The sequence below is a fragment of the Thalassospira sp. MCCC 1A01428 genome (assembly GCF_002115825.1).
Lineage (GTDB): Bacteria > Pseudomonadota > Alphaproteobacteria > Rhodospirillales > Thalassospiraceae > Thalassospira.
Genome location: NZ_JFJZ01000007.1, coordinates 1 through 57,671, shown reverse-complemented (window position 1 = coordinate 57,671; position 57,671 = coordinate 1). Strand labels below are relative to the sequence as shown.

Annotated in this window: 51 protein-coding genes and 1 pseudogene; 20 read left to right on the top strand and 32 right to left on the bottom strand. The window is 53.7% G+C overall.

The window, feature by feature from the left end; all coding sequences use genetic code 11:
• Positions 1 to 689 precede the first annotated feature (689 nt).
• The 6 genes and pseudogenes from THS27_RS27345 to THS27_RS07960 all read right to left on the bottom strand — a co-directional run.
• Positions 690 to 1,499, bottom strand: a pseudogene (locus tag THS27_RS27345) (protein-glutamate O-methyltransferase CheR); the annotation flags it as partial.
• Between the two features lie 9 nt (positions 1,500 to 1,508).
• Positions 1,509 to 3,233: a chemotaxis protein CheB gene (locus THS27_RS27715; RefSeq protein WP_371455278.1), complete on the bottom strand. Its 1,725-nt coding sequence runs from the start codon at positions 3,231 to 3,233 to the stop codon at positions 1,509 to 1,511.
• Positions 3,234 to 3,291: 58 nt separating this feature from the next.
• On the bottom strand, positions 3,292 to 3,657 hold the full coding sequence (locus THS27_RS07975) for a PleD family two-component system response regulator (protein ID WP_085589640.1): 366 nt from the start codon (positions 3,655 to 3,657) through the stop codon (positions 3,292 to 3,294).
• Between the two features lie 89 nt (positions 3,658 to 3,746).
• On the bottom strand, positions 3,747 to 4,253 hold the full coding sequence (locus THS27_RS07970; protein WP_085589638.1) for a chemotaxis protein CheW: 507 nt from the start codon (positions 4,251 to 4,253) through the stop codon (positions 3,747 to 3,749).
• Between the two features lie 17 nt (positions 4,254 to 4,270).
• Complete coding sequence (locus tag THS27_RS07965; protein ID WP_085589636.1) at positions 4,271 to 6,937, bottom strand: chemotaxis protein CheW; 2,667 nt, start codon at positions 6,935 to 6,937, stop codon at positions 4,271 to 4,273.
• 154 nt (positions 6,938 to 7,091) lie between these two features.
• Positions 7,092 to 7,703, bottom strand: a complete 612-nt coding sequence (locus THS27_RS07960) for a histidine phosphotransferase family protein (RefSeq protein ID WP_085589634.1) — start codon at positions 7,701 to 7,703, stop codon at positions 7,092 to 7,094.
• A gap of 331 nt (positions 7,704 to 8,034) precedes the next feature.
• Here THS27_RS07960 and THS27_RS07955 point away from each other — a divergent pair, with 331 nt between their 5' ends.
• The 3 genes from THS27_RS07955 to moaA all read left to right on the top strand — a co-directional run bounded on the left by THS27_RS07955 (position 8,035) and on the right by moaA (position 10,306).
• Positions 8,035 to 8,220, top strand: coding sequence for a DUF3553 domain-containing protein (locus tag THS27_RS07955; RefSeq protein WP_085589870.1), 186 nt, complete (start codon positions 8,035 to 8,037; stop codon positions 8,218 to 8,220).
• 115 nt (positions 8,221 to 8,335) lie between these two features.
• On the top strand, positions 8,336 to 9,187 hold the full coding sequence (locus THS27_RS07950) for a hypothetical protein (protein ID WP_085589632.1): 852 nt from the start codon (positions 8,336 to 8,338) through the stop codon (positions 9,185 to 9,187).
• A gap of 120 nt (positions 9,188 to 9,307) precedes the next feature.
• Complete coding sequence (gene moaA / locus THS27_RS07945) at positions 9,308 to 10,306, top strand: GTP 3',8-cyclase MoaA (protein WP_085589630.1); 999 nt, start codon at positions 9,308 to 9,310, stop codon at positions 10,304 to 10,306.
• Positions 10,307 to 10,352: 46 nt separating this feature from the next.
• On the opposite strand, the gene THS27_RS07940 is transcribed toward moaA, so the two are convergent.
• Positions 10,353 to 11,150 (bottom strand): phytanoyl-CoA dioxygenase family protein, encoded by a 798-nt coding sequence (locus THS27_RS07940; RefSeq protein ID WP_085589628.1) that lies wholly within the window; start codon positions 11,148 to 11,150, stop codon positions 10,353 to 10,355.
• A 103-nt stretch (positions 11,151 to 11,253) separates the two neighbouring features.
• Between THS27_RS07940 and THS27_RS07935 the strand changes: the two genes are divergently transcribed.
• A complete protein-coding gene (locus THS27_RS07935; protein WP_085589626.1) occupies positions 11,254 to 12,177 on the top strand; it encodes a LysR family transcriptional regulator in 924 nt (307 codons plus the stop codon).
• A 187-nt stretch (positions 12,178 to 12,364) separates the two neighbouring features.
• Here the strand turns inward: THS27_RS07935 and THS27_RS07930 are convergent, their stop codons facing one another.
• The 3 genes from THS27_RS07930 to THS27_RS07915 form a co-directional block, all read right to left on the bottom strand.
• Positions 12,365 to 13,459, bottom strand: a complete 1,095-nt coding sequence (locus THS27_RS07930; RefSeq protein ID WP_246832895.1) for a helix-turn-helix domain-containing protein — start codon at positions 13,457 to 13,459, stop codon at positions 12,365 to 12,367.
• A gap of 308 nt (positions 13,460 to 13,767) precedes the next feature.
• Positions 13,768 to 14,238: a DUF123 domain-containing protein gene (locus tag THS27_RS07920; protein ID WP_085589620.1), complete on the bottom strand. Its 471-nt coding sequence runs from the start codon at positions 14,236 to 14,238 to the stop codon at positions 13,768 to 13,770.
• A gap of 17 nt (positions 14,239 to 14,255) precedes the next feature.
• A complete protein-coding gene (locus tag THS27_RS07915; RefSeq protein WP_246832889.1) occupies positions 14,256 to 14,780 on the bottom strand; it encodes a glyoxalase superfamily protein in 525 nt (174 codons plus the stop codon).
• 359 nt (positions 14,781 to 15,139) lie between these two features.
• Here THS27_RS07915 and THS27_RS07905 point away from each other — a divergent pair, with 359 nt between their 5' ends.
• From THS27_RS07905 to grxD, 3 genes are all read left to right on the top strand, one after another.
• Positions 15,140 to 15,373 carry a BolA family protein gene (locus THS27_RS07905; protein ID WP_085589616.1) on the top strand — a complete coding sequence of 78 codons (234 nt, stop codon included), beginning with the start codon at positions 15,140 to 15,142 and terminating at the stop codon, positions 15,371 to 15,373.
• A gap of 111 nt (positions 15,374 to 15,484) precedes the next feature.
• Positions 15,485 to 16,393, top strand: coding sequence for an EamA family transporter RarD (gene rarD, locus THS27_RS07900; protein WP_085589614.1), 909 nt, complete (start codon positions 15,485 to 15,487; stop codon positions 16,391 to 16,393).
• 94 nt (positions 16,394 to 16,487) lie between these two features.
• A complete protein-coding gene (gene grxD / locus THS27_RS07895) occupies positions 16,488 to 16,823 on the top strand; it encodes a Grx4 family monothiol glutaredoxin (protein WP_085589612.1) in 336 nt (111 codons plus the stop codon).
• A gap of 80 nt (positions 16,824 to 16,903) precedes the next feature.
• Here the strand turns inward: grxD and THS27_RS07890 are convergent, their stop codons facing one another.
• Entirely contained in the window at positions 16,904 to 17,368 is a 465-nt protein-coding gene (locus THS27_RS07890) for a PACE efflux transporter (RefSeq protein WP_085589610.1), read from the bottom strand.
• A gap of 193 nt (positions 17,369 to 17,561) precedes the next feature.
• Positions 17,562 to 18,179, bottom strand: coding sequence for a 30S ribosomal protein S4 (gene rpsD, locus THS27_RS07885; RefSeq protein ID WP_085589608.1), 618 nt, complete (start codon positions 18,177 to 18,179; stop codon positions 17,562 to 17,564).
• A 405-nt stretch (positions 18,180 to 18,584) separates the two neighbouring features.
• Between rpsD and THS27_RS07880 the strand changes: the two genes are divergently transcribed.
• Entirely contained in the window at positions 18,585 to 19,196 is a 612-nt protein-coding gene (locus THS27_RS07880) for a fasciclin domain-containing protein (protein ID WP_246832888.1), read from the top strand.
• A 129-nt stretch (positions 19,197 to 19,325) separates the two neighbouring features.
• On the opposite strand, the gene THS27_RS07875 is transcribed toward THS27_RS07880, so the two are convergent.
• The gene (locus tag THS27_RS07875; RefSeq protein ID WP_085589606.1) at positions 19,326 to 20,114 is read right to left on the bottom strand and encodes an RNA methyltransferase; all 789 of its coding nucleotides are present in this window, start codon (positions 20,112 to 20,114) and stop codon (positions 19,326 to 19,328) included.
• A 208-nt stretch (positions 20,115 to 20,322) separates the two neighbouring features.
• The gene (cimA, locus tag THS27_RS07870) at positions 20,323 to 21,936 is read right to left on the bottom strand and encodes a citramalate synthase (protein WP_085589864.1); all 1,614 of its coding nucleotides are present in this window, start codon (positions 21,934 to 21,936) and stop codon (positions 20,323 to 20,325) included.
• A 332-nt stretch (positions 21,937 to 22,268) separates the two neighbouring features.
• On the opposite strand from cimA, the gene THS27_RS07865 reads away from it, so the two are divergent.
• From THS27_RS07865 to THS27_RS07850, 3 genes are all read left to right on the top strand, one after another.
• Entirely contained in the window at positions 22,269 to 22,532 is a 264-nt protein-coding gene (locus tag THS27_RS07865; protein ID WP_085589604.1) for a hypothetical protein, read from the top strand.
• A gap of 235 nt (positions 22,533 to 22,767) precedes the next feature.
• Positions 22,768 to 23,430, top strand: coding sequence for a DsbA family oxidoreductase (locus tag THS27_RS07860; RefSeq protein WP_085589862.1), 663 nt, complete (start codon positions 22,768 to 22,770; stop codon positions 23,428 to 23,430).
• Positions 23,431 to 23,745: 315 nt separating this feature from the next.
• Complete coding sequence (locus THS27_RS07850) at positions 23,746 to 24,384, top strand: LysE family translocator (protein ID WP_085589600.1); 639 nt, start codon at positions 23,746 to 23,748, stop codon at positions 24,382 to 24,384.
• 38 nt (positions 24,385 to 24,422) lie between these two features.
• On the opposite strand, the gene THS27_RS07845 is transcribed toward THS27_RS07850, so the two are convergent.
• From THS27_RS07845 to THS27_RS07810, 8 genes are all read right to left on the bottom strand, one after another.
• On the bottom strand, positions 24,423 to 25,175 hold the full coding sequence (locus THS27_RS07845; RefSeq protein ID WP_210402857.1) for a DUF6064 family protein: 753 nt from the start codon (positions 25,173 to 25,175) through the stop codon (positions 24,423 to 24,425).
• Positions 25,172 to 26,146 carry an aldo/keto reductase gene (locus THS27_RS07840; protein WP_210402856.1) on the bottom strand — a complete coding sequence of 325 codons (975 nt, stop codon included), beginning with the start codon at positions 26,144 to 26,146 and terminating at the stop codon, positions 25,172 to 25,174. Before THS27_RS07840 ends, THS27_RS07845 begins: the two co-directional genes overlap by 4 nt.
• A gap of 240 nt (positions 26,147 to 26,386) precedes the next feature.
• On the bottom strand, positions 26,387 to 27,772 hold the full coding sequence (gene cysS / locus THS27_RS07835) for a cysteine--tRNA ligase (protein ID WP_085589599.1): 1,386 nt from the start codon (positions 27,770 to 27,772) through the stop codon (positions 26,387 to 26,389).
• A 60-nt stretch (positions 27,773 to 27,832) separates the two neighbouring features.
• The gene (locus THS27_RS07830) at positions 27,833 to 29,185 is read right to left on the bottom strand and encodes a glutamate--tRNA ligase (protein ID WP_085589859.1); all 1,353 of its coding nucleotides are present in this window, start codon (positions 29,183 to 29,185) and stop codon (positions 27,833 to 27,835) included.
• A 178-nt stretch (positions 29,186 to 29,363) separates the two neighbouring features.
• Positions 29,364 to 31,040, bottom strand: a complete 1,677-nt coding sequence (locus tag THS27_RS07825) for an NAD+ synthase (RefSeq protein WP_085589597.1) — start codon at positions 31,038 to 31,040, stop codon at positions 29,364 to 29,366.
• Positions 31,041 to 31,142: 102 nt separating this feature from the next.
• Positions 31,143 to 31,628: a hypothetical protein gene (locus THS27_RS07820; RefSeq protein WP_085589595.1), complete on the bottom strand. Its 486-nt coding sequence runs from the start codon at positions 31,626 to 31,628 to the stop codon at positions 31,143 to 31,145.
• Between the two features lie 245 nt (positions 31,629 to 31,873).
• A complete protein-coding gene (locus THS27_RS07815) occupies positions 31,874 to 33,256 on the bottom strand; it encodes a class II 3-deoxy-7-phosphoheptulonate synthase (protein ID WP_085589593.1) in 1,383 nt (460 codons plus the stop codon).
• Positions 33,257 to 33,547: 291 nt separating this feature from the next.
• Positions 33,548 to 34,018: a GFA family protein gene (locus tag THS27_RS07810; RefSeq protein ID WP_168184850.1), complete on the bottom strand. Its 471-nt coding sequence runs from the start codon at positions 34,016 to 34,018 to the stop codon at positions 33,548 to 33,550.
• 191 nt (positions 34,019 to 34,209) lie between these two features.
• Between THS27_RS07810 and THS27_RS07805 the strand changes: the two genes are divergently transcribed.
• On the top strand, positions 34,210 to 34,953 hold the full coding sequence (locus THS27_RS07805; RefSeq protein WP_085589590.1) for a sulfite exporter TauE/SafE family protein: 744 nt from the start codon (positions 34,210 to 34,212) through the stop codon (positions 34,951 to 34,953).
• A 45-nt stretch (positions 34,954 to 34,998) separates the two neighbouring features.
• Positions 34,999 to 35,580, top strand: a complete 582-nt coding sequence (locus tag THS27_RS07800) for a YigZ family protein (protein ID WP_085589588.1) — start codon at positions 34,999 to 35,001, stop codon at positions 35,578 to 35,580.
• Between the two features lie 13 nt (positions 35,581 to 35,593).
• Here THS27_RS07800 and THS27_RS07795 read toward each other — a convergent pair whose 3' ends face one another.
• Together THS27_RS07795 and THS27_RS07790 are read right to left on the bottom strand one after the other, a co-directional pair.
• On the bottom strand, positions 35,594 to 36,628 hold the full coding sequence (locus THS27_RS07795; RefSeq protein WP_085589586.1) for a LacI family DNA-binding transcriptional regulator: 1,035 nt from the start codon (positions 36,626 to 36,628) through the stop codon (positions 35,594 to 35,596).
• A 22-nt stretch (positions 36,629 to 36,650) separates the two neighbouring features.
• Positions 36,651 to 37,304, bottom strand: coding sequence for an SGNH/GDSL hydrolase family protein (locus tag THS27_RS07790; RefSeq protein WP_085589584.1), 654 nt, complete (start codon positions 37,302 to 37,304; stop codon positions 36,651 to 36,653).
• 304 nt (positions 37,305 to 37,608) lie between these two features.
• Between THS27_RS07790 and THS27_RS07785 the strand changes: the two genes are divergently transcribed.
• The 4 genes from THS27_RS07785 (at position 37,609) to THS27_RS07770 (ending at position 41,411) form a co-directional block, all read left to right on the top strand.
• Positions 37,609 to 38,235, top strand: coding sequence for a gluconokinase (locus THS27_RS07785; RefSeq protein ID WP_085589582.1), 627 nt, complete (start codon positions 37,609 to 37,611; stop codon positions 38,233 to 38,235).
• Between the two features lie 2 nt (positions 38,236 to 38,237).
• Entirely contained in the window at positions 38,238 to 39,269 is a 1,032-nt protein-coding gene (locus tag THS27_RS07780) for a TRAP transporter substrate-binding protein (RefSeq protein ID WP_210402854.1), read from the top strand.
• 142 nt (positions 39,270 to 39,411) lie between these two features.
• The gene (locus THS27_RS07775; RefSeq protein WP_246832887.1) at positions 39,412 to 40,041 is read left to right on the top strand and encodes a TRAP transporter small permease subunit; all 630 of its coding nucleotides are present in this window, start codon (positions 39,412 to 39,414) and stop codon (positions 40,039 to 40,041) included.
• 62 nt (positions 40,042 to 40,103) lie between these two features.
• Positions 40,104 to 41,411 (top strand): TRAP transporter large permease subunit, encoded by a 1,308-nt coding sequence (locus tag THS27_RS07770; RefSeq protein ID WP_085589580.1) that lies wholly within the window; start codon positions 40,104 to 40,106, stop codon positions 41,409 to 41,411.
• A 161-nt stretch (positions 41,412 to 41,572) separates the two neighbouring features.
• On the opposite strand, the gene THS27_RS07765 is transcribed toward THS27_RS07770, so the two are convergent.
• The 5 genes from THS27_RS07765 to THS27_RS07745 all read right to left on the bottom strand — a co-directional run bounded on the left by THS27_RS07765 (position 41,573) and on the right by THS27_RS07745 (position 52,057).
• Positions 41,573 to 42,514, bottom strand: coding sequence for a LysR family transcriptional regulator (locus THS27_RS07765; protein WP_168184849.1), 942 nt, complete (start codon positions 42,512 to 42,514; stop codon positions 41,573 to 41,575).
• Between the two features lie 44 nt (positions 42,515 to 42,558).
• Positions 42,559 to 43,440, bottom strand: a complete 882-nt coding sequence (locus tag THS27_RS07760; protein WP_085589576.1) for an alpha/beta fold hydrolase — start codon at positions 43,438 to 43,440, stop codon at positions 42,559 to 42,561.
• 151 nt (positions 43,441 to 43,591) lie between these two features.
• Positions 43,592 to 45,751, bottom strand: coding sequence for a penicillin-binding protein 1C (pbpC, locus tag THS27_RS07755; protein WP_168184848.1), 2,160 nt, complete (start codon positions 45,749 to 45,751; stop codon positions 43,592 to 43,594).
• Positions 45,752 to 45,761: 10 nt separating this feature from the next.
• The gene (locus THS27_RS07750) at positions 45,762 to 50,828 is read right to left on the bottom strand and encodes an MG2 domain-containing protein (RefSeq protein ID WP_085589572.1); all 5,067 of its coding nucleotides are present in this window, start codon (positions 50,826 to 50,828) and stop codon (positions 45,762 to 45,764) included.
• Positions 50,829 to 51,040: 212 nt separating this feature from the next.
• Positions 51,041 to 52,057 carry a 1-aminocyclopropane-1-carboxylate deaminase gene (locus THS27_RS07745; RefSeq protein WP_085589853.1) on the bottom strand — a complete coding sequence of 339 codons (1,017 nt, stop codon included), beginning with the start codon at positions 52,055 to 52,057 and terminating at the stop codon, positions 51,041 to 51,043.
• 171 nt (positions 52,058 to 52,228) lie between these two features.
• On the opposite strand from THS27_RS07745, the gene THS27_RS07740 reads away from it, so the two are divergent.
• Positions 52,229 to 52,693, top strand: a complete 465-nt coding sequence (locus THS27_RS07740; RefSeq protein ID WP_085589570.1) for an Lrp/AsnC family transcriptional regulator — start codon at positions 52,229 to 52,231, stop codon at positions 52,691 to 52,693.
• Positions 52,694 to 52,818: 125 nt separating this feature from the next.
• Here the strand turns inward: THS27_RS07740 and THS27_RS07735 are convergent, their stop codons facing one another.
• From THS27_RS07735 to gor, 3 genes are all read right to left on the bottom strand, one after another.
• Complete coding sequence (locus THS27_RS07735; RefSeq protein WP_210402852.1) at positions 52,819 to 53,541, bottom strand: hypothetical protein; 723 nt, start codon at positions 53,539 to 53,541, stop codon at positions 52,819 to 52,821.
• Positions 53,525 to 54,019 carry a hypothetical protein gene (locus THS27_RS07730; RefSeq protein WP_085589568.1) on the bottom strand — a complete coding sequence of 165 codons (495 nt, stop codon included), beginning with the start codon at positions 54,017 to 54,019 and terminating at the stop codon, positions 53,525 to 53,527. Before THS27_RS07730 ends, THS27_RS07735 begins: the two co-directional genes overlap by 17 nt.
• 222 nt (positions 54,020 to 54,241) lie before the next feature.
• Positions 54,242 to 55,606 (bottom strand): glutathione-disulfide reductase, encoded by a 1,365-nt coding sequence (gene gor / locus THS27_RS07725; RefSeq protein WP_085589566.1) that lies wholly within the window; start codon positions 55,604 to 55,606, stop codon positions 54,242 to 54,244.
• Between the two features lie 205 nt (positions 55,607 to 55,811).
• On the opposite strand from gor, the gene THS27_RS07720 reads away from it, so the two are divergent.
• The gene (locus THS27_RS07720) at positions 55,812 to 56,234 is read left to right on the top strand and encodes a hypothetical protein (RefSeq protein ID WP_085589564.1); all 423 of its coding nucleotides are present in this window, start codon (positions 55,812 to 55,814) and stop codon (positions 56,232 to 56,234) included.
• A 105-nt stretch (positions 56,235 to 56,339) separates the two neighbouring features.
• A partial coding sequence (gene dgt, locus THS27_RS07715) for a dGTP triphosphohydrolase (protein WP_246832886.1) occupies positions 56,340 to 57,671 on the top strand: 1,332 nt, incomplete at its 3' end.

The following is a 57,671-nucleotide window of genomic DNA, read 5'->3' as shown; positions in this document are numbered from 1 at the left end:
ATCTATAAAGGCGTCCTCTATCCATGACGGGTAAAGTGCAACGCTTAAAGCTATTGAAAAGGGCATCGTTGAGCCAACCCGCCGCCTGGGGAACAGCGTTAATCTGCTTTAATGCATAGCGTCTGGTATTAAGGCGCGTCACAAACAAAAAACGCCCGGAACATTGACCGGGCGTTTGTCGTGAAATTTGGCAAGCGGTTCGGGTTTTCCCTTCCCGCCTAATCCTTTTTATCATCCGGCTTGCGCGGGTATGTCCGCCCCAATGTAGAGGATGACGGCCGGGTAGAAGAATAGCTGCTTCCTGTCCCCGTCCCCGCAGGCCGTGCCGGACGCTGATAGCTGCTGCTATCTGATGTGCCACTGCTACCTGTTCCAGCGCCGGTACCGTAACGTGATGTCCCTGCTCCGCTGGAACCGGCTGTACCAGCCGTGCTACTGGTCGATGGTCGGCTATAGGTGCTGCCTGTAGTACCGGTGCTTCCTGTACCGTAGGTTCGCGGTGGTGTGCCGGTTGTTGAAGGCCGCGTCGTGGTGGATGGCGTCGTTGATGCACTGCCTGCTGCGGCGGCGGTTTGCATGGCCTTGGGTTTGGGAAAGGCAAATCCACCCGCGCCCGCACCGGCGGCTGTGCTTGCAGCCCCGGCTGCCTGTACTTTTTCAAGGGCACTAACGTCAACATCGGGCGCACCGGGACGGTTAAGCTGGTAAATACCGCGTTGCCGGGCCAGTGGTTTGAATTTGTCGGAAATACCCAAAACCGTTTCGGCACCCCCCAAAAACAAAAATCCGTCATCAGGCATTTGCGCCGAAATGCGCGACAGCACATCGGTTTTTGTTGGCTGGTCAAAATAAATCAGCACGTTACGGCAATAAACAACGTCAAACTGCCCCAGCGATTTCAAATCTTCCAGCAGGTTAAATTCGCGATATTGCACCTTCGAACGCAGATCAGCCGAAATTTGCCACATATCCTCGGCCTTCTGGAAATGTTTGACCAGAAGGGTAATTGGCAAGCCGCGCTGGACTTCAAACTGCGAATACAGACCGGCACGCGCCTTATTCAGGATTTCGCGGGAAATATCGGTCCCGATAATGTCGATCCGCCACCCGGCCAGTTGACTGGCGAAATCCTGCAAGATCATCGCCAGTGAATACGGTTCCTGCCCGGAAGATGCCGCAGCACACCAGATGCGCAAATGACGCTTGCTGGCACGGGCCTTGATCATGTGGGGCAAAACAACATGGCGAAACTGATCAAACGGTTTGGTATCGCGAAAGAAAAAGGATTCGTTGGTGGTCATGGCTTCGACCACGTCTTCGACCAGCGTGCGGTCCATGCCGCGTAACGCCCCGATCAATTCGCCAAGGTCTTTCAGACCACGCTTGCGCGCAATCGGCATAAGCCGGCTTTCGAGCAAATAGAACTTATCCTGCGTCAGGACCAGGCCCGAGCGGGATTTGATCAATTTGCTTACGAAATCAAAGTCTTCCGGCTTCAACATCTTGTGTTAACGACCTCCGGCAAATTTTTTCACGTAAGGGGCAATGCCCCCTATTGGCAGTATCGCCGTACAAATTCCGGCCTGGGCCGCAGCCCCGGGCATACCCCAGACAACACTTGTTGCTTCATCCTGGGCCACCACCATACCGCCAGCCCCAACAACATTGCGACCACCCAGCATACCATCCTGCCCCATTCCGGTCAGGATGATTGTTAACAAATTACCACCATAACTATCGACGAGACTGCGCAGCATCGGATCAACGGACGGACGGCAGAAATTTTCCGGCGCATTCTGGTTCAGGGCGACCCGGCGGTTATTGCCGCGCCCCTCCACTACCATGTGGTAATCCCCCGGGGCCAAATAAACCCTGCCGGGTTGAACGTTTTCACCATTCACACCTTCACCGCATTTTAAACCGGTCAAACGGGTAATGTGTTCGGCCAGAATGGTGGTAAAAGTAGCGGGCATATGCTGGGTAATAAAAATCGGCTGACGCACCCCGACCAGACCACGTAAAACCTCGAACAATGCCTGCGGCCCACCGGTCGAGCTGCCAATCGCAATCGCCTCGACATTGATATGCTTTTCAGGTTGCAGGGTTATCGGGCCCTGGTTATGCCGCCCGCGTCGTGCGGGGGCCGGGGCGTTACCTGTGGCAATGCCACGCTTTGCCTGGACATCCGCCGGGCGCGCAGCCACCGGTGCCGGGGCACGTGCGGGAATATCACGTTTTTGTCCTGCCCCCCGCAGCGAGGCCGCATCGCCCTTAACGCCTGCTGCCTGTGCCGCGGTAGAAACCGGCCGGGTGCCGACAGGTTTGCTCACGACCCCGGGTTTTCCCATCGTGCTGGCAACAGGGGATCCGCTTGCTGCTTTTTTGGCGGCAACGGCGGCATCCTCGATCAGGCGGCCCGGGTCGCGCACAATGGGGCTGCCATCGGGTTTGGCATGGGGCGCAGGCATATGGCCGGTACCATCGGCATCCCGCAACGGCGATGCCGGCATCGGCCGCATTTGCGGACGCATCGGTTGCTGCATCGGTCGGGGGCGCAGCTCGGCGGTAAAGCGCTTGCGCTGAATACGACCCGGCTTTTGCAAAACCTGATGTTCGGCCGACAGTTCGGCACGAAACGGTTTTTCACCGTCGACAGCGTGTGAATCGTGGTCAGCACCATCTTCGACCATATCGGCCGGGGCACTCGCATCCCCGCTGACAGACGCGGCATCCACCACGGTGTCGGCGATATCGTCAAATTCGCCCTCGTCAAACGCGGCCGACTGTTCAAGCATCTTGCGACGCTGTTCCGACCACGCCTTGACCTTGTCAATCAGTTCGGTACGAAACCCCGAACCGACATTAATATCCTTGGCCGAGGATGGCTTGGGAATATAGTCCACCGCCCCCAAGGTCATGGCCCGAAAACTGATATCGGCATTTCGCTTGGTTAAGGTGGATGCCATGATCACACGCACGGTGGGATCAATCTCCAGGATTTTTGGAAGCGCCGTAAGGCCATCCATCACCGGCATCTCGATATCGAGAACAACAGTTTCAATGCCACCGTCCTGCATTACCCCAAGGGCATCTTCCCCGTTGGCAACCGAGCCGACGACTTCAATATCGGGATCATCCTGCAACATACGCGCAACAAGGCCGCGTACAATTGCCGAATCATCAACGATCAGGACTTTGTATGGTGGATCGATGTGGTTTTGTTCCACAGGCACGATGTTCCCGCTTGGTCAAAAGGCCGCAACGCCCCGGATGATGTCGCGGCCACAAGGATCAGATCAGGCCAACCTGTTCAAACTTGGCCTGGATGATCTCGCTATCAAAGGGTTTCATGATGTATTCATTCGCCCCGGCGGTAATGGCTTCCTGAATATGCTCCAGGTCATTTTCCGTGGTGCAGAATACAACAACGGGTTCATCCCCTCCCGGCGCTGCACGCAGATCCCGGAGGAACTCGATACCGCTTTTGATCGGCATGTTCCAATCTAGCAGCACCGCGTCAGGCATGTCGGAAAGACACTTTTCAAGTGCTTCCATACCGTCTTCGGCTTCGACAACCTCGAATCCCAATTCCTCAAGGATACGGCGTGCCACCATTCTGATGACTTTTGAATCATCGACGACGAGACAACTCTTCATCGACTTCCTTCTCGCAATTTCATTTGTTAAGCCACGACCGGCAATATCCGGGCGCCGGGCGCGCCCGGAACATCTTTAACAGACCGACATTAGCCCGCCTGCTTTACAGACCCGGCAAAATCAAGCAGCCGGGTCACATCAAGAATAACCAGCAAGTTCTTTTCCAGACGAAAGATGCCATCAGAAAATTCCCGCCAGCGCGGATCAAGTGTGGCCGGGTTCCGTTCAAAGGCGTTTTGCGGCACGCTTAAAACTTCACCGACCTGATCGACCATCAGGCTGTAAAGTTCACCCCCCTGATCGACAACGATGCTCATTCCCGGATCTTCGACTTCCTTGTTGCGCAAGCCAAGACGTTTGCGCACATCAATCGCGGTAACAATACGGCCCCGCAGGTTCAGCGAACCGGCCACTTCCGGGGGTGCAAGCGGGATGCGGGTAATACGTTGCGGGCCAAGCACATCCTGAACGGTCAGAACCGGAATACCAAACATCTGTTTGCCGATTGTCGCCGTCACAAAATCCTTGGTTGATCCCCCCAGATCAAGGGCCGAGTGGCGATCGGAACTGGGGACAAGTGCGTTTTTGTCACTCATGATACTTTACCTTCGACTTAGACAGCTGCCAGCGTCTGGATCAGGGTCGACACCAGGGCATCGCGGTCAAATTTGGCAACATAATCGCTAAATCCGGCCCGACGACCCCGTTCGAAATCCTCTTCGCTGGTATGAGAAGACAGGGCAATAATCGGAACTTCGCCCCAGGCTTCGTCATTTTGCAGGCTTTCGGCAAATTCAAAACCGTTCATGCCAGGCATTTCGATGTCGCTGATGATGGCATCAAATGTTGCGCCATTGTTTTTCAGCTCAATCGCCTGTTCGGCACTTTCAACCGACGTTACCTTGAACCCGGAAACCGACAGCATCGGCGTCAGCAAATTGCGGAAGAACGGGCTGTCATCAACCAACAGCACTTTTTTCTTCTCGCCCGTTGCCTCTTCCTTGCCAAACCAGTCGCTAAAGGCAAGTTCAAGATAATAACCCGCATCGATCAGGTCGGTTGCCTTGCCGTCAACCACGGCAGACCCAACCAGGCCATCACGATCGGCTGTCAATTCAACATTTAGAACATCATCAACAATATCAACGATTTCGTCGACGACAAGCCCCATTGTCCGTTCACGATCCTGGAATACCAGGGTCGGCTGACGGCCTTCGGACTTCATCTGATAGGCCCCGTCAATAAAGACCAGCGGCATCAGCTTGCCACGATACTGAACCAGCGGGCGCCCGTTGGAATATTCGATGCTTTCCACATCGATTTCTTCCAGTCGTGCCACCAGTGCCAGCGGCACGGCGCGAACTTCATTCCCACCGGCACGGAACACCAGCATCGAGGTGGTTTCGCGATCGGTGCTTTCGGATTTGGCCTTGGATTCAACACCCTGCTGGCCACCAACGGTGATTTCACCGGTCCGGGTTGCAATGCCGTTCGGATCCAGGATCATGATGACGCTGCCGTCACCCAGAATGGTATTGCCCGAGAACAGCGACAGATCACGCAGGATCGGTGCCACCGGCTTGACCACGATTTCCTCGGTGTCAAAAACGCGATCTACAATGATACCGAAGCTGTAAGTGCCAACCTGGGCCACAACGATGAAGGCTTCTTCATCGACGTCGCTTTCGGCAGCCTCGTCCAGACCAAGAATTTTCTTAAGCGTAACCAGCGGCAACAGACGATTGCGCAAGCGCAAAACCGGCGTGTCGTGGATCCGTTCAATCGAATGCTCGGAATTGCTCGACGCACGCACCAGTTCCAGAACGCTGATCTGCGGAATGGCAAAACGTTCGCCGCCACTTTCAACGATCAGAGCCGAAACGATGGCCAGGGTCAGCGGAATTTTAATAATGAAAGTCGACCCGCGACCTTCAACCGATTTCAGTTCGACCGTGCCGCCGATCTTTTCAATGTTGGTACGAACCACGTCCATACCCACACCACGACCGGAAACCGATGTAACCTTTTCCGCGGTCGAGAAACCGGCCTTGAAAATGAACTGGTGGATCTGCTGATCCGACATGCTTTCCAGTTCACCCTCGGACACGATGCCATTGGCAAGCGCCTTTTCCTTGATACGGGGCACATTCAACCCGCGCCCGTCATCGGAAATCTCGATAATGATATGACCGCCTTCATGATAGGCGTTCAGCGTTACCGTTCCGGTTTCAGGTTTGCCAACATCACGGCGGCCCTGAATATCTTCCAGGCCATGATCGGCAGAGTTCCGAACCATGTGCGTCAGCGGATCCTTGATCAGTTCAAGAACCTGACGGTCCAGTTCGGTATCGGCACCAATCATTTGCAGATCGATTTTTTTGCCCATTTCAAGGGCCAGATCGCGAACAATACGCGGCAGTTTGGCCCATGCATTGCCAATCGGCTGCATACGGGTTTTCATCACACCTTCCTGAAGGTCGGTGGTGATGTGCGACAAACGCTGCAACGGCACGGTAAATTCGCTGTCATCCTTGCCACGTACCATCTGCAACAGCTGGTTACGCGTCAGCACCAGTTCGGAAACCAGTGTCATCAGGTTTTCAAGCAATTCGACATTCACACGAATGGTCTGTGCCGCAACCGTGCTTTCCTTGGCTTCGTTCCGCGCATGCGGGTCGGCCTTGGCACCGGCATCCTGTGCGGGTGCAGCCGCCTGAACAGCCTGCGATTTCGGGGCTGATGGCGGTTTGGCCGCTGCCGCAGGAGCCTTGGGCTCTTCGGGCTCCGGCTCTGGTTCAGGGGTTACTTCCGGCTCTGTCTCGGGCGACAGGAAAATTTCAGGCCGAGGCGGCGGCGTGCTTGCTGCGGCCTTGGGCATGGCAGCCCCGGCAGCAGGCAATGTGCCGGTATCGGCAAAATGGTTCAACCGGGCGATGAGATCGGCGTCGTTGCCTTCCGGTTCCGTTTCGTTGGTTTCAAGTTCGCTCAACAGATATTTAATCGTGTCGATCGATTCAAGAACCAGCGTCACGGCGTCAGGGGTCACGATCAGTTCGCCATCGCGAATTTTACCCAGCACGTTTTCACCTGCATGGGCAACAGCTTCAAGACGCGGCAACCCCAAAAAGCCGCAAGTTCCCTTGATGGTATGAACCAGACGAAAGATATTCGACAGAATATCAGGATCGTTCGGGTTCTGCTCAAGTTTCACCAGTTCAACGTCCAGCGTTGAAAGACTTTCCGAAGTTTCGGTCAAAAATTCACTTAAAAGATCGTCCATATACCCCCTCCACAATGCCGGCAATCAGACCATCACCGGACCCGGGACGTCAACCGCATCAAATCTGCCCACTCAATTCTGCTCGTCTTACACGAGAGCTACCATGTAGGTAGAGCCTAGCATACGGTTTTACTATACTGGCACGGCAATTTTTTTAAACATAGATCAAAGTGACTGAATTTTCTTCTGCCTCTACCACCAGACGCTTCCCTAATCTTTCAGCTAGGTTCCGGGCAAAAAAGCCCTGAATGTTCCTTGGATCAAGGTCTTGCGGGTCTACCGGGCCTGACAGCACCTTTTCAATTTCCGGTCTGATCGCTGCGCGTTTTCCCTGTGCGCGAACGCGAATATTCCTGTCGGAGTCGCATTGAACAGAAATATCACCGCCAAATGGCAGGGCCTCGCGGGCCGTCATGATCATGTTCAACACAACCCTGCCCGTTACGGCATCAATATCGCGGTGATCCGCCCAGTCCAGCGTCACCTTGCCATCCGCGTCATAGGCCTGCATCACTGTTTTATGCATTGTTGATGCATCAACACTGTTGCCTGCCCGGCCATAAGCCAGTCGAAACAGTTGCAGGCGGCGCTGGGCCTCCTGTCCACTGCGTCGCATCAGGCCCAGGGCTTCGTCGTCTGTTCCGCCCGCCTCTTCCATCAGTTCGGCCCCGGCGTTTACCGCGCCAACCGGGCCAACCAGATCGTGACAAATACGCGAGCTGATAAGTTCTATCAGGATAAGCTCTAGCTGCCTGTCCTGTTGCATGCACCTTGCTCCAGATTCTGATGGTGCGGCTTCCCCTGAAACCGCATCCCCACATAAAAAAACCGGATCACACCCGTTATGACCGTCATCCGGACCCTAATGTGCAAAACAGGTATTAAAACCTTATTTAGATGATAGGGCAAAATCGCATCGGCACGTATGGCAATTCGACAGAATGATATTTTTCGCCCTTTGTCAGCGGTGCTTTGCGATGCTAGATTTATTTAACATTAATAAAGAACACCCTGTTGGCAGGTTTCGCAAGCCGGTGCAAAATTCGCCCCGACCCGGCACCTGATAAACATCGTTAATGGTTGGGATCGCAGTTTTTATGGATTTTCTTCTGACACCAGGCACCATTGTCCGTCACCCGTCACAGCCCGATTGGGGCCTTGGCCGCATTCAGGCGGTTGATGGCGACAGGCTTGCCGTTAATTTTGAAGAGGCCGGACGCCAGATTATTCGCACCCGGCACGTTGCGCTTGAAATTGTCGAACCTGCCGTGGGTTACGAATAGGCGAGTTCCGCGCCTGCATTTCGAAAAAATGTGATAAAATAGCGAAAAGTGCGGCTTAAGCCCTAGCGGCGACATCGCATTTTCATGACCCCGAACAATTGCGGACACCTTGTAAATGACAATCAGCGAAATGCCTTTGGCCCCGGACAGCTTTAAAAAACGCCACCATGACGCCGCCTGGGCCGTGCTGGAGCGTTTTGCCACCGGGCTGGCCGACAAGGCCCGCAGCCAGGGCAATGCAATTAGTGTGGAAGACATCCACAAGGCGCTGGTGTCGCTCAAAGCACAACCAAACCTGTTTGACGATGCATGGCACGCCCTGGAAACAGAGGTTACAGCCGCAAATGCGCGGCGCACCCCGTCTATCCGCAATGATCCGTTTGGCCGCCTGCTGGTCAGTCGCTTTGCCCATTTGCTCGAGGGCCGCGAAGCCGGTGATCTGGAACACGGTGCGCTGTCGCGCGAAATGCTGCATCCGTTTTTTCAGGTGATTCGCATGATGGTCGGGGCTGATACCATCGAACAGATCGATTCTGAAATTCGCGCCATTGTCGACACCCACGCCCACGAAGAAGACGAAATGCGTGATGCCACCGATTACTGGGATCACCTTTCGGCAAATCCGCTGGTGTCAAAGCAGATCACGATGGTGTTTGTGCGTATGGCCATGCATTTTGCCGATTACCAGAAACGCAAAAACTGGTTCATTCAGCTGGTAAACGACAATATCCATCGCAATGGGTCCAGTTGGGAATTTACCGAGGATCATTTTATAAAACTGATCCACGCAATGTTTCGCGATGTACGTACCATTTTGTCCAGCCCGGAACGCTCGGCCTTGCTGGCTGCCGAGATTGACCACGACAAGGTTGCCGTTTTACGCCGCGTCATGGCCCACCTTGATCGCGACATTGCCGCCCTGCATAACCGCGAAGCCGCAGCCTGGCAAAATGACGGGCCGGCCTGATAACAGCCTTGCTCCGCAAAAAGTGAGGAGACGGGCCTTGCCCGTCCCCCCATCCATGCACTATCTGTCATGTAGGGTATCGGGAACAAACAGAACATCCAAAACTCAGGCAGTGAAACCGTGCACAAACCGCTGATCGACAAATATGGCCGTCATGTCTCGTATTTACGGGTTTCCGTAACGGACCGCTGTGATTTTCGCTGCACCTATTGCATGTCGGAAAACATGACGTTTTTGCCAAAATCACAGGTTCTGAGCCTTGAGGAACTTGATCAGCTTTGTACCGCTTTCATTTCACGCGGGGTGCGCAAACTGCGCCTGACCGGCGGCGAACCGCTGGTGCGCCGTGGCATCATGGATTTGATCCGCGATTTGTCGCGCCATTTAAAATCCGGCGCGCTGGATGAACTAACCCTGACCACCAATGGCAGCCAGCTTGCCACCTATGCCGATGATCTGGCACGGGCCGGGGTTAAACGCCTTAATATTTCGCTCGATACGCTGGACCATCAGAAATTTGCCGAAATCACCCGTCGTGGCCGCCTGGAACAGGTATTAACCGGCCTGCAAGCCGCCAAGGAAGCCGGCATCGGCATTAAAATCAATGCCGTGGCCCTGCGCGGGCAAAATGAAGACGAATTTTCACGCATGTTGGCCTGGTGCGGGCAGGAAGGTTTTGATCTTTGCCTGATCGAAACCATGCCGCTAGGCGACATTGATGGCGACCGGACCGACCATTACTTGCCGTTGACCGTAGTGCGCGAACGGCTGGAAAAAGACTGGACACTGGTGCCCAGCAACCATGTCACACCCGGCCCGGCGCGCTATGTTTCCGTTACCGAAACCGGTGGGCGTCTGGGCTTTATCACGCCCATGACCCATAATTTTTGCGAAGGCTGCAACCGGGTCCGCATCACCTGTACCGGCACGCTTTATATGTGCCTGGGCCAGGAAGACCATATCGACCTTCGCGAAATTCTGCGCGAAAACGACCCGGCATTGCTTGATGATGCCCTGGACCGCGCCATGCTGCTTAAACCCAAGGGCCATGATTTCGTGATCGAGCGCAAAGGCGCAAAACCTGCCGTTTCGCGCCATATGAGCATGACGGGCGGGTAAACCACCCCATAGGCCGCGATAAAGCCCGTTCAAATATCGCGGGACATCACCGCTGAAAAATGACCGGGAACCAGTCCTCGCGCAATTTTTGCCCGGCTTGCATGTCATGGCCGGGAAAGGGCGGGGATGTGGGACCGGGCCGTTCAACATAGCGGGCATCATCGCCCACCAGCCGTACAGAAAAGGCCCGGCGGCGGTTACCTGTCAAATTGCCGCGTGCGCCGTGCAAGATACGAAAATCAAAGGCGACGGCATCGCCCGGTGCCATATGCCATTCGCGAATTTCCATGCCTTCGGCATCCGGGTCGGGCACCGGCATATAATCATCTTCGTTGGGATAAAAACTTTGTTCTGACAACCACCGGGTTGGCAACACGGCGCGCGGCCATTTATGCGACCCGGCAACACAGCGCAAGGATGCCTCGCGCACCGGGTCCAGCGGTGACCAGAAACTGATCGTCTGCTCCCCCTCGACAAAATAATACGGGCTGTCCTGATGCCACGGGGTCGGCTTGGACGTGCCCGGTTCCTTGACCAGGACATGATCGTGAAACAGCTGAACGGCTTGCGACCCCATCAAATCTGCCGCAACCTCGCCCAGTGCCGACTGGCGGATCACCTGTTCAAATTCGCCAATACGCTGCCAGTTACAATAATCATCAAAAAACCGGCCCCCTTCGCCCGCTTTCAGGTTTTCAGCAGCATAGGGACCAGGTTGTCTCATGTTAGTTTCAATGCCTGCGGCCAGCTGATCAACATGGTTGGCAAACAGCCCCCGGATCAAAACAACACCGTCACGCTGCCAGGCTTCAATATCGGCTAGGGATACAAGGGGATGAACCATGGCAAAAGCTCCTGTCTGGCAATATGGATACTTGCAATGCCAGAAATTTGCCCTACCCCAAAAATAACTTCCAATAATACATTCTAAAGTTAGAATTAGTCTGATGTTATATTTAACCTTGCGTCAGATCGAATATGTGGTGGCCGTTGCCCGCGCCGGAAGCCTGGCACAGGCAGCGCAAAACCTGCATGTTTCGCAACCGGCCCTGTCTGTTGCCCTAAGCGTGGTGGAAAAAAGGCTGGGCCAAAAGCTGTTTAATCGCCGCAAGGGAAGCCCGATTACCTTAACCGCCTTTGCCCGCACCTATATTACCGAGGCCGAAGCCCTTTTAATACAGGCCCAACGGCTGGAAGACCCGGCATCCTTATCACGCATTGTGAATGGCACACTAACACTGGGCTGCTTTGAAGATTTAGCCCCCCTTTATCTGGCGCCGGTTTTAAAGGCCCTCCGCCAGGGCTTGCCAGATGTCGTTCTTCGCTGGCGCATTTATAACTTTGAAAATCTGGCGCGCCACATGCGCGAAGGCCAGATTGACCTTGCAATTACCTACGACCTTGGACTGGACGCCAATTTCGACAAAACACGACTGAAAGCGGTTTCACCGCACGCCTTTATGGCCGCCGAGGCCGCACTTGCCCGGCAACCAACCCTTAGCTTTGCCGATCTCGCGACCGAACAGCTTATTCTGTTTGAAGAAGGGTTATCTGTCCGCCATATGCTTAACCTGTTTCGCCAGGGCGGCCATAACCCCAAAGTGGCGCACCGGGTACATTCGCTGGAGGTCATGCGCAGCCTTGCGGCCAACGGCGAAGGAATCGGCATTGCCTATACCCTGCCACCTGGCGATTTTTCCTATGATGGAAATCGTGTTGTTACCCGAAAAATCAGCGATCAAACCGCGATTGAGCCTGTCATTCTTGCACGCAGCAATCACCTGCCCGAGCTAGCGGCAGCAAACAGTGCCCATCACATAATTTGCCGTGTTTTCACCGAGAAAAATCAGGCGGAAGGGCTAGACCCTTAAAATATCCTGCAGTCATATCAGCCTGCCTCACTCAAAACCGATCAATACATCCCTGATCGACGAGCGGGTCGCCAGGCCCTTACCAATCACTTCACGGTGCCATGACATGTCATGGCACATCACGCCTACCCCATCTTTAACAGGGGGCCGGATAGATAAGCAAAATCTGCTGTGCTTTTTCACCGGGTCAAATGATCTGTGCAACGTCTTTCGCCATATTCTCGGCCCGATAGGCGGACGGCGTTGTCCCCGTGATCTTTTTAAAAGCCAGATTGAACGTCGATTTTGAATTAAATCCAATGCTGATGGCTATATCAAGGATCTGCCGATCAGGCTCCTCGACCAGCAAGCGCAAGGCGTGATCAATTGGCACCGAGTTAACAAAATCAAAAAAGCTTTTCCCAAGATACCGATTTAGCACGAAGGAAAGCTGATTAGGTGTCACCCCGACAATTTGGGCCAGCTTGGGCATCGAAAGTAAGGGATCAAATATGACCTCGTCGCGTGTAACGATCTTATCTAGCCGTCGACAAATGCGCCTGACCTCATCTTCATCCACAAGATTGCGCGATGTTGCATTGCTTCCCGGTACACCGTCAGGCGGCACCCCCTCTTTGTCCAAGACATCATAAACGCCAGCCACACCTGCCTCGACAAAAAGCGCAGGGTTGGTTGCGATGACGTGACTGATACGAAAAAAGACCAAAACAAAACCGCAATGAGCAAGAATAATCAGCCATTCGCTTCTTAATACAAAGATATCAAACAGGTTAATCGCTGTATAAATCGCAAAGATAACACTTGTTTCAACAAGCAACTCGATAGTCCAGTTGCGCAATACCGCCCCATCAAGACCAAACTGCTGTTGCACCTGCCTGTGATAGACCAGACATGTTCGCCATATCGCAATCATATAGGCAATAAATTGCCCGCAATACACGGCAATCATCGCCAGCATCAACGCCGTTACCGAGACAGGGGCCTTCCAGTTCAGACCAAGCCCCTGATCTGTCAACAACAGGCGGTTTACATCTGTATTGCTATGAATAGCCCAGACAATGACGGATGTGCAGATGGCGACAAGCAAAACAATGGCGAAATGCCTGGCCGGTTGCGGCACAGGACGACCGGAAATTTCGCGAAAATACAAATAAGTTGCCGGAATGGAGGCAAAAACAAAGGGCGAGAATAAAGGGGCAAGATACAAACGTATCAATGGAGACAAGAAAACGTCGAGAACCTTATCAACAAAAATAATACAAACGATCGCTGTAAAAAACATCAACCAGCGATTGGCCCGAAAGGCACGTTTGCCTTCCTGAAGCAGCAATAATATCAAAAAAAGCGCCTGGCCGATCCCGACGACAGCAATAATCAGCAGGGCGACACCTTTCAGTTCAAGCATGTATCAGGCCTAACAGAAATTAAAACGCCACCCGAAACCGCAAAATGATCCGGGAAATAAACCTTCGGCACCGCACCACTATCGCGTTTCCATCCATCCGGATCAATTACGAACAGATACAGACCATACCCGACGATCATAAACAGGGAGTACCATAAAACAACATCGAACATTTTCCCTTCAACTCAGACGGAAGAGGTATTTTTGATGCTGTTCAATATGTTAACCGCCATTAAGGCTCCCCCTGGAACTGCCAGCAAATGTGCGGGGCATACCGCACAGTCAGAACTGCCGAAACCGGGAACAGGAACCGCAAGTAAAAATTGTTCACGTAACCAGCGGCATAAATCGCATTCATTGCCGTTCGGCACTGCCAAAACCGACATAACCTTGCCAACCGGCATTATTGTCAGGGCATCGATATGCCAGTGCGGCTTTTTATCGCTGGCACAATGACGTTTGACCCGCGCAGCAATGCCACCAGCGCCGCGCGCACTTCCACAATAAAAATATGTCCCCTGTTTAATAACCTTGCCGGCAAACCGGTGCCGAGTCAGGACAACATCGGCTTTCACGTCAATGTGCAAAATATAGGCTCCGGCTGCTTTGGGCAGCAGCCGGAGGGTTTGGTCATCAATGGTGGGCAAAAGCAGCATTCGCAAGGTTGGCCGCGCTATAACAACAAATCAACCGACAGGCCGGGGCCACGCTGGCCCGATGCCAGAACCGGTTCGCAATCCTTGTTGATCCGCGCAGCTATACGCTGGCGAAAGCCACTAAAATGTTTCGAGGCCACCACATCCACAGCATGGTCAAGGTGCACCTCGATCCGATACACGCCACCGACAGGTGTACGGGTTAATCCCAGTATTTTGCCCGATACGGCATGGCCCAGATAAGACCCGGCAAAGCGTTTGCCAATGCCAAGATCTTCAATACTGATAGCCGTGGAATTACGCCGCGTCATGGCAAGGGCGGTATTCCAGTCGCGAAAGCCATAACTTTGGGCCATCAGCTCCAGGCTACCGGCGTGCGACACCATCACATCCCGGTTTGCCAGGGCGGCACGCAAGCGTTTGGCCTGGGCCTTTAGTCCATCAGCCGCATCATTGGAAAAGTTTTTCGGAGTCCCGTCTGCGGGCTTCATCATCGCCTGGTCAGGCGGGGTTTGTTCGACCGGGTTTTGTAAACGCATCATCGTCTCCTGACAGGAGGCCGGGTGTTCGCATTGCCGGTCCGACGCGGAACCGATAATTTTCAAATGCAACATTCACCTTCCCTTGCGGGCGCGAACGGCTGGCTGTTGCAAGGCCGATAAAGGCAATAGCGCAAAGATTGGCAAAATTCAACGCAATGATGCCCCGATGGCGCATATCTGGCTGCAAACGCGCCGGGCCTTCACCCGTCAATGGCGCGACATGCCTGCAAAACCATTCAACCCGCCCGCCTTGATTGACAGCCCCGGTGGCGCAACATATACCAGAACCAACAATGATTTATTGGCAAATCCGCCCACCCGCACGGGCCACAGGATTTGCCCCAGAAAGGATGATACACATGGCGATGGCAGCCCACGAAATTGAAAGCATGATCAAGGAAGCCCTTCCCGATGCGCAGGTACGAATCGAGGATTTGCGCGGCGACGGTGATCATTATGCTGCGATGGTTGTCTCCGAGGCATTTCGTGGCAAAACCCGCGTAATCCAGCATCAAATGGTGTATTCGGCCCTGAAGGGTAAAATGGGCGACGAATTGCACGCTCTGGCGCTGCAAACCTCGGTTCCTGAATAAAATCCGTTTCGTTTTCGGAAATCCTGCCCGATGCGCCGCCTTTAACCGGGCGGACGCACCCGGTTTCCGGGGCCAGATTACGCCCCAATAACTGACCCTGGTTCACCTGATATGTCGAACGCGAACAAACCAGCCCTGATCGGGGCAGGTCCACTGGCCGGCCTGTTTGCCTTTATTACCTGGGGGGTCGCGGGTGCCTATTTTCATGCGGTCGGCTTTGCCGATGCGATGGAAATCCTCAGCCACCGTATCCTGTGGTCCGCCATTTTAACCCTGATCCTGATTTTTGCGCTGGGCCGCAAACCGGCATTGATGACCCTGTTGCGTTCGGCCCGCACGATGGGGTTGTTATTTATTACAAGCCTGCTGATTGCCGGTAACTGGCTGATTTATATCTGGTCGGTCAATCATGGACATGCGCTTGAAGCCAGCCTTGGCTATTACATCATGCCGTTGATCATGCTGGTATTAGGGCGGATTTTTCTTAATGAAAAACTTAACCGCATCCAGATTTTATCGGTCGTTATTGTTTCTGCCGGGGTTTTAAACCTGCTGATCTTTTTTGGCACCCTGCCCTGGATCGCCCTTAGCCTGGCGTTCCTGTTTGGCTTTTATGGCCTGCTGCGTAAAATGATTCCCGCCGACCCGATTGCCGGGCTGTTTGTTGAATGCCTGACGCTGCTACCCGCTGCCCTGATTTATCTGGGCTGGTTGCAAAGCAACGGCGAAATGGCGTTTCTTCATACCGGGCCAGGCCATGACGCCCTGCTGATCGGTTTGGGGGTTATGACAACCGTGCCGCTGGTGATGTTTGCCTTTGCCGCGCGCAACATGAAATTCGGGGCGCTGGGATTAATGCAATATATAAATCCGACCCTGCAGCTGGTTGTCGCCGTTTTGCTGTTTGGCGAAAACTTTACCCATGCACATCTGATTACATATATTTTTGTCTGGTGTGGTCTGGCGCTGTTTACATGGGACAATTTGCGAACTGCTCGCCGGTTGCGCGCCAACAGTTGACATAAACGCCACAGAGCGCCATATCTTCGACCAGAAACATTTATATCGGCGGTCGTGCGCAGTACCGCAATTATCACAGTCAAGGATACCCGCAATGTCCGAAAATCCGGTTTTTGACCGCATCCAGAAGGATATCGACGAAAACGACGTCGTTCTGTTCATGAAAGGGACGTCCATGTTCCCGCAATGCGGCTTTTCTGCCGCCGTTGTGCAGGTTCTGGCCGAACTTGGCGTTCCGTTCAAGGACGTGAACGTTCTGGTCGATCCGGCCATCCGTCAGGGAATCAAGGATTTCTCGAACTGGCCGACCATTCCCCAGCTTTACGTCAAAGGCGAATTTGTTGGCGGCTGCGATATCATTCGCGAAATGTTTGCCAATGGTGAACTGGGCCAGCATATGCGTGAAAAAGGCGTTGCTGCAGCAGCCTGATTTTCGCGTTACGAATCTGATTTATAAAACACGCCCGGCGTTACATCGCGGGCGTGTTTTTTATTGGGTCCTTACGGGTTTTACCAGTTGGTACTATCTGCGTTGCCCGCCTGCTTTCCGTTCTTGCAAGGGGCTTGTGGCACCGGGAACAAAACATCGTAGGCCCAGTTAAAAACAAACGCATACACCAGATAAAACGCCGAAAATGATACATCCATCATAAAAGCCTGCAACAGGCTGACATGCAGATACCAGGCGATCAGCGGCATTAAAACAACCAGCAAGCCCGCCTCGAACAAAACCGCATGTGCCACGCGCAACGGTACTGTTTTGTGAACATTGCCCCATAGCGCAATCATGCTGCGGTCAAACAGCACATTGAAAACATAGTTCCACACCGCTGCCAGAACGGCACTAAACAGGGCCACCACACCAATATCATGGATTGGCATGTCAAACGCCCACGTGCCCAGCGGGGCAACAATGGCAAGGCCGATAATTTCAAAGCTGAGAGTATGGCGGATACGGTCAAGTGTCGTGCGCATGGCGACCTCTTATCTTATCGGGTCGTCCCGAACATATAAAACCCGAACCGGGCGAGGTCGTCCTCGTTTTGATATGTCATTTTGCCTGAACATATCTGATGGATCAAACACCATCAAATAACCGGCACAAAAAAAACGCCCGCTGAAAACAGCGAGCGTTTCTTTTTGTATTCGGCGAAACCTGTAAAACAGATTAACGCGAATAGAATTCGACAACCAGGCTCGGCTGCATCTGAACCGGGTACGGGACTTCGGCGAATTTCGGGACGCGAACGAAAGTACCTTTGAAGGCTTTCGGGTCAACTTCGAGATATTCGGGAATGTCACGTTCTGCCAGGGTTGCAGCTTCCATAACCATCGGGATTTCGCGCGAAGCCGATTTGACTTCAACAACGTCGCCTTCCTTGACCAGGTAAGAAGGAATGGTGACCTTCTTGCCATTGACCAGGACGTGGCCATGGTTCACGAACTGACGTGAAGCAAACACGGTCGGAACGAATTTCATACGATAGACAACAGCGTCCAGACGGGTTTCGAGAATCCCGATCAGGGTTTCCGAGGTATCACCCGGGCGACGCGATGCTTCTTTGAAATAACGCAGGAACTGTTTTTCCGAGATCGAACCATAGTAGCCTTTAAGCTGCTGTTTGGCGAACAGCTGGATACCATAATCGGTCGGTTTTTTACGGCGGGTTGCGCCGTGCATGCCCGGAGCATATTCGCGCTTGTTCAGCGGCGATTTGGAACGGCCCCAAAGGTTTACACCAAGGCGGCGGTCAATTTTATGCTTGGCAGCAATACGTTTCGACATTGTAAACTCGCTTTTTTAAAAGTGCTTTGTTGTCCCGATAGTTTCTGCAAACAGGCTGTTTGCAGAACGGGGACGCAGAACCTTGCCGCGACCCGCTTTCTCGGAAGTGAGGCGCAATATAGAGATGAATCCGCACGAGTCAAACGGAAACCGCAGAAAACCAGCCTGTCTGGTCGATTGAGTGCATCTTTTTTCCGGTCGTTTTCCGGCATTGCGGAGGCACCCTGCACTTTTTTGTCAAAAGTTCCAATCCAGTTCGCCCGTCGCCGCGTAACAATTTTTACCATGCGTGTTCAAACCGGATCAGCTCTTGGGACCCGTTTTGACAATAATGAAGTTACGCGGCGAAACACGCAGGATAAAAAAAGACAAGCCGCGAACGAACGAGCTTAGGACATCGAGACCATGAAATTTCGTTCCATGATGGTAATTGCATCCGCGACAATGGCACTTGCGCTGGGTGCGTGTTCATCTGACATGCACGCGAACAAAGACGACATGATGAAGTCCAACACCGCCATGACCCCCGAAAAACATGTGGTGATGGTGGGCGGTGCGCCGATGTATCCGTCAAAAAACATCATTGAAAACGCGGTCAATTCCAAAGACCACACAACCCTGGTTGCTGCTGTCAAAGCTGCGGGCCTGGTTGATACCCTGTCTGGCCCCGGCCCGTTCACGGTATTTGCCCCCACCAACGACGCCTTTGACAAACTTCCCGCTGGCACCGTCGACACCCTGTTAAAGCCGGAAAACAAACCGACCCTGACCAAAATCCTGACCTATCACGTGGTGCCGGGCACACTGACCGCCAAGGACCTGATGGAAAAAGCCATGATGATGGGTGGCATGTATAAAATGACCACCGTTGAAGGCGGCACCATTACCGCCGAAATGAAAGACGGTGCGCTTTATATCGTCGATGAAAAAGGCAACTGGTCAAAAGTTACCACGGCCAATGTCATGCAGTCGAACGGCGTGATCCATGTGGTCGATACCGTGTTAATGCCAAACTAGGCTGGCATTCCTCGCACAACACGGCCTTTTCAGGCCCTATATGACAAGCCCCCGGAACATTTTCCGGGGGCTTTGTCTTTGGTTATGTCCTGGCCTCAGCGCACAAACAGCCGCAGGTCTAACGGCCAATCAGGATTTTGGTTTGGGTTTATGCTTTGCCCCGCGCATGGCCGATACCATCCCGCGAATGGTTTGCACCTCCTGGTGGGTCAAACCGATACGGGTAAAAATATTGCGAATATTGCGTTCCATTGCCGGTCGCTTTTCCTCGACACGGAAAAAACCGGATTCATCAAGTTCATGCTCCAGATGCACAAACATCCGTTCAACCTCGTCATGGGTGGCGGGGAACGAATCGTTCATCATCATCTGGTAATCGGGCACATCGACCCCGGCCTGCCACCACTCATACCCAATCAAAAGCACGGCCTGCGCCAGGTTAAGCGAGGTAAAACCGGGATTAAGCGGCACGGTAACAACGGCATCCGCCATGGCAATATGTTCGTTGCGCACACCGGTGCGTTCCGGCCCGAACATCACACCAATTTTTTCGCCCTTGCCAATATTGGCACGCATTTCCGGGGCAAGCCCCCGCGGGGTAAAAACCGGTTTAACAGCATCACGGGTGCGTGCAGTTGTCACATAAATACGGTTCAAATCGGCCAGCGCGTCTTCTTCGCGTTCAAACACCCTGGTATTGTCGATCACGATATCCGCGCCGGACGCATTGGCAGTTGCCCGTTCATTGGGCCAGCCATCGCGCGGGCGCACCAGCCGCAAATCCACCAGCCCGCAATTCAACATTGCCCGCGCCGCCTTGCCAATATTATCGCCAAGCTGCGGTTCAATTAAAATGATAACGGGTGGGTTAACCACACCTGCCGTTTCGGGGCGGGCCGCAGTTGGGGTATCACTCATCCCCTGAAGTCTCCTATAGTGTTCATCGGCACCGTTACACACCAGCCAATAACCGGCACCAATCCATAAAAGGCGGTAAACCCGCCCGTGATTGCGCGCTGCTTTAGCATTTCCTGCCGCGCAGCACCAGCATCAGCACACACATAACCCTATAGGGCCGACGCCGGGCACGCACGACACCACCCGATACAGCAAACAAACGCATTCATCACGAATGCTGGCTGCGAATCCCGGCTTTAAACAGCTTGTAACTTATGGAATCGCGCAAGGCGTTATAGGACGCCTCGATAATGTTGCTTGAAACACCGACGGTTGCCCAGCTGTTGCCTTCGGCATCGCGGCTTTCGATCATCACGCGGGTAACCGCACGGGTGCCGTCGCCACGGGTTATGATCCGCACCTTGTAATCGATCAGTTCGATCGGCGCGATGACCTCGCGGTATTCCGGCACAGTTAACAGCACCTTGCGCAGGGCAGCATCAAGGGCGTTGACCGGGCCGTTACCCTCGGCCACCGACATGAACTGTTCGTCGCCTACCACCACTTTTACCGTGGCTTCCGACATGGTGATAACCTGTTCGTCCTGTTCATCCACCCAGCGGCGTTCGTCGATCACGCGGAAAGATGTGACACGGAAATAGCGTTCAAGTTCGCCCATCGCCTTGCGGGCTAACAGTTCAAAGCTGGCTTCGGCCCCATCATAAGCATAACCGTCAAATTCGCGCTGTTTGACCAGTTCCACCAGCCTGCCGACTGCTTCGGATTTCGGGTCAACCTCGACACCAATTTCGCGAAACCGTGCCAGAATATTGGAACGCCCCGCCTGGTCTGACACCAGAATCTGGCGCTGATTGCCAACTTTTTCGGGTTCGACATGTTCATAGCAGGCCGGGTTTTTCTCGACCGCCGACACATGCAAACCGCCCTTATGGGCAAAGGCCGATTCACCAACATAGGCCGCCTGGCGGGTTGGTTCGCGGTTGAGACGGTCATCGAGAATATGCGAAATACGACGCAACTGGGTTAGTTGCTGTGCGCTAATGCCCACGTCATAGCCCATTTTCAACATCAGGGTCGGGATGATGGAAATCAGGTTGGCATTACCGCACCGTTCCCCAAGACCATTGAGCGTGCCCTGAATTTGCCGTGCCCCGGCCCGGACCGCCGCCAGCGAATTGGCAACCGCATTTTCGGTATCGTTATGGCAATGAATGCCAACATGGCTTCCGGGGATGCGGGTGCAGACATCGGTCACAATGTCAAAAATCTCGTCTGGCAGGGTGCCGCCATTGGTATCACACAGCACAACCCAGCGCGCACCGGCATCATAAGCCGCCTGAATGGCTGACAGGGCATAGTCGCGATTGGCTTTATACCCATCAAAGAAATGCTCGGAATCAAACAGCACTTCCTCGCTATGCTGTTTCACATGCGCGACCGATTCCGAAATCATCGCGATGTTTTCATCCAGTTCGATGCCTAACGCCTCGGTCACCTGAAAATCCCAGCTTTTGCCTACCATGCACACCACCGGCGCATTCTGGATCAGGGTGGCCAACCCCGGATCGTTCGAAGCGGAGCGACCGGCACGCCGTGTCATGCCAAAGGCAGTCAGACGAGAATTTTTAAGTTTGGGCGGGCTGGCAAAAAACGCATCATCCGTCGGGTTTGCGCCGGGCCAACCGCCTTCAATATAGTCAATCGACAGCTCGTCCAGTGCCTTGGCAATCGCGGTTTTATCCGCGGCTGAAAAATCGACGCCCTGGGTCTGTTGCCCATCGCGCAAGGTACTGTCATAGAGATAGACGCGCTTGTCAGACATATTGGTTCCAAATCTGCATTGATGCGGCGCCACACGGGCAACCATCGAAAAAAGAGGTGTGTCCCCGATATCCTGTACCGGGACGGTCTGGCAAATTGCCGCAAAACCTCGTCTGGCGCAACCTCGTTACCACACCAGAGAGAAAAACGGCAAAATCCGCCGTTTCACCGCCTTTAGAGTAGCAAACCTGTCCCCCTGCATGATTGTGCAGGCGATAGCGGTGGCACTATATTGATATATACACTTATAGATGCAGTGCCTCAGTCACCTCAACATAGCGTTGCTATACATGCGATTAAGGACTTATCACTTGGTTCTAGGGAAATAGTCATATGGCTCGTATTGCCGCCATATCGGAATCGGACGATCTGATTTTTCTGGGCGGGCTGACATGGCATCGCGACGGAAAGCATTGCTGGCGCGCGGCTGACCGTTTTGCAGAATACACCATTTGCCGCGACACGGACGACAGATGGCATGGATACTGGATGCGTAACGGCATTAAAACCCGCGCCGAATGGTCCTGCCCGACGATAGAAACATTTGCCGAATACCTGATTGATCAGGTTCGTCATGCCAGGCTCGATATTAACTGATCTGACCTGCCAGGGTGACGGGCACCCTTCCTGTGAATTTCAAACAATCGGCAATGGCAAAATCAACCGATGGCAAGCCATTGCCCCGTGCCCCTTTGGTCACAATCCCTGATCCCCTGCATTAACAGGAACTGTTTTATCAAACGAATGATCAACCGGCACTGCAAGAATGGTTGCGTTCCTGCGACAAGGGCTTATGTCTGGGGCAAGTTCATTCATAACAAAAGGTCCCGGCATGACCCAACCGACCAAAATGCAGATCGACATTGTTTCCGACGTTGTCTGCCCGTGGTGCATTATCGGCTATAAACATCTTGAGCAGGCCCTGCAAAATCTGGAGGGCCAGATCGATGCCAAATTGCGCTGGCACCCGTTCGAATTAAACCCCGACATGGGGCCGGAAGGCCAGGAGCTGGGCGAACATATTCATGAAAAATATGCCCTGACCCCGGACCAGAGTGCCGAAAACCGCGACCGCATCCAGATGATGGGCGAAAATGCCGGTTTTGACATTCACTTCAGTTCAGACAGCCGCATTTACAACACCTTTGATTGTCACCGCATGCTGTATTGGGCAGGCAAAAAAGGCAAACAGACCGAACTGAAAATGGCGCTGTTCCGGTCCTATTTTCAGGAGGGCGAAAACCCCGGCGACCATGGCGTTTTAAAACGCTGCTGCGAGGAAGTTGGCCTGTCCCCCGAAGAAGCCGGTAACATTCTAGACAGTGACACCTATGCCAGCGAAGTTCGCGCCGAGGAAGAAGAATTTAAAAGTGCCGGTATTACGTCGGTTCCGACCTATGTGGTAAATGGCAAATACGCCATTAGCGGCGGCCACCCGCCCGAAGTTTTTGAACAGGCCCTTTCCGAAATTGCCCGCGGGGCAACTGGCGAATAGGCGGCACATTTCCCAAACACGTTTTGACAAAGCCCGGCACCCCCTGCCGGGCTTTGTTTGTATCGGGCTTTTATAACGGGCGCTGATTTTTATGTGCCTGTGATTTTTATATGCCTGCCTCTCGTTGTCGGGCAAAACCAAACTGCTGCCATTTACCGCATGTTTCAGGTCAGTTCGCCCTTTGCCAGTGCAGTCCCCATTCTGCAAACCTATCCTGACAATTCCGGCAGCATGGAACAAAACCGGCCCTTTCTCTCATCGACGCTGCCTTTGTTTGGGTTTAGATTTTAAAACACGCAAACAATGGGGCTTCCGATGACAGAACTTCATTTATATCTGCCCGGTATTTTGCTCGCTTATGCCGCCTTGCTGGTTGGCCTGATCAGCCCTGGCCCTGCCTTTATGGCGTTAATGGGCGTATCGCTTGGCGAAGGCCGCCGGGCCGGGCGTTACTTTGCCCTGGGCATTGGCAGCGGATCATTTTGCATCGGTGCCATAACACTTTCGGGCCTTTCTGCCCTGCTGGTCGCCTATGCCGATGCCATGTTTGCCATTCGCATTGCCGGGGGGTGCTATTTATTATGGATGGCATTCAAGGCCTTAAGATCTGCCTTTCGCCCGGCACCTGCCGATGCCAGGGCCGAAAATGGCCCGTTACGTGCCCCAGCCCACTATTTCAGTCGCGGGCTGGCCCTTCATTTAACCAATCCCAAAGCCATCCTGACCTGGATCGCGATTATTTCCATTGGTTTGCAACCCGGTGCCCCGTTATGGGTGGGCCTGATCATTGTGGCAGGATGCGGGGCAATATCGACAGTGATCCACCTGTTTTATGCCACCGCTTTTTCAACCCGGCCTGTCATTGCGGTTTATCGCCGTATGGCCCGCTGGATCAACGGGTTTCTGGGCGTCTTTTTTGCAGCCATCGGGGTGAAACTGTTATTTAGCCGCTAACCCGAACATCCCTACCGCATCGCCAATCTGTGATGTTGCTATTCTACCAAACCGGCCGGGTCTGCGGCCCCGCGTTGTGCACGATTTAAATGCACGGGCGAGGTTGCTTCCGGCTTGCGTGTCACGCCACTTTTGGCATCCATCCAGCCGCCCAAAATCGCCAGCCATGCCGCAACCAGCGGCAACCACGCAATATCCTGGTCCATCGCCCATAATGTCAGGCTGGTAAGAATGCACCACAAAACCGGAGCAGGCAGCAACAGCCAGCGCCAGGTACCACGCATTAACAACACAAAGCCCAGGGTGCCGATAATTGTCGGGTCCGGGGCGCTGCCAAAAAGTTCGGCGGCCAAAACATCGTGACCGGCCAGCACGCTAAAAAACGGATAAACCGGAATTGCCAAAATCAGCAAAGCCACCCCGGCCATGCTGGAAAAGTCACCACGCCAGCAAAACACAAGCGGCGTTTTACGCAAGGAAAACAGCACCATTATCACAGCCTGGAAAGCAAATATCGGCAGTATATATGGCACGGCCCAATTGATTGGCCGGTAATAATGCCCCATGAAAACAGCACCGGCCCATGCCCACATCACGGCCAAAACAACCAGAATACCCCGTTGAAACAGCCGCCCCCCGCGCAAGCCCCTGTAAACCAGCACCGCGCCCGCAAGATACAACACCAGGTTAACCGGCCAAAAAGCCAGATTAAAGCTGACAAACAACCGGTAATAAACCCGGGTTGAAAACAGCAAAAAATCAATCAAATGATAATCCCACCAGTCTGTCACAGGGCATCTCCTATGGCAGCGGCGATGGCATGTCGCATATCCGGGGTGGGCAAAACGGCATCTTTTTTACCCTTGCCCGGCATGGCCGCCGCAAGGTTTTCACGCACATGGTCCACCCGCGTTGTTGCGGGAATGGCGCAGGTAACAGCCGGATGGGAAACGATATATTTCAAAATCAGTTGCGCCCAGCTTTGCGCGCCAAGTTCGCTGGAAAATTCAGGAACAGGCACCCCACGCAGTGCCTTGGTCAAATGCCCGCCGCGAAAAGGGCGATTAATGATAACGGCCATACCGCGTTCCTGCGCGATTGGTAAAATGCGGTTTTCAACTTCACGATCCAGCGGGTTATAGGTCACTTGCACAAAATCAAGCGGTTCGCGCTGCATGATCACCGACAACAATTCATGACGTCGTCCATGCGATGTGGTGACACCGACATACCCCAGTTCACCGGCAGCCTTTTTAGCCTGTAACACCGGCAACTGGTCCTCCCAGTCGCGCAGATTGTGGACTTGCAACAAATCAAACTTTGAAATGCCCCAGCGCCGGGCGGTTTCCGCAATTTGATCACCGCCCCCGTTTTCGTCACTGGTCCAAACCTTGTCGGTCGCAAAAACCTGATCGCGATGAATGCCCAGTGTTTTCAAACCATGGCCGATGGTCGCCTGCGATGATCCATACATCGGTGAAGAATCAATCATTTCGCCGCCCCCGGCAAAAAAGGCAGCCATTACATCAGTGCAGTTTTTCAACAAAACCGGATCAACACCGACATTAAAAGTAATCCAGCTGCCAAGGCCTATGGCGGGAATTGAGACATCGCTACCAGGTATTTTGCGGCGTAATACACCGGTCGCCACCTGCCCCTGTGCCGTTCCAGCATGGATAAGAGGCATACCGGCAAGGCTTGCGGCAACCGTGCTGCCTGCACCTGCCAAAAAACTGCGCCGACTGATATCAGCAAAGGCCATGTTACCATTTCCCTTGATTATCCGGGGTCCGATCACCCCTCAAGGGTGCCGCAAAATGCCCGTCCGCGCAAGGGAGGCCCATTTGCAACAGCATACGATCCGGCACAGTGGCGCGACAGAACGCATAATATGACAGTCATCCTCAGCCTGTCCAAAGCGGCGTGGTCTTTGTTGATGCAAAGAAAAAGGCGCCACCCGTTTCCCGGCAGCGCCCTTTTGCAAATCATCGAACCGAACAGATCAACCACGTTTCCAGGTTGTTCCGTCCTTGAAGTCTTCCAGAATAATACCGCGGGCCAGCAAATCATTGCGGATCTGGTCGGCAGCGGCAAAATCGCGGTTTTTCTTGGCTTCAGCACGCTCTTTAATCAGGGCATCGATTTCTGCGGCTTCATCCTCATCGCCACCACCGGTAAACCAGCTGTCAACATCGATTTCCAGAATACCCAGCAATTCGGCTGCCGCCAGAACACGGCCTTTGGCTTCGGCCTTTTTACGGTCGTTCTTGGCCTTGTTCAGCTGGGTAATCAGCTCGTGGAACTCGGCAATGGCCAATGGCGTATTCAAATCATCACACAGCGCGTTCAACACCCCGTCAGGCACATCGGCATCTTCATGAATGATGTATGATGTCTGGCGCAGGGCCGTATAAAAACGGTCCAGTGCTTCTTTGGCCTGGCGCAGGTTTTCTTCTGTCCAGTTGATCGGCTGGTGATAATGGGTGCCCATCATGGCAAGACGAATGGCTTCGCCCGGCCAGCTTTCCAGCAATTCATGCACGGTGACAAAATTGCCCAATGACTTGGACATTTTTTCGCCTTCAACCATCAGGTGGCCGTTATGCATCCAGTATTTGGCATAGCTGGACCCATGATTTGCGCAGCAGCTTTGGGCAATTTCATTTTCATGATGCGGAAACACCAGATCAATGCCGCCGCCATGAATGTCAAAATTTTCACCCAGATAGCGCGTCGACATGGCCGAGCATTCAATATGCCAGCCCGGGCGACCCCGGCCCCACGGGCTGTCCCAGCCCGGCGTGTCATCGTCAGACGGTTTCCACAACACAAAGTCCGCCGGGTCCTTTTTATAAGGCGCAACTTCAACCCGGGCACCGGCAATCATTTCATCGCGATTGCGCCGCGATAATTTGCCATATTGCTCGTATTTCGAAACCGCAAACAAAACATGCCCTTCGGCAGCATAGGCAAATCCCTGTTCGATCAGGTTTTCGCACATCGCGATCATATCGGGGATATGGTCGGTCGCACGCGGTTCAATATCGGGTTTGTCCGCATTCAGCGCATCCATATCGTCAAGATAGGCCTGGTGGGTACGTGCGGTAATAACCGAAATGCTTTCGCCGCTGTCACGGGCACGCTGATTGATTTTATCATCAATGTCGGTGACGTTGCGAACATAGGTGACGTTCGGATAGAGGTAACGCAACAAACGTACCAGCGTATCAAACACCACCACCGGGCGGGCATTGCCAACATGGGCATAGTCATAAACCGTTGGTCCGCAGACATACAAACGCACGTCTTCGTCGTCAATCGGGACAAAAACCTGCTTTTCGCGGGTCATGCTGTCGTAAATACGCAGTTCTGGATATGTATCGGTCATTTTTCTGGTCCGTTCAAATGGCGTGAAAGCAGCTGTCATTTTCGGGCGATCCGACCGAAATCAGACCGCCGTGCCACACAGCCGCGCACGGGCCTTTTCACTGCCAATCAACGGCAACATTGCCGACATTTCCGGGCCATGTTCGCGCCCGGTCAGGGCCTTGCGTAACGGCATGAACAATTGTTTTCCCTTGCGGCCGGTTGCTTCCTTAAGCGCACCGGTCCAGCTTTTCCAGCTTGTTGCGTCAAGCGCCCCCTGGGGCAGGATATCGGCCGCCTGGCGCAAAAATTCACCATCTTCTTCGTCAATTTCGGGCGCGGTAACAGCGTGGATTACATCCCACCATTCGCGCGCTTCGGCCACACGCCAGCAATTGCCGCGCACCGCCAGCCAGAAATCTTCGTCAATGCCTTCCATACCGGCCGCAACCAGCTTTTCCTGTGCCTGATCAAACGGCATTTCATGAACGATTTTTTCGTTCAGGGATGCCAGATCAGCCGGGTCAAATTTTGGCGTCGACCGGCCATAGGCCGAAATATCAAACGTTTCGATGGCACCACGCATCGTTACCGGTTCAATCCGGTCAGACGCACCAAGCCCGGTCAAAAGCCCGACCAAAGCCGGAACTTCAAAGCCGTCATTGCGCAATTCGCGCAACGAAAGGCTGCCCAGCCGTTTGGAAAGCTGCGATCCGCCCGGCCCGGCCAACAGCGGCGTATGGCCAAAATCAAGCCCGCCAGCCTTGCCGCCCAGCGCCATATAAACCAGAATTTGTGCCACGGTATTGGTCACATGGTCTTCACCGCGAATGATATGGGTAACGCCCATTTCAAGATCATCCACAACCGACCCCAGCATATACAGCAAGGATCCGTCTTCACGGATCAGAACCGGGTCCGACACATGTTCGGTGTCAAAATGGCACAGGCCACGGCACATATCATCCCATTCCACCACGCCATCGGGCAGCAGGAAACGCCAATAGGGCGTGCGCCCTTCGGCTTCCAGCGCACGAACTTCGGCAGGATCAAGGATCAGGGCCTTGCGATCATAGATGAAAGGCTGGTGACGCTGGCGGGCGGCCTTGCGTTTCCAGTTCAGCTCGCCTTCCGTTTCATAGCACGGATAAAGCAGCTTTTCGGCTTTCAGCTTTTCAATCGCAACGTCGTATTTGTCCTGACGCAGCGACTGGCGTTCCTCGCGGTCCCAGTCAATGCCCAGCCAGCGCAAGTCCTCGCGAATGGCATCAACATATTCATCCTTGGACCGTTCCGGGTCGGTGTCGTCAAAGCGCAGGATAAATTCACCACCATGCTTGCGGGCATATAACCAGTTCATCATGGCAACACGGGCATTGCCTACATGAAGCAAGCCGGTCGGGCTGGGTGCAAATCGTAAAACAGGTTTTTTCATATCAATATTTTTCAAACAAAATCCATGTCATACCAGACCATGCCGAGGGTTACCTCGTCAAAATCCGGTTAGGCGCGACTGCGCCGCGCGGCCAATACCGCGAGAGGCAAGGGCTTTATTAAAGCCCGCCCGCCAAGTGAGGGGCGCGTTGATCGATGTCGCTCAACGCGTTTTAACATCAGGTTACCAGATTGGTAAAACCATTGGTAATCGGGTATCGCCGGTCGCGGCCAAAGGCACGCGGCGTAATTTTCACCCCCGGCGGGGCTTGTCGGCGTTTATATTCGGCACGATCCAGCAAACGCCACACCCGGCGCACCGTTTCTTCATCATGGCCACAGGCAACAATTTCAGCAACGCTACGCTCCCCTTCAATCATCTGGTGCAGGATATCATCCAGAACATCATAGGGCGGCAGGCTGTCTTCGTCTTTCTGGTCCGGGCGCAATTCCGCCGAAGGCGGTTTGGTAATGATCCGTTCGGGAATTACCATGCCCTCTGGCCCAAAAACACCTTGCGGGCAATGGGCGTTGCGCCAGTGACACAGGGCAAACACCGTGGTTTTATAAAGGTCTTTTAAAACCGAATACCCACCGCACATATCACCATACAAGGTAGCATACCCAACCGACATTTCCGATTTATTGCCTGTGGTCAAAACCATATGGCCAAATTTGTTGGAAATCCCCATCAGGATAATGCCACGGGACCGCGCCTGAATGTTTTCTTCGGCAATGTCGGGGTCGCGCCCGGCAAAGGCCGGGGCCAGCATGGTACCAAAGGCCTCCATCGCCGGGCCGATATTAATGCTTTCGATACCGGTTTTTAGCATATCGGCGCAAATTTGTGCATCTTCCAGGCTATCAGCCGAGGTATAGGGCGATGGCATCATCACCAGACGCACCCGGTCTGCCCCCAGGGCATCCACCGCGATGGCGGCGGACAGGGCCGAATCAATCCCGCCAGACATGCCAATAACAACACCGGGAAACCGGTTTTTATTCACATAATCACGCAGACCCAACACCAGCGTCTGGTATATCGCATCCAGGCCGGATGGATAACGCGCATCGGGGGTGGCATCCTCGCAATACCATTTGCCATCGCCATCGCGTGACCAGTTGGAAATCTGGACCGATTCGGCAAAGGCAGGCAGGGCAACGGCAAGGTTTCCCTCGCCATTCAAGCCAAACGAACCGCCATCAAAAACCAGTTCGTCCTGCCCGCCGACTTCGTTGCAATAAATCATCGGCAAGCCGCATTCCAGCACCCGGTCACGAATCAGCTGGCGACGCAACCCATCCTTGTCGGCCTCAAACGGCGAGCCATTGGGCACCAGCATAAATTCGGCACCGCGCCCGGCCAGATGGGCCACCACATGGGGCGTCCACACATCTTCGCAAATCGGAACCCCCAGTTTGATCCCGCGAAAATCAACGACATCGGGCATCGGTCCAGCGGCGAAAACGCGTTTTTCATCAAACACGCCGTAATTGGGCAAATCATTTTTGGCACGCACAGTTTCAATGGTGCCGCCATCAATCAGCAACACGGCATTGTAACGGCTACCATCAAATTCCCACGGGGTGGTCAGCAACAGGGCCGGTCCGTTTTTGCGCGAAGCCGTGCGTTTGCAAATATCTTCAACCGCATTTTTCAAATGGCGCATGAAAGACGGTTTCATCACCAGATCCTCGGGCGGATAGCCCGACAACACCAGTTCAGAATAAAGGACAATATCCGCGCCCCTGGCGGCCGCAGATTCCCAGGCAGCCACAATTTTTTCCGCGTTCCCGGCAATATCGCCGACAACGGGGTTTAACTGGGCAATGGCAATGGCGAGTTTGTTTTTCATGTTGTTTGGAATAGGAGGGGTCCGCCCGCAAGTCAATTGCGGAAATTGCAATAGCCCCCGATGCTTTTACAACCCATCCCCGGATAGATCGTTGCTTGCGGCTTAAAGTGCCATAGCGGCGTCGATTTCATCCTGGCTCATGGTTTTGGCCGAACCATGAATGATCGAGCTGGCAACATCCATAAAACGCTGCAAAGCTGCCGTTGTGCTATTGGCTGTCATGCGGATGATATCGGGGTTGCCTTCGGCAATCACGACTTCAAGCTGTTCGTTGGCACGCAAGACCACCGCATTCATATGTTCGATGGTTTCCTCGAACGGGCATCGAAATTTATCGGGCACATGATCATAGGCTTCAATCGCCAGTTCACGATCGGAAAAAGCACTGTCCTGAAAATGCTGTTGATAGCTTTTAGGTGCCCATTCCTGACAATCTTCAAGCATGTCGGGCATATCGGGTACCATTTCCAACAACATGACAATTTCGTTGAAATGATTCAGATAATCCGTTGCAAGCAGCGTGGCCGAGGAAATGTTGGTTCCCTCAACTTTCTTTTGCCAAAGTGCAAAATCATTATCGGCTGACATGTTCGCGATTATCCTTCTCTCGCAGGCAAGTGCGCCCTGTTTCTTTTATATGCTAAAGGACAAGCATCGCATCAATATCAATCTGCAACAAATTCCCAAATAGGGATGTTTTGACAGTTTTTTGAGCCAAAAAAAGTTAAAAACATTGTCCAAATGGTCAGTATTGCGATGAAAAAAGGGCGCCCGGCAAATCGGGCACCCTTTTTCAATATCATTCGCCGTAACGAACGGATCATTCAAACTGTTCAGGCACTGGCCAGCAGTTCGTCACGCACATTGTCGCGTTCCTGCTTGATCATTTCCGCCATCAAAAACGCCAGTTCAAGGGCCTGTGCCCCGTTCAGGCGCGGGTCGCAATGGGTGTGGTAACGATCCGACAGGCTTTCTTCGGTAATGGCCTGTGCGCCACCAATGCATTCGGTCACATCGGTGCCGGTCATTTCAAAATGAACGCCACCGGCATGGGTGCCTTCGGCCTTGTGAATGTCAAAGAACGTTTTGACTTCGCCCAAAATCGCATCAAAGGCACGGGTCTTGTAACCATTGCTGGCCTTGACCGTATTGCCATGCATCGGATCGCACGACCACACAACCTTGCGGCCTTCGGCCTGGACACGACGGACCAGACGCGAAAGATGCTCGGCCACCTTGCCCGACCCCATACGGCAAATCAGGGTCAAACGACCTGCTTCGTCCGCCGGGTTCAAAATGTCGATCAGGCGGATCAGTTCGTCTTCATCCAGCGTCGGACCACATTTCAGGCCAATCGGGTTTTTAACCCCGCGCATGAATTCAACATGTGCGCCGTCCGGCTGACGGGTACGGTCACCAATCCACAACATATGTGCCGAACAGTCGTAATACTGGCCTGTCAGGCTGTCCTGACGGGTCAAAGCCTGCTCGTAGCCCAGCAACAATGCCTCGTGCGAGGTGTAAAAATCGGTTTCGCGCATTTGCGGCGCGGTTTCCGGGGTAATGCCGCAGGCGCGCATGAAGGCAACGGCTTCATCGATCTGGGTGCTCATCTGGCGATATCGTTCCCCCGCGGGGCTGTTATCAACAAATGACAGGTTCCAGCGATGGATCTGGGTCAAATCGGCAAAACCACCCTGGGCAAAGGCCCGCAAAAGGTTCAGCGTCGATGCCGACTGGTTATAAGCCTTGATCTGGCGCTGCGGGTCCGGGGTGCGTGTTTCTTCGGTAAATTCGATCCCGTTAACATTGTCACCGCGATAGCTGGGCAGTTCGACACCGTCGATCGTTTCCATATCGGCCGAACGCGGCTTGGCAAACTGGCCGGCCATACGGCCCACCTTGACCACCGGGCACGAAGCGCCATAGGTCAGAACCACAGCCATCTGCAACATGACCTTAAAGGTGTCGCGGATGTTGTTGGGATGAAATTCCTTAAAACTTTCGGCGCAATCCCCACCTTGCAACAGGAAGGCCTTGCCTTCTGCCACTGCACCAAGTTTTTCCTTAAGCGCACGCGCCTCGCCAGCAAATACCAAAGGAGGATAGCTGCCGAGCTCCTGTTCTACGGCCTTGAGGGCCTGTGCATCCGGATATGTCGGAATCTGCTTCACAGGCAGGTTCCGCCAACTATCAGTGCTCCAGCTCTTGCTCATTTGCTTCCTCTCCATCGGATGTCTCTTTCAACACCCCTAGCATATCATCAAATATATCATACGGCCCGATTTATCCGGGCCAAAACCCGCCATTTGCCGGGTCCAACTAGATAAGGGTTTTGTGCCGCCGTTTCCAGTCTTTCCCGCACCGCGACAACAGAAAAATGGCAAATTTTTGCCAATACTGCGCAATTGCACGCAAAATTCCACCCACTTTAGCCACTTGCAGATGAAACAGGCGAAAAACATTACGCGCAATACGCACATCATAAATGCGAATCCATCAGGGTTTCAGCCCGTTTCGCCACCCTGTTCGTCATCTGGCTCGCCAAAATATGTTCGCACACCGGCAGGAATCGCAATACCACCTGCCTTTCGCACAACCCAGATATGATCCACCCCCGAAAGATCGGGCATCACATCGAGCGATCCGCCCTTGATGCTGACCGGGTCCTGCCCGGCAAGGTCACCATGAAACAGGCGCGATCCGCATTCAGGGCAGAAATGGCAATCAAGGACATGGCCGCTATCGGTGGGTCGCTGCCATGTTTTTACCTGCCCCTGCGTCACAATGATATCCGCACCATGCACCAGAACCGAAATTCCAAACGCCGATGCCGACTGTTTCTGACATTCCCGGCAATGGCAGATATAGGTATTCAGGGGCGCGCCATTTACCTGATAGCGCACAGCCCCGCACTGGCACCCGCCGGTCAGACGGGCTGGCGACGGTGATCTTTCCGGTGATGTTGCCATTGTCATGATCTGCTTCCTTGCCATCCTTTTTTAGTCCTGCCTGCGCATCGTTATGCACAACGGCCATATAGGTGCAGTCTAGCCCGAGCGCGAAACAGTTGCACCCCGGGGCGTTTCCCCGCATGCTGCGCCTCCTGCCAGATATGGCAGCAGAGCCAGCCACATACCGCCACCGATTTTCGCTTTCAGGACGCCCCATGACCATCGAAACAGCAGTGATCATTGCCTGCGCCTATTTCATTGCTGCCTTTGTCAAAGGGGCAACCGGCCTTGGTTTTTCAACATCCGCCCTGCCCGTCATGACGCTGGGGCTGGGTCTTAAATCGGCGATGCCGCTGGTGATTATTCCCTCTGTGGTCAGCAATGTTATCGTCATGTTTCAGGCTGGGCATTTTCGCGAAACGGTGCGGCGTTTCTGGCCAATGTTTCTTTCAACCATTCCCGGACTGATTGTTGGCCTGCTGATTTTGGACCGGGTCAACGGGCTTGTCGCCGGTGCGGTTCTGGGGACGGTTCTGATTTTATATGGCGTTATCACCATCAGCCGCCCCGCCATTCACATTTCCGACCGGCTGGCAAAACGTATTGCGCCGATATCGGGTTTTCTCACAGGTCTGATCAATGGTGTAACCGGCTCGCAGGTGATGCCGATCCTGCCGTTTTTCCTATCCCTGCGCCTGGACCCCAAACGCTTTGTCCAGGGGGTGAATATATCCTTTACGCTTTCCAGCCTGATCATGGCAGCCGGGCTTAGCCGCATCGGGCTGATGACATGGCACAGCGTCTGGATTTCGCTGGCCGGTTTGATCCCGGTTTTCATTGGCGTAAAGGCGGGCAGTTACGTGCGCGCCCGGCTGGAAGCAGAAACCTTTCGCAAGCTGGTGCTGATCATGCTGATTTTGTTTGGCATTATCCTGATTGGCAAAGCCCTGCTGGCCTGATCATTAAAACTGTTGTCCCGCTTCGCGGTCTGATAAGACACAGCCATGCACACCATCGAAAAGCCCGCCTTTTGCGAAACCGAAGAAAAGAAATCGCGATTTCTGGCGACGCTGGTGCCCTATGACCAATTTGCCGATACGCTGGCGACCTTGCGCAAGGCACACCCCAAGGCCAATCATCACGTTACGGCATATCGTTATCTTAATGATGAAGACCAGCTTATTGAGCATGGCAAGGATGACGGTGAACCATCGGGCACGTCGGGTATGCCTTGCCTGAAGGTGTTACAGGGCCGCGACCTGATCAATGTGGCCGTAATTGTCACCCGCTATTTTGGCGGCACCAAGCTGGGTACGGGCGGGTTGGTGCGGGCCTATAGCGGCGCGGTACAGGCCGTTTGTGATGATGCGGCTATCATCCCCTATGTGCCACAGGGCACAGCCCGGCTATTTGCCAGCTTTGCCGACGCCGGGGCGATGGAACAGGCCTGCGCCCAACCGGACATTACCGTGCTGGATCGCCAGTTTGATACATTGGGCACCCTTATGCACATAAGTGGGCCGCGCGACAGCGTTCGTACCCTGGCAGAACGTTTCCCGGCACCCGAAGGGCATACACCCGAATAATTCGGACATCCCGTCAGGTGGCGCGATAAGTACGGTCGGTGCTTTGGCGCACCTGCAATTCAAACCCCAGATCGACCACTTTTTGCAACGGCGGCGTTCCATCAAGTGCGGCATGGATCATATTCACCGCATGGCGACCAATCCCGTATCGATCCGTGCGAATGCTGGTCAGGGTCGGGCAGGCAGCTTCCATCATTTCAAGGTCGTTAAACCCGGCAATGCCCAACTGCCCCGGCACCGAAATACCCGCCTTTTGCGCGCCAAACAATGCCCCAAGGGCAAGGTCATCATTGTTGCAAAAAACAGCATCCAGATCGGGGCGATGACGGGCCAGTTCCCGCACCAGAACCCCACCCAGGGTGACACTTGATGATGTGGTGGTGGTTTTCACCAGATCAGGATCAAACATACCGGCATCTTCCAGCGCACTGCGAAACCCGGCCAGGCGGCGGGTGGTGCGCGGGTCCATCCGGGCGCCTAAAAATCCGATATGGCGGTATCCCTGATCAATTAAATGCCGGGCAGCGGCCCGCCCGCCCTGATAATGCGAAAAGCCCACCATCATATCAATCGGGTCCGGCCCGGTTTCCATGATTTGCACAATCGGGCAATTTGCATCTTCCAGCATTTTGCGTGCTGTTGGCGTCTGATCAATCCCCGAAACAATCATGGCGGTGGGCCGCTGGCTTAAAAATATGCCCACCAGCCGTTCCTGTTCGGCCGCCGAATAACGCGAATTGCCCAACTGCACCTGAAGCGGGCTGCCATCAAGCGCATCGTAAATGGCACGAAGGGTATCTGCGAACACGTTATTGGTTAGCGATGGTACCAGCACGCCAACCACGTTGGAGCGCGACGATGCCAGTGCGCTGGCGTGGGTATCGGGAATGTAATTAAGGGCACGCACCGCTTTATCGATGCGCCCCCGCAACCGTTCCGATACCTTTTGCGGATCGCGCAGCGCACGCGAAACAGTAATCGAGCTGACCCCGGCCTGGGTGGCGACATCGGCGATTGTCGGTCGGCCGGCCCCTTTACGTTTTCTCATTCGTGCCTGACTGCAATTTGCATTAATAGTGTGGGCCACCGCGCAAAATTTCTTCGACCAGTGGTATCAAGGCCGTACCAATCGCCCTGGTATTGGCTGCATCAAGATGCACCCCGTCCACAGGTGATGCCACAGCAACCGTTGCCGCATCAAAGAAATAACATTTCTTTTCGGTGGCAACCGCCTGATAGGCAGCCGCAAATTTTTGCGATTCGGCAATACTGCGCACCGATGGCAATGTCCCCCCTGTTTTGGTGGTTTCACAACAATGCGGGGGCGACATGATCAGAACAGCAGGTGCCGGCCCCGATTTATAGGAATATCCGCGCACAATATCAACCAGTCGCCCAAGGCCGGCACTGGCCCCCATAACATCGCCACAAATAAACGACTTCAAATCATTGGTACCCAGCATGATAATCACCAGGTCCAGCGGGTCGTGACTGCCCAGCAAGGTTGGCAGGATTTTAGCGCCGTTGCGTTCTGTCGGGGCGGTATAATCGTCAAAGGCCGTCGTGCGCCCGCCAAGCCCTTCGCCAATGACGCGCCCCTGTCTGCCCAATCCGGCATCAAGCACAGTTGGCCACAAATCATCGTGGGCATGGCGGCGGCCATGTTCCGGGTGATGGCCCCAGGTCAGACTATCGCCAAAGGCGAGAATGGTTTTGGTATACATTGCATTCTTCCCGATGAAGTTATCTACACATGGTTGGCATCACGAAAACCGCCAGAACATACGATATCGGCACTATCTGCGTCACGGACCATTATTCTATCACAAAGCGTGGCTTGCGCATCATCATCGCCGACGGCCTTTTATTATAATAATTCTAACATGCTGTATTCGAAGGTGATTACAAGAAGGAAAATTTTCCCCAATTTCGCAGTTGACTTAATGTTAGCGCTATCATTAAGTTAGCGCTAACAAAACAGGGGGCACAAAATCCAGCCCTTCAGCGTCCGGGAAACAGTCTTTATCAATGCAGCACGTCGCAAATTTCGTCATCGTTATGGGTGTGAGCGGATCGGGCAAAACCGAAGTCGCCCGCCGTCTTGCCGCGGCCACCAACGGGGCCTGGCTTGACGCGGATGACCACCACCCCGTCGAAAATGTCGAACATATGCGCCGTGGTTTGCCGCTGAATGACGAAATGCGCTGGCCGTGGCTTGATGCCCTGTGCAAGGTCGCAATCCAGACCCGCAAGGACCTGGCAACAACGCACGGCATTGCGCCTGCCCCCGGGGGAAATGTTCCCCCCATTTTTATTGCCTGTTCCGCCCTTAAACGCCGATATCGCGATTTTCTGCGCGATCACCTGGGGCCAAAACCGGCTTTTGTTTTTCTGGAAGGCCCACGTGACCTGATTTTGGACCGGATGAACAACCGGTCAGGTCATTTCATGCCTTCTGCCCTGCTTGACAGCCAGCTTGGCGATCTTGAACCGCTGGGGCCGGATGAAGATCCGCTGACTGTTTCCATAATTGCCCCACTTAACGATATCGTCTGGCAAGTGCTGGATGGTCTCGAAAAACGAAACGGCGACCAGAACCAGGCGGAAAACTCCGCACCATATCCAAGCGAAAAATCCACATCCAAGGGAGGATGACTATGAAAACGTCCATCAAAACACTTTTTGGCGCGGCCTTTGCCGTGGCCCTGGCTGCCAGCACATCGCTGACGGCACATGCTGCCGATTATAACTGGAAATTCCAGTCCAGCGACACGTCGGGCACACCTACCTTTGAAATCGACAAGGAATGGACCGACCGTGTTGCCGAAATGACCAATGGCCGCATCAAAATCGAACTGCTGCCGGTTGGTTCCATTGTGGAACATGCCGAAACCCAGGACGCCATTGCCGCAGGCATCCTTGACGGGCACATTACCGACGTCAGCTATTTTTCCGGTAAAGACCCGGCATTCAGCCTGATCGCCAACCCGATTGGCGCCTGGGCCGACCCGCAACAAATGTTCCGCTTCATCAATTATGGTGGCGGCAAGGAACTGATGAACAAACTTGAAGAGCCCTATGGCCTGCACTTTATTGGCGCAGTAACCCCGGGTCTGGAAGCCTTTGTTTCAACGGTTCCGCTTAATGGTGTGGCTGACCTCAAGGGTCTTAAGGTGCGTGCGCCCGAAGGCATGGTGCAGGAAGTGTTTGCCGCTGCCGGTGCGGCCCCTGTGAACATTCCGCAGTCCGAAGTTTATACATCGCTTGACAAAAAAGTCATCGATGCGGCGGATGCCACGGTTTATGCCACCAACTCGGCAATGGGCCTGAACGACATTGCCAAACATCCGGTTTATCCGGGCTTCCACTCCATGCCGCTGGTCGAAGTCTCGATGAACAAGGAAAAATGGGATGCCCTGCCCAAAGACCTTCAGGAAATCCTGACGGTATCGGTGCGTGATCTGTCCCAGGACCTGGTCGCACGCCTGCAAATGAAAGACCGCGAAGCCGTTGCCAAGGATCAGGCCAAGGGTGACATCGAAATCACCAACTGGTCGGATGAAGAACGCGCCAAATTCCGCGCCATTGCCATGAAACAGTGGAAAAAAGTGGCCGAGCGTTCGGACAACGCCCAGGAAGTTTACGACACCCTGACGAAATACCTGAAATCACAGGGCCTGTTGAAATAATACGACTAAAATGTCCCCCGGCCTGACATATCGGGCCGGGGGTATCGCATTCTGGTGCTGTTGCAGGTGATTTTCCAACAGTCAACGGCCCAAACCAGATGCAGCCTGCCCCGCGAGATTCCCTCGTTTAAGGAATGGTTCCATGACCAATACGCCCCACAGCGACCCCCATACCCCACTTGGCACCTCCGAAGGGGACGTGGCCGAGCTGATCGACGATAACCGCGCTGTCATGCCTGCGGAATCAGGCCTTTTTGGCCGCTGCGTCAATTATCTCGGGTCCATATTTGCCATTGGCTTTCTGTGTTCGATGGCCGCGCTTATTTTTGAAATCTGCATGCGCCATATTTTCAATGCCCCCACGATCTGGGCGCACGAAACCACCACATTTTTATGTGCCATGGGTTTTGTGTTTGCCGGACTGTTTTGTGCATCACGCAATCAGCATATCCGGGTTGTCATCATTTACGACATGGTCAGCCCCAAAGCACGGCGTATCCTTAACATCGTCATTTCCCTGATCTGCGCGGTTTCGTCGGGATTTTTTGCGTTTGCGGCCTGGCTGATGGTGAAACGTGCAGCATTTTCGCCAAATGGCGGTATTCGCCTCGAAACCAGTGGCAGTGCATGGAACCCGCCTTTTCCGGCCATTTTAAAAATTTTCATGCTGGTCATCATGGTGGCGCTGACCATTCAGTTTCTGATTTTGGCATATAATTATGCCCGGCAAAAACTGGACGTCTCCGCAAACGATGCCACGGTGCCGCGTTAATCGCGCCCTTCATCGTCCCATGTCCCATTTCCTGCGCATCTGGCGCACCAGGATAATTCTCCATGTTACATTTGCAATCACTGGGCATTGAATACGGCACGCTGGCAATGTTTGTCATGCTGATCGGCTTTTTGCTGACCGGCATGCCGCTGGCGTTTGTTACCCTGCTGGTCGCCCTGTTATTTACCATTGGCTGGTTTGGCCCCATGGCGGTGCCGCTTATTACCAGCCGGGTATATTCCTTTGTTTCGTCTTTCGTTTTTGTATCAGTACCGATGTTTGTGCTGATGGCCGCCCTTCTTGACCGATCCGGCATTGCAAAGGATCTGTTCGAGGCCATGCGCCTGTTTGGCGGCCGGTTAAAAGGCGGGGTTGCCGTACAAACCATTTTCGTCGCCGTTATTCTGGCCGCCATGAGCGGCATTATCGGCGGTGAAATTGTGTTGCTGGGCATGATCGCCCTGCCCCAGATGCTGCGGCAGGGATATGACAAAAACCTGGCGATTGGCGTGGTTTGTGCCGGTGGTTCGCTCGGCACGATGGTCCCGCCCTCGATCGTGTTGATCATTTACGGCCTGACCGCCAATGTCTCGATTGGCGACCTGTTTACATCGGCGTTTATTCCCGGCTTTATGCTGGCGGGCTTTTATGTCGCCTATGTTCTGTTTCGCTGTTATTTCGGCAAGGATATTGCCCCCCCACCCCGGACAGAAACCATTCCCACCGAAGAAAAACTGCGCCTGCTTAAAGGGCTGTTTTTGCCCATGGTTGTTGTTTTTTGCGTGCTGGGGTCAATCTATGGCGGGATTGCGTCGGTTACCGAAGCCTCGGCCGTCGGCGTTGCCGGCGTGATTGCATCAACCATGCTGCGCGGTGAATTTTCCCTGTCCATGCTAAAGGGTGCAGCGATGCAAACCCTGACAACCTGCGGCATGATTGTCTGGATCGGCATTGGCGCATCGGCCCTGGTTGGCGTGTTCAACCTGATGGGCGGCATTGATTTCGTATCCGGTCTGATCACGGGCATTTCCGATGAACCGATGGTTGTCATCCTGTTTATGATGCTGATTCTGTTCATCCTTGGCATGTTCCTGGACTGGGTTGGCATTGCCTTGCTGACCATGCCGATTTTTGTGCCCATCGTGAAAGATCTGGGTTTTGATCCGATCTGGTTCGGGGTGGTTTTTGCCATGAACATGCAGGTCAGCTTTCTGTCGCCGCCTTTTGGCCCGGCTGCGTTTTATCTTAAATCGGTGGCACCGCCCGACATCTCGCTTGGCACAATTTTCAAGTCTCTTGTGCCTTTCATTTGCCTGCAGGTTTTAGCTGTCGCCATTCTGATCATCTTCCCCGGCATCACCGGGCGATAAGCACACACAGCCACGCGGTATTGTTTTAATACCAACCAAAACCAGACGGGCGGGATTGCACAGCATCCCGCCCGTTTGTCATGCAGAAGCATCTGTCAATATCGACCAGCATCACCCGCAAAAAGCCCGTCCACCAGGTAAGAACGACGGATCGCTTTTAATCAGTCAGGCGGGGTATTGCTTGAATGTCGAACGGCGCAAACCTTGCTGGCCAAGTCAATAAACTGCCCCAGTTGCGCTGAATAACCGCGTTTGCGCCACGCAATATAAAGCGGCAATTCCAAAACCGGGTCGCCATAAGGGCGAAACATCACCCCGGCAGGGGCAATGGTTTGCGCCCATTCAGGCACCAGTGCCACGCCCACCTCCTGGCGGACCAGTTGCAGCATGGTAGATTTATCAATTACTTCGCAGGTAACTTCGGGCGGGGTTTCGATGTCGGCCAGGCTGCTCATTACCAGATCATGCAGCAAGGGCCGGGCATGGCGGGGAAAGCCGATCAACGGGCAGCGCGCCAACTGTGCCGGTGTTATTTTATCATATTGGCCAATGTCATGTTGCCATCCACCGCGTTTATCAGGCCGGGGCACGGGCAAGGCCACCATAATACGCTGGCGATAAAGCAATCGGCTTTCAACAAAATCGTTGTTTACATTTTCGCGAATAAACACCACGTCGGCGCGGTGGGCCTCCAATGCCTGCACATTGCGGCCCGATGATGAAACTTCCTGAATTTGCAAATGGATATCAGGGTAAAGCGCACGAAACTGCGCCATCAAGGCAGGCACCAGGGTTACAATCGCTTCATCGACCCCGCCCACCCGAATGGACGGCACGGCAGCATGGGCAACTTCGCGGGCATGGCGTTTAGCGGCATCAATGTTGCGCAAAATCTGGCGCACATCTTTTAAAAACACCGCCCCGGCCTGTGTGAGGCTGACCTGCCGGGTGGTGCGAAAAAAAAGCGCAAAGCCCAAATCGGCTTCCAGTGTGGCCAGACTGGCCGACAAGGCAGGCTGGCTGAGACCAAGGCGGACAGCCGCACGGCGAAAATGCAGTTCTTCGGCCACGGCCACAAAACACTGTAGCTGTCTAAATTCCATTTTCATCCCGCGTAATAGCCAGCCCGCAGCATATTGCAGGGCAGTTAATGTTGATCAAAAAATTCGCGAAAATGCGCCGCCACCTGATCGGGGATTTCCTCGGCCAGGTAATGCCCGGCGGGCAAGGCAAAACCGGTAACGTTGTCGGCCCGTTCGCGCCACAAAGCCAGGGCATCAAAACACCGCTCGATCACCCCACGTCCGCCCCAGATTGCCAATAACGGCATCGCCAGCTTACGGTCGCCATCGGCGTCATCATGGGCAATATCAATGCTGGCTGCGGCCCGGTAATCCTCGCAACTGGCATGGATCACATCGGGATTGCGAAACAGGGTCAAATATTCATCCAGGGCTTCGGGGGCAAAGGGCGATGCCCCCGCACTTTGTGCCTTGCATTTAAATTTCCAATAGGCATCCGGGTCGCCGCCAATCATGGTTTCAGGAAACGGGGCGGGCTGAATTAAATAAAACCAGTGCCAATAGGCGCACGCAAAGGCGTCGTCGGTTTCGCGGTACATTTCACGGGTTGGCGCAATGTCCAGCATCGCAATCGCCTGAACCACCCCGGCATGGTCCATGCCCATGCGATGGGCAACCCGCGCGCCCCGGTCATGCGCACCAACATAAAACCGGCTGTGGCCCAGTTGCGCCATTACCTGCACCATATCGGCCGCCATCGACCGCTTGGAATAGGGGCTGTGTTGCGCATCGGTTTGCGGCTTTGATGACCGGCCATAACCACGCAAATCGGCACAAACCACATGGTATTTATCGGCCAGTTGCGGCGCGACCTTGTGCCACATTGCCGATGTTTGCGGGTAACCATGCAACAGCAACAATCCCGGCCCATCCGCCTTGCCCCCATGGCGCACAAAAATATCGGCACCCTCGCCAGAAATTATTTCTTCCCGAAAACCCTCAAACATGGCGTTCCTCCTGACATGCAGGCCACCTTGGTGGTGGCCGGTTCAGCCAAGCATAGCCGATTTCAACTATTCCATTATGCGGCAATATTAATCAATAATTTCTATCAATATTACTTATCAATCAGCTTGGCGCCAACCACTATCCAACGGTTCACGGCCTGTTTTTAACTGATGATATTGAAACCTGACTGATCGTGCTGCGCTGGGGTGCATTTGCCCGGATTGTAACCTGGCGATGGCTCGCATCGGCGTTTTTATCGAGCACGGTAATATCGTAAAAGCCGGGTTCCGAAGGTTTCCAGCGCGCCGACCTTTTCCATGGATCCGATGGCAGCGGAACACCATTTACCATCCAGATTAAAGGCCGCACCCCGTTTCGGGCGCGTAAAACCACACCCCGCCGGGCAATATCGCCCAGCAAGAACAGGGCATCGTCGGCTGGAAATTCAATATCAAGGACATTTACGGCAAGCTGGTTTTGCTGCGCGCGGTTAGGGGCAAAATATTTCAAGCCGTCCGGTGCCGGTTTTTTCCAGCTTTCGTCTGCGTCCACATTATGAATACGCGACAAACGCGGCAGTTTTTCAAACACGGAAAATAACAACGGTGCCGCACTGCTTAGCCCGGTTTGGCTGGGGCTTGGCTGCCCGGACGCCTTGCCGACCCACACCCCCACAGTGTAATCGGCGTTATAACCAAACGCCCACGCATCGCGAAACCCATAGGATGTTCCGGTTTTAAAGGCAATTGGTGCCGGGTTTAAGGTTGCTTGCGCCCGGTATCCATCGGGCCTGGGGGTATTTTGCAAAATACCGGTAATCCATTTTTGGGTTTGGGGCGAAAACATCTCGTGCGGGGACAGGCAGGGTGCCGGTTTTTCATCGCGTAAATATTGCAGCGGGCAGTTTTTGCGGTCTGTCGCAAGGCCACGGTAAAGCCCTGTTAAATCATCAAGTTTCACCCCGACACCGCCAAGGGCAATGGCAAGGTTTGGCACCGCCGCATCCCCCGGAAGGCTTAATTCCAGCCCGTTTTTACGCATTGTTTCGCTAAACCGGATCGGCCCGTACCGCCCCAGAACCTTAACTGCCGGAATATTCAGGCTAAAGCGCAACGCATCGGCAATGCTGATTTCACCCGCTTCGTTATGATCAAAATTGGAAGGCCGATAACCGCCATCGGCAATCGCCCGATCCCAGATCAGGGTTTGCGGATGGGTTTGATGATCGTCAAATGACAGCGCATAAATAAATGGTTTCAGGGTTGAACCGGGCGACCGGATGGCGCGGGTCATATCAACAAAGCCATGACTGGGCCGATCCAGATAATCGCGGGACCCCAAATGGGCGCGAACCTTGCCGGTTTTGTTTTCAACCACAACCACCGCAAGCGAGCGGTCACGCGCAACACTAACCCCGTAATATTCCACCAGCTTTTGCATGTCGGCCTGCAACCACGGTTCAATGGTGGTTACGATCCGGTTCTGATCCGGGTATTGCGCCGCCAGCCTTTCTGCCAGATGCGGTGCCAGCAGGGGCATGGCATATTGTTGCCGGGGTATCGGCTCGCCCAGCGCCTGTTGATATTCGGCTGCGGTAATTTCATTATCGTTTCGCAAACGCTGCAATACCTTGGCGCGCGCCTGCAGGGCCTGCCCGGCAAAACGGTCTGGCCGCAACAACGATGGCGATTGCGGCAAAACCGTTAACAACGCAGCTTCGGCAATGGTTAAATGGCCGGGATCTTTTTGAAAATAAACATTCGCCGCACTGCGCACCCCTTCAACGCGCCCGCCAAACGGGGCCAGCGTTGCATACATGTTTAAAATACCGGTTTTGGAAAAATGCCATTCCAGTTGCATCGCCCGCAAAATCTCGATGCTTTTGGCCCAAATTGTGCGGTCGCGCGGCTCCAGCAACCGGGCGACCTGCATTGTCAGGGTGGACCCACCCGAAACAATATGCCCCGCCCGCACCCATTGCCATGCCGCGCGCGCCAAAGCCAGCGGGTCCACGCCAATATGGCTGTCAAACCGGCGATCTTCGTAACTTTTTAAAAACCGCACATATTTCGGGTCAATATCGGCCAGGGTGGTTTTCAGCCGCAACAACCCGCCCGCGGTGGAAAACACCCGCAAAGGACGCCCGTTTTCACCTTCAACCACGGTTGAAACATGCGACAGGCGCGACAGATTGGGCGGAAAAACCCGGTCCAGCACCACCAATGTTACAGCCAGCACCGCAACCCCGCCCAGACCCGCCATAATGATGCGTCCGGGCGTGATTTTGCGAAACGGCCGCCAACCGGGCATGGAAAGCCTCCTAGTGCGCGGGTGAGACGACAAGTCGCGACACATCCCCACGGGCGAAATAACCCGGTTTATACATGTCCTCAATAAACGGCGCCGGATGCACATATGTGCCCGGCGTTACCGCCCGCACCACATAAAACAGTTTAAAACCGGCACCGTTTTCGTTGCCATACTCGTCCTGCCCCAGGTTAACGGCGGCAACAAACCGGTCATCCCGTTCGGCCCGAAAATCGGTGGGGGATAACGTATCAGGTTCAATTTTCAGTTTCTTTTCCAGCTCCGGAAAACGGGCATTGGCTTCAATCTCGAACCCGGCAGGCAAAAAGTCGGCAATCAGGGCACGATGGGATAAACGATTGGTCGATTGCCCGGTTAGCACAACGATTAACCGATTCCCCGTTTGCACATTATCAAGCAGGGCTGGCTTGCCGCCAACATCAAAATACTGCCGTTTGATCGACAGGCCATGTGCCTCGGCCGGTAAAGGTTTTGCCGGAATACCGGTTGCCGACCATTTGGCAAAAACAATGCTATTGCCTGCATTTTTAACTGTGTAATGGTCTTGCAACACAGCGGGCGTCACCCCGGTGTGATAACTTTGAACCTGCTCTGGCGGCTGATCGTTAACTTGCAACGATACCGACTTACCCGCCCCGGCGGTAATGCTGGTGGCCGCCTGCAACAACCAGGCCTTTTCCTGGGTGCTGGTATAGCTTTCAGTTTCGGCCATTTCCGTTACCGATGACAGCAATGTCAGACGTTCCTGATCGTTGACAAAAACCTGTTTGGGCAAGGTCAATATCGCGGCCAAATCGCGCAGGGGCGACCCGAAACTGCGATAGTAACGCCGGTCATTTCCCAAGTTATTTGTTATATTGTCGATGGTAGAACCATCCACCGTACCACCATTTAAAACCTGTGCCGCAGCAAGCTGTGCGCTGGCAAGCGAACCGGTTTTTCCCTTTAAAAGACGGGTGGTTTCATAATCCAGCGCCGATTTTGAATAGCGGTCATTGCGGGCCAGCACCAGCACCATATAGGACCGTGCCTCTGGCGAATATTGTTCGGCACGCACCGCATTTTGCATCCAGTCAAGGGCACTGACGAACCGGTTATCAAGCACATCATACCCTTTGGCCCGGGCAGCGGTTAAAAAATCGGTCGCATAGGCGGTCAACCACGGTTCCGGGTCGCTATGGCGATCCCACAGGCCAAAGCTGCCATCGGTGCGCTGCTTGGCCAAAACCCGTTCAATGCCATCGCGAATTTTCTCATCCAGATGGTCTTCATCAAACGTTACGCCTTGCCAGCGGTCCTGTGCATCGCGAAACGACAATAACGGAAAGGCCCGGCTGGTTGTCTGTTCCAGGCAACCATATGGATAACGATCCAGCCCCGAAATCAGTTTTTGCACATCAATTTCAGGAACACTCGACAGGCTTAAATTAAGCGATGCCGTTTCAGCCCGGAACATATCAAGATAGGACGCATCAAGATCAAGGCTTTCGCCCGCGGCCAGTTGCCGTTGCCCACTGTGGGTTTCCCATGGCTGGGCCGGGCGCACTTCCACATCCCACACCCGGTGCTGATGATACCCGTTTGGCCCGTCGATATTCAGGGTCAGGCGGGCCTGCCCCACATGGGCGGCGGTTACATCAAAGCGGGTTTCAACCTGTTGTCCCCGTGCGATATCACCTTGCCAGTCAGGTTTGGTAACGCTTAATTCCTTACTGGTGGCAAGCGTGGCCTTATAGGCCCCTTCGGCCCCGCTTAAATTGCGCAACCGCAGGGCAAACGCAGCCTTGTCGCCCGGTGCCATAAAGCGGGGTGGCAATAATTCGGCCACCACCGGCGCACGCACCAGCATGTTTTTAACCCCGCTGCCCGTCGCGCTATTGCTATAGGCAACGGCAAAAACGCGCAGCTTGCCGTTAAAATCGGGGATATCAAAATGCGCGGTTCCGGCACCGGTATTGTCAAGCTGCACTGTTGTGCTGGCAAGGGCCACGGTTTTAAACACGCGCGAATTTAACGATGCCTGGTTGCCCTCGGCCATTTCATCACCGCCCGATCGCAAAACACCGACATCGCCTTTTTGCGGCGCAATCAAATGCCCGTACAGGTCATGATAGGATAATTGCAAATATTGCTGTCCCAACAAATCCTGTTCCGGTTTCGGGGCCTTAAAACCGGTTAAACGTAAAATGCCTTCATCCACGGCAAAAACGTTAACCCGAACCTTTTCTGTACCAACCACCGGGCCTGTGGCCTGAACTGGCACCGACAGGCTGGTGCCGGGGCGCACTTCGTCGGGCAGGTCAAAATCAACCGTCATCGTTCGGCTTTCCTTGCCAAACGAAACCCACTGCGCCCCGACCGAGCGCACCGGTCCGCGCTGGTCCTGATCCAGGCCGGGGCGATAGGCCGTTGCCAAAACATAGGCCCCGTTGCCCCACTTTGCCTCGACCGGAATGTGAAATTCAACCCCATCGCCCGACAGGTCATATTCCTTGCGCCACATAACGTTTTTCTGCGCCACAGTCACCACCAGGCGCCCGTCAAACGGTGCTTTTACAAACCCGTCAATCTGATCGCCCGGTTTAACATCGGTGGATTTCACACTCATTGACAGTTGGTCCGGGCGATCGGGCGACTGGCCATTGGCCCACCAGCCAACACGAAAGGTCTGGTCGGCGGCACTGCCGGTCAACGGGTCGCGCACGACGGCGCGATAATATCCCCACCGGTCAAAGGCACGATCAAAGGTAATTTTTCCATCAGCATCGGTGGTAACAACATCATGCCCCACCGGCATGTCATATTTTTCATAGGTCGATTGCCACTGCCCGCCCTGATAAAACCAGTTATAGTCCCGGTCCTCGCGGATCCAGTCGACCATTAATTCGCGGCCCTTGATGGCTTTGCCATCGGCGTCAACTGCAATGGCGTCAAACTTTGCCGCCTGCCCATACGACAACGAATCCCCTGTAAAACCGGGCCGGAGACCAACAAAACTATCGCTATTGCGCAATGGCAAACTGACCTTCGCGCGCGACGGGCGGCCATCAATGTCGGCAACCTCGACATTCAGGGTCACTTTCAGCGGCGATGATAAATCCACCGCCTCAAAGGCCGGCACCCTGATATCGGCATAACCGCTGGTATTGCTTTTGATTTCGTCAAAGTTTTTGCGGATCTGGGCAACGTCATCCTGAAGGCCGAAATAATAATCGGGCCGGTTTTCAAACGGATGATGATCAACCTGTAAAAACGCACTGCCACTGGCACGCAGGCCACTTCCCGGTGCGCCAAACAGATAATCGGTTTGCACATCAAGCGGGATTGCCGCACCAAACACCATATAAGGGGCCGTTGTGGTGGCTTTTACCTCCAGCCGTTCGGGAACAAATTCCTCCACCTGGATCGACAAATCGCCAATCGGGTCGGCCTTTGGGTCGCTATAGGCGGCAATGCGCCATTTGCCGGTTGCCGCAGCGGACGATATGGCAATATCAACCCGGCCACCCCCGGTATCATCAGGGGTTTGCACCGTTTTAAAGGCTTCCTTGCCATCGGGGCGATACAACACAATGGTTAAAGGTACCCCGGTTTGCGCATCGGCTTTGTCATCGCGCAGCAAATAGCCCAGATGTACCTTTTCGCCAGGGCGGTAAATTCCCCGGTCCGAATACAAAAACGATTGCAACGGCTTAGGCGGCACATGGCCTGAAACACCCCGATCCGATAATTCCAGTGCCGATTCCTGCAATGAAATAAACGAAAAATCGCCGGTCTCTGTTTCCGCCGTCAGATACAGGGCTTCCTTACCGCCCTTGCCATTTAACAATGGCCCCGAAAAATCGGCCCAGCCATCCTTGTTCGCGGTGGTTTCGCCCAATATGGCGTTGTTGCGGGCAATCAGCCGCACTTTGGCACCCGCAACCGGCTGTGCCGTGCGCAATGACCGCACCTGAAGCGACAGGCCCTTTTCCCCGTCATAGGCCGACAGGCCCATATCCGTTACAATCACCCACTGGGTCGGTTTATTGCCCCAGGTGTCATCATCATCTGGTGCGGTTGCCACCAGCGCATACAGGCCCGGTTTAAAATCTGCCACCATTTCGGAAAGCGGAATTTGGGTAACAATATCGGTATCTGGAATATTACGAATATCCAGCTTTCCGGCCCAGACTTCCTCGCCAGCCTCGTCGCGGATGCGGCGCATATCCCAGTTATCCATTTCGCGGCCCAAAAGGTTCGCGGTCAGCGTCGATACCAGGTTGCGTTCCACAACCTGGTAGAATTTCAAATTCACGCTATCAAGGTTAACCGTCGTCACCGGAATGACCGGCGCATCGCTTTTGGGTAAAACATAACTGTTGGTCCCCAAAACGATATCGGGCTTGCGCGCCCCCATCATAACATCACGCGTCACGTCATCGGCCAGGGCAAACCCGTAAACACCCTTTAACCCCTTGCGCAGGGTAACCTTTGTGGTTTGCGAATGCGGCAGACCGAACAGGCATAATTTTCCGTCCGCTATCCGGGCCGAATAATCGCGCTTTGGCGACAGCTCGATATAGGATCTAAGGTCAAGCGGCTGATCGTCACTTAAATCATGGTCAAAGGCAAAGCAGGCCTCGCTTACAGCCTTTTCCGCCTGCATCGTTACCTTTTCAAGGTCCAGGTTCCCCGTTAAAGATGCCTGTAAATTCGAAATACGGGTGCGATAGTTTTCCACAATGCAGGTTCGTGTCGCGTCCGACAGGGCATCGGGCTTTTCACTCGGCGTCAAAACACAGCTTTTACGCAAATTACGCAGCCAGGCCCGCTGGTCCGTTTGTAAAACAACCTGTTCAACGTCGCCCTGTTCCCCTAACGCCTGCTTGTAAACAGTCGCCATTTCCCGATCCAGTTTCGCGATATCCTGATTATGGCAAATGGATTTTTCCAATCCGGTTGACGCCTTTTCGCAAGGGAAACTGGCGCGATAGGTTTCGCTGGCCTGGGACATAACGGGTGAAACGAGGAAAAACAAAAAAAGAAACAGGGCGGAAAGCCATTTTTCGCCGGGCATTGGAACCTCAATTTCACTTGGATCATTCAGGGGGAGGCAAAGCCTTAATCCAGACCAGAAAAAAGGTTTTTTTACGATAACGCAACACGCAAAAATTGCACATCAACACGGATCCCCCATGACGCTGATAATTCAGGGGGTTGCGCAAACAAAAAACAGCAAGGAAAGCGGACACTTTCCTTGCTGCCATACATTTACAATTTTAAAGGGTATCAGCCGTTGCGATACAAATAGCTATAGGCATTAATCGCCGGAACCCCACCCAAATGGGCATAAAGAACCTTCGAACCTTTGGCGAAATAGCCTTTTTTGACCAGATCAATCATGCCCTGCATCGATTTACCTTCGTAAACCGGGTCGGTCATCATGCCTTCGGTGCGGCCAGCCAGACGAATGGCCTCGTTGGTTTCATCAGACGGCACACCGTATGCCGGATAAGCGTAATCATTGATCAGGGTAATGTCTGCATCCGAAATGCCACCTTCCAGTTCCACCAGATCGGCGGTTTTTTCGGCAATCGCCAAAACCTGCGCCCGGGTTTGTTCGGGTGTGGCCGACGCATCAATACCAATCACCTTGTTGGCCCGGCCATCGGCGGCAAAACCAACCGCCATCCCGGCATGGGTGGACCCGGTAACAGTACACACCACAACATAATCAAATTTGAAACCCAGTTCAGCTTCCTGCGCACGGACTTCTTCGGCAAAGCCAACAAAACCCAGCCCGCCATATTTATGCACCGATGCCCCGGCCGGGATCGCATAGGGCGTGCCGCCTTTGGCTTTCACATCCCTAAGGGCGGCCTCCCAGCTTTCACGAATACCAATGTCAAAGCCTTCATCGACCAGTTCAATCTCGGCGCCCATGACACGGCTCATCAAAATATTGCCAACCCGGTCATAAACGGCATCGTTAAACGGCACCCAGCTTTCCTGCACCAACCGGCATTTCATGCCAATTTTGGCGGCAATTGCGGCCACCTGGCGGGTATGGTTGGACTGCACACCACCGATGGTCACCAATGTATCCGCACCCGATTTAATCGCATCGGGAATGATATATTCCATCTTGCGGACCTTGTTGCCCCCAAAGGCCAGGCCGGAATTGCAATCTTCACGCTTGGCATAAAGTTCAACATCTCCACCCAAATGTTCTGACAGGCGCGGCAGCGCCTCAATCGGGGTCGGGCCGAAGGTCAGGCTGTATTTCTCAAACTTGCCCAAATTCATTTTTTTCACTTTTCGCACTCCCTGTTTTGCGATTATTCATCGGGAAATGCTACTCCGCCTTAAATGAAAGGTGCTCTCGAATTTACGCTTATTTTTACTCGCGAGACTTCCTGAAATCGACAAACCATGCCTACACTTCCATAAATTCACCCACATATGGAAGATAATTTCATGACCCAGCCGCTGGACCGCACCGATCAAAAGATTTTGCGCCTGTTGCAAAGCGATGGCCGCATGGGCAACGCCGATATTGCCAAACGGGTGAATGTCAGCCCGGCCACCTGCCACCGCCGCATCCAGCGCCTGTTTGATGAAGGCTATGTCAGCACGGTGCGCGCCATGATCGACCCGCAAAAGGTGGAACGCGGTGCCCTTGTTATGGTTGGCGTGGTGCTGGACCGCTCCACCCGCGAAAGTTTCGCCGAATTTGAAACCGCGTGCCGCAAATTACCGTTTATTCTCGATTGCCACCTGGTCGCGGGCGATTTCGACTATTTTCTCAAAATCCGCGTGCGCGACATGGCCGATTTCAACCATTTACACGGCGACCAACTCATCGCCCTGCCCGGCGTGCGCCAAACCCGCACATTCTTTGTGATGAAAGAGGTTGTCGATAATGCGCCGCTGGCGTTTTGATAAGACAAATGCAACACAAAATTCTGCTACCTACTCACTAAGATTACCCACTTTGCAAAAAGTTAATACAAGCCTATTCAACCGACCGATTTTTAACCACTTTAGGATGCTCCCATAAGTGTCAGTTAGCTAATCTTCTCAAATACATTCTGCAACAAAATTTCAATATGTGCAGCACACCTATTCACCGATATTTTCAAACTATTTGGATGCCCACAACCATTACGCAAATCAAGACAGGCCTTTAACTGAGATTTAACATTTTTTCCTATAATTGACAGTGCCTCTATCCGGTCCAAAAAATCGCTTTCTCCCATCTTACCAATATCATCTTGTGAGACTGCAGCTTTCCACTTTGAGTTGACTCTCGAAGCTTCCGCATTAAATTCTAGCAGACAACGTTTGTGAACAAACTTCTGTAAAACGTCCATAGCCCCAAGCCATGACATAACCACAGCCGAGCGATATAATTCTGCTTCATAGCACCTAATTGCCTCCTCAACAAAATCGCGAGTTTGCTCATCCGTAATGCTGGCAAGATGAGTTCGCAGATCAAAAGCAACTTGCATAGCTCCGGGGCTAACCGAAGAGACGCCCAACCTGCGAAGGTGCGTCTTACCTGCATCCGTCAACTCCCAACCGTTTGTTCTGATTGCCTTTCCTTTTGAGCCGCCAAGTATCGCAGATACGTTCCATTTCTTTACATCACGAAAGCCAGCACTGCCAGCAACCTCAACAATTTTGGAAACGCCAACTCCACCATTTTGAGTTGCGATCACAAGTAACAGTTTGTCTAAGCGCGTGAGGTCTTTATGTAACCAGCTTTTTAATTCATCCGATTTCAGCAACCTTTGCCTCTATTTTCTTACGCTCACTTGAACTTAAAGAATAGGTGTCTTTCGTAATCTGATTGATACGTTTACCTTTAGTGAGACTTGAAAGAGTTTTACTCAGATTACCAACCATATTTCCATTAAAGTAGGTCGTTGCACTTCTCATCTCCGCAAGAATTTCAGCACGAGATGAGGCTGTCTTCCCTTGAACTATTTCAAGATGTGAAATCGCACAAATGACAAGTTCTAATGCTGTCTTAACTTCAAGATAAGCAGCCAACGTATTGGTAGAAAAAGTGGAATTCCCAGTCGATACAGCGAAATTCACGCCGTCAGATTCTTCAGCCAAAACAGGTAATTCCTTAGGAATTCTTCCGGCCAAATCCCCCATAGTAGTCAAAAGAGCTTCTATTCCCTCAGTCAAGAACGACGGCTCACCTTCATAATCAAGTTCCATAGAACCGACTTTAATTCGAATCTTCGCATTGCTCATCCGCATCGCCCCTAGAGAAAACTAGCAAAAGAAAACATTACTTTTAGACGACACACATGGCAAGTTTTTGATCGTATAATAATTATTGATCTTATTTCGCAATAATCTCCTTCTCACTTCTTGCTGAGAGAAATAGTTGAAAACGTATTGTTAAAATTTTAATATTATAAAGGCGACATGGACACATGCCGCCTTTATTGTTTCATTACAAAAATAGATGGATCACCCCCCAACCGGGAACCGCATCGTCACAAATTCCTCTGCCGCCGAGGGATGCACGGCCACTGTCTGGTCAAACTGGGCTTTGGTCGCGCCAAGGCGCACGGCAATGCCAATGCCCTGAATGATTTCGGCCGCGTCGGGGCCAACCATATGTGCGCCCAAAACCACATCGGTGGTTTTATCGACAATCAGCTTCATCAGCGTTTTTTCATCACGGCCCGAAAGCGTGTGTCGCATCGGTTTGAAGGTTGATTTGTAAATTTCAATTTCGCCGCCTTTGGCCCGGGCTTCTTCCTCGCTAAGGCCCACGGTGCCAACCGGTGGCTGCGAGAAGACTGCGGTTGGAATGGCCTGATAGGACATATGCCACGGCTTGCCACCATAAACGGTATCGGCAAAGGCCATGCCTTCCTTGATCGCGACCGGGGTAAGCTGGACATGGTCCGTCACGTCGCCCACGGCATACACATTTTCAACGCTGGTTTGCAGGCCCTTGTTGATTTTAACCGCGCCGTTATCGTCGGTTTCAATACCGACTTCTTCAAGACCCAAACCCTTGGTATTGGGCGCACGACCCGTAGCAAACATGATGGCGTCGACTTCCATGTCACCGCCACCGGTTAATGTCAGCTTCAGGCTGCCATCACCCTGTTTTTCAATCGCGGTCACATTGGTTTCAACCCTGAGGTCGATACCCTTTTTAATAATTTCGGCCGCCAGATGGTCGCGAATATCGCCATCAAAACCGCGCAAAATTTGCGTACCACGATAAAGCTGGGTTACCTCGGCACCAAGACCGGCAAAAATACCGGCAAATTCCACCGCAATATAGCCGCCACCAACGACGACAATACGCTTGGGCAGGTCTTCGAGATGGAAGGCTTCGTTTGACGAAATCGCATGTTCGATGCCGGGAATATCGGGCAGGGTCGGATGCCCCCCCACCGCGATTAAAATGCGTTCGGCCGTCACTTCCTCGTCGCCAACTATAACGGTATGGGCATCCTTAAAGGTCGCGCGGTGTTCGAACAGTTTCACGTTCGATCCGGCCAGCAGTTTGTGATAAATGCCGTTGAGCCGGTCAATCTCGGCATCCTTGTTGGCAATCAGCGTTTTCCAGCTAAAGGTCGGCTCACCCGGCAGGGTCCAGCCATAGGCGCTGGCGTCTTCGAAATCCTCGGCAAAATGCGCACCATAGACCAGCAGTTTTTTGGGCACACAGCCGCGAATAACACAGGTGCCGCCCACCCGGCTTTCTTCGGCAATGGCCACCTTTGCGCCATAGCCCGAAGCAACACGGGCCGCGCGCACACCGCCGGACCCGGCACCAATTACAAACAGATCAAAATCGTAACTTGTCGACATTTACATAAATCCTTGGGTTGGATAATCCCCGCTACATGGCGCCAAATGTAGGGATCAATTCGCCAGAGTCTAGGATAGAGTTTGCAATGCCAGCCACGTGTTCGTGAAGTGCAACCGGGAATGGCGTTTTGTGCTGTTTATCCTATATACTTAAAATCGAAACCGCCCGTCGTGGCAACGCCCCACAAAACAGGACGACACCAAAATGACTGACGCCCGCTTTTCCGAGGACCCGGCCTATCAAACAGCACAGCCGGTATATGCCGAAGAACGCAGCGGCAATACCGCCATTGTCTGTTACGGGTTGATGATTGCCACCCTGTTTACGGCTTATGCCACCGGGCTGATTGCCCTGATTGTCGCCTATGTTGCACGCGAGGATGACAATCACTGGAGCAACAGCCACTATACCTTCATCATCCGCACTTTCTGGATCAGCATTTTATATGCAGTGATGACCGGGATTGTGACGTTTTTCGTCTGGTGGATCCCGCTGATCGGCTGGGCCATTATTGGCCTGATGGGGCTTTATACCGCGGCGTGGTTTATTGGCCGCAACGTGATTGGCCTGTTACGGGCCATGGAAGGCAAGCCGATTAACAATCCGCAAAGCTGGTTTTTTGGCTGATCCCAGCCGCTAAATACCGAACAAAATGGCAGGATGATTGCACCAGCGGTGCGGCATCGCTAAAGTCGCGGCTGCGGGTTTTAATCAACAGGGAATGGCAGCTTTATGACGACGGCAGAAACGGCGAAAACGGCAAAAATGCGCTGGGAAGATTTGCTTTCGGCCCATCGTCTTGATGTGGTGGATGGCAAAATTACCCGGCCTGATGGCCCCGCCCGCCCTGCTGCCGATGGCCGAAGCCCGTTTCAGATAGACGTTGATCGGGTGATTTTTTCATCCTCCTTTCGTCGCCTGCAAAACAAAACCCAGGTTCATCCGCTATCCGATAATGACCATGTCCATACCCGCCTGACCCACACCATCGAGGTGGGGTCGGTCGGGCAATCATTGGGGTTGATGGCCGGGGCGCATATCGTCAAACAGCTTGGCAATGATTGCCCCATCACCATTGCCGATATCGGCTATATGGTGCAGGCCGCCTGCCTGGCGCACGATATTGGCAACCCGCCCTTTGGCCATTCGGGCGAAGATGCCATCAATGAATGGTTTACCACCTCCCAACTGGCAAAAGACGAACTGACATCGCGCCTGTCCGGCCCGGAACTGGAAGATTTGCGCAATTTTGAAGGCAACGCCCAGGGCCTGCGCATTATCAGCCAGTTGGAAATGAAGCGCTTTGAAGGTGGGCTAAACCTGACCTATGGCACGCTGGGCAGTTTCATCAAATATCCGCGTTCCACCTCTATGAGCGCGGCACGGCGCAAGGAATATACCGGCCTTAAAAAGCCGGGCTATTATCAATCCGAACGCGCCATTGCCACCGCGATTGCGCAAAATTGCGGTTTGATCGCCCATGACGGGCTGGACGGGGCCTGGCGGCGGCACCCGCTGGTGTATCTGGTCGAGGCGGCGGACGATATTTGTTATTCGGTGGTCGATCTGGAAGATGGCTGGGAACTGGGCTGTGTCAGCTTCGAGGAAGTTGAACGCGCCCTGGCCCCGATTGCCCGCCACCCCGACAAATATGAAGGCGATGCCGACCAGCGCTGGACCGATTTGAAGGCCGAAAAATGGTATGCCGAAAAATCGCAAAACGACCGCATTGGCTTTTTGCGGGGCAAGGCGATTGGCAATCTGGTCAAGGCATCGGTGGATGCCTTTATTGCCAACGAGGACGCGCTGCTGTGTGGCACATTAAATGGCGATTTGCTGGCAAACACGGCACTGGGGATGGATGCCAAATATTGCAAAACGCTGGCAGTTGATAAAATTTACAATGCCCCGCATGTCCTGCCAATTGAAATGGCCGGGTTCGAGGTGATCAACGGCTTGCTCAACAGTTTTGTCCGTGCTGCCATCGACATTGAAGAACATCAAAAACACGACAAACGCCTGCCGCCGCAGGCCGACCGGATCGACAAATTGCTTTCTGGCAAA

Coding starts and splice junctions, on each gene's coding strand:
- THS27_RS07975 (WP_085589640.1), bottom strand. CDS start 3,657: ATGAAGAGTTGTCTCGTCGTCGATGATTCAAAAGTCATCAGAATGGTG.
- THS27_RS07970 (WP_085589638.1), bottom strand. CDS start 4,253: ATGAGTGACAAAAACGCACTTGTCCCCAGTTCCGATCGCCACTCGGCC.
- THS27_RS07965 (WP_085589636.1), bottom strand. CDS start 6,937: ATGGACGATCTTTTAAGTGAATTTTTGACCGAAACTTCGGAAAGTCTT.
- THS27_RS07960 (WP_085589634.1), bottom strand. CDS start 7,703: ATGCAACAGGACAGGCAGCTAGAGCTTATCCTGATAGAACTTATCAGC.
- THS27_RS07955 (WP_085589870.1), top strand. CDS start 8,035: ATGGATTTTCTTCTGACACCAGGCACCATTGTCCGTCACCCGTCACAG.
- THS27_RS07950 (WP_085589632.1), top strand. CDS start 8,336: ATGACAATCAGCGAAATGCCTTTGGCCCCGGACAGCTTTAAAAAACGC.
- THS27_RS07940 (WP_085589628.1), bottom strand. CDS start 11,150: ATGGTTCATCCCCTTGTATCCCTAGCCGATATTGAAGCCTGGCAGCGT.
- THS27_RS07935 (WP_085589626.1), top strand. CDS start 11,254: ATGTTATATTTAACCTTGCGTCAGATCGAATATGTGGTGGCCGTTGCC.
- THS27_RS07930 (WP_246832895.1), bottom strand. CDS start 13,459: ATGTTTTTTACAGCGATCGTTTGTATTATTTTTGTTGATAAGGTTCTC.
- THS27_RS07920 (WP_085589620.1), bottom strand. CDS start 14,238: ATGCTGCTTTTGCCCACCATTGATGACCAAACCCTCCGGCTGCTGCCC.
- THS27_RS07915 (WP_246832889.1), bottom strand. CDS start 14,780: ATGATGCGTTTACAAAACCCGGTCGAACAAACCCCGCCTGACCAGGCG.
- THS27_RS07905 (WP_085589616.1), top strand. CDS start 15,140: ATGGCGATGGCAGCCCACGAAATTGAAAGCATGATCAAGGAAGCCCTT.
- rarD (WP_085589614.1), top strand. CDS start 15,485: ATGTCGAACGCGAACAAACCAGCCCTGATCGGGGCAGGTCCACTGGCC.
- grxD (WP_085589612.1), top strand. CDS start 16,488: ATGTCCGAAAATCCGGTTTTTGACCGCATCCAGAAGGATATCGACGAA.
- THS27_RS07890 (WP_085589610.1), bottom strand. CDS start 17,368: ATGCGCACGACACTTGACCGTATCCGCCATACTCTCAGCTTTGAAATT.
- rpsD (WP_085589608.1), bottom strand. CDS start 18,179: ATGTCGAAACGTATTGCTGCCAAGCATAAAATTGACCGCCGCCTTGGT.
- THS27_RS07880 (WP_246832888.1), top strand. CDS start 18,585: ATGAAATTTCGTTCCATGATGGTAATTGCATCCGCGACAATGGCACTT.
- THS27_RS07875 (WP_085589606.1), bottom strand. CDS start 20,114: ATGAGTGATACCCCAACTGCGGCCCGCCCCGAAACGGCAGGTGTGGTT.
- cimA (WP_085589864.1), bottom strand. CDS start 21,936: ATGTCTGACAAGCGCGTCTATCTCTATGACAGTACCTTGCGCGATGGG.
- THS27_RS07865 (WP_085589604.1), top strand. CDS start 22,269: ATGGCTCGTATTGCCGCCATATCGGAATCGGACGATCTGATTTTTCTG.
- THS27_RS07860 (WP_085589862.1), top strand. CDS start 22,768: ATGACCCAACCGACCAAAATGCAGATCGACATTGTTTCCGACGTTGTC.
- THS27_RS07850 (WP_085589600.1), top strand. CDS start 23,746: ATGACAGAACTTCATTTATATCTGCCCGGTATTTTGCTCGCTTATGCC.
- THS27_RS07840 (WP_210402856.1), bottom strand. CDS start 26,146: ATGGCCTTTGCTGATATCAGTCGGCGCAGTTTTTTGGCAGGTGCAGGC.
- cysS (WP_085589599.1), bottom strand. CDS start 27,772: ATGACCGATACATATCCAGAACTGCGTATTTACGACAGCATGACCCGC.
- THS27_RS07830 (WP_085589859.1), bottom strand. CDS start 29,185: ATGAAAAAACCTGTTTTACGATTTGCACCCAGCCCGACCGGCTTGCTT.
- THS27_RS07825 (WP_085589597.1), bottom strand. CDS start 31,040: ATGAAAAACAAACTCGCCATTGCCATTGCCCAGTTAAACCCCGTTGTC.
- THS27_RS07820 (WP_085589595.1), bottom strand. CDS start 31,628: ATGTCAGCCGATAATGATTTTGCACTTTGGCAAAAGAAAGTTGAGGGA.
- THS27_RS07815 (WP_085589593.1), bottom strand. CDS start 33,256: ATGAGCAAGAGCTGGAGCACTGATAGTTGGCGGAACCTGCCTGTGAAG.
- THS27_RS07810 (WP_168184850.1), bottom strand. CDS start 34,018: ATGACAATGGCAACATCACCGGAAAGATCACCGTCGCCAGCCCGTCTG.
- THS27_RS07805 (WP_085589590.1), top strand. CDS start 34,210: ATGACCATCGAAACAGCAGTGATCATTGCCTGCGCCTATTTCATTGCT.
- THS27_RS07800 (WP_085589588.1), top strand. CDS start 34,999: ATGCACACCATCGAAAAGCCCGCCTTTTGCGAAACCGAAGAAAAGAAA.
- THS27_RS07795 (WP_085589586.1), bottom strand. CDS start 36,628: ATGAGAAAACGTAAAGGGGCCGGCCGACCGACAATCGCCGATGTCGCC.
- THS27_RS07790 (WP_085589584.1), bottom strand. CDS start 37,304: ATGTATACCAAAACCATTCTCGCCTTTGGCGATAGTCTGACCTGGGGC.
- THS27_RS07785 (WP_085589582.1), top strand. CDS start 37,609: ATGCAGCACGTCGCAAATTTCGTCATCGTTATGGGTGTGAGCGGATCG.
- THS27_RS07780 (WP_210402854.1), top strand. CDS start 38,238: ATGAAAACGTCCATCAAAACACTTTTTGGCGCGGCCTTTGCCGTGGCC.
- THS27_RS07775 (WP_246832887.1), top strand. CDS start 39,412: ATGACCAATACGCCCCACAGCGACCCCCATACCCCACTTGGCACCTCC.
- THS27_RS07770 (WP_085589580.1), top strand. CDS start 40,104: ATGTTACATTTGCAATCACTGGGCATTGAATACGGCACGCTGGCAATG.
- THS27_RS07765 (WP_168184849.1), bottom strand. CDS start 42,514: ATGGAATTTAGACAGCTACAGTGTTTTGTGGCCGTGGCCGAAGAACTG.
- THS27_RS07760 (WP_085589576.1), bottom strand. CDS start 43,440: ATGTTTGAGGGTTTTCGGGAAGAAATAATTTCTGGCGAGGGTGCCGAT.
- pbpC (WP_168184848.1), bottom strand. CDS start 45,751: ATGCCCGGTTGGCGGCCGTTTCGCAAAATCACGCCCGGACGCATCATT.
- THS27_RS07750 (WP_085589572.1), bottom strand. CDS start 50,828: ATGCCCGGCGAAAAATGGCTTTCCGCCCTGTTTCTTTTTTTGTTTTTC.
- THS27_RS07745 (WP_085589853.1), bottom strand. CDS start 52,057: ATGAATTTGGGCAAGTTTGAGAAATACAGCCTGACCTTCGGCCCGACC.
- THS27_RS07740 (WP_085589570.1), top strand. CDS start 52,229: ATGACCCAGCCGCTGGACCGCACCGATCAAAAGATTTTGCGCCTGTTG.
- THS27_RS07730 (WP_085589568.1), bottom strand. CDS start 54,019: ATGAGCAATGCGAAGATTCGAATTAAAGTCGGTTCTATGGAACTTGAT.
- gor (WP_085589566.1), bottom strand. CDS start 55,606: ATGTCGACAAGTTACGATTTTGATCTGTTTGTAATTGGTGCCGGGTCC.
- THS27_RS07720 (WP_085589564.1), top strand. CDS start 55,812: ATGACTGACGCCCGCTTTTCCGAGGACCCGGCCTATCAAACAGCACAG.